Below are 56,156 nucleotides of genomic sequence, written 5' to 3'. Positions count from 1 at the left end.
GCGGGAGATGGGCGTCACGGCCGTGCGCTACCCGGGCGGCAACTTCGTCTCCGGGTACCGGTGGGAGGACGGCGTCGGACCCGTCGAGGACCGCCCGACGCGCCTCGACCCGGCGTGGAAGACCATCGAGACCAACGCGTTCGGCCTCAACGAGTTCATGCGCTGGGCCCGCAAGGCCGACATCGAGCCGGTCATGGCCGTGAACCTCGGGACGCGCGGCATCGCCGAGGCCGTCGAGCTCCTGGAGTACGCGAACCACCCGAAGGGCACCGCGCTGTCCGACCTGCGCGTCGAGCACGGCGCGCCCGAGCCCCACGCCATCCGCACGTGGTGCCTCGGCAACGAGATGGACGGCCCCTGGCAGCTCGGGCACAAGACGGCCGAGGAGTACGGCCGCCTGGCGGCCGAGACCGCGCGCGCGATGCGCCAGGTCGAGCCCGACCTCGAGCTCGTCGCCTGCGGGTCCTCCGGCCGCGGGATGGCGACCTTCGGCGCCTGGGAGGACACGGTCCTCGAGCACACGTACGAGCTCGTCGACCACGTGTCCGCCCACGCCTACTACGAGCTCGACGGCGACGACCGGGCCAGCTTCCTCGCCTCGTCCGTCGACATGGACAAGTTCATCCGCGAGGTCGTCGCCACGGCCGACGCGGTCGGTGCGCGCCTGAAGTCGTCGAAGAAGATCATGATCTCGTTCGACGAGTGGAACGTCTGGTACAACAAGGCGCTCACCGAGTCCGGCCTGCCGACGGACTGGACGGAGGCTCCGCGGCTCAGCGAGGACGCGTACACGGTGCTCGACGCCGTGGTCGTCGGGTCGCTGCTCATCACGCTGCTGCAGCACAGCGACCGCGTCGCGATCGCGTGCCAGGCGCAGCTCGTCAACACGATCGCCCCGATCCGTTCCGAGCCCGACGGCCCGGCGTGGCGCCAGTCGATCTTCCACCCGTTCGCGCTCACGGCACGTCACGCGCGGGGCCAGGTGCTCGACCTGCGGGTGGACGCACCGACCCTCACCACCGCCAAGCACGGCGAGGTGGCGGTCCTGGACGCGGTCGCCACCCACGACGCCGAGACGGGACAGCTCGCCGTGTTCGTGGTCAACCGCGACCCCGCCGAAGCCGTCGCCTTCGCCACGGACCTGCGCGGGTTCGGCGCGGCGACCCTCACGGAGGCCGTCCTGCTCGCCGACGACGACCTGTTCGCGGCCAACACGATGGACGAGCCCGACCGCGTCGCGCCGCGGCCCCACACGTCGGCCGCGGTCGACGGCACGACGCTGCGCGCGGAGCTCCCGCCGGCGTCCTGGAGCATGTTCCGGCTCCAGCTGTCCTGAGGTACCGCACGCGAACCGTCACCCGGCGACCGCCGCACCCGCCCCGGCAGGGGAGGGGAGGCACGTCGTCGGGTGACGGTTCGTGCACGTCCCCGCCGCCATGAGGCGGCGCCCCGGCGCCACCCGCCCGGGTACGGGGTAGGGCGTGCCCTACCCCGCCACGTGGGCGGGCACCGCAGCGCCGGCCCGCGCGCGACGCCTACCGTCGTCGGCATGAGCACAACCGTCGAGGCCACCACCGCGCCTCCGCTCCCGGACGAGGTCCCGCTCGCCGACGACGTGCGCGTCGTCGCGCCGATGCTCACCGGCGGTCGCGCGCTCGGGCTGGCACCGGTCTCGGGTGCCACCTGGGCCGGCGCCGGGCAGATCGTCCTGGCGGCGGCCGTGAGCCTCGCGGCGTCCGTCCTGCTCGTCACCGGGGTGGCGCTCGGGATCGGGCTGGTGGTGCTCGTCGTCGGCGTGCCGCTGCTCGTCCTGACGCTGGTCCTGGCCCGCGGGTACGGCGCCGGGGAGCGCGCGCGGCTGCGGGCCCAGCTCGGCGTCGTCGTGCTGCCGCCCGCACCCGGCCCCGGGGCGCCGTACCACCCGCGCACGTGGTGGCCGTGGCTGCGCGACGCCCGCTCGTGGGCGGCCCTCGCGCACGCGCTGCTCACGTGCCTCCTGGCGTGGACCGCCGGGTCCGTCGCCCTGAGCGTGGCGGCGTTCGCGCTCGTCGTGCCCGCCGCACCGTTCGCGGGGCGGGTCCACGCGATCCACCTCGTGCTCCTCGTCCCCGGGGCCGTGGCGGCGCTGTGGCTCGCGGCGCTCGTCGTGCAGCTCACGAACCTCGCGCAGGTCCGGCTGACGCGCACCCTGCTGGGAGGACGCTCGCGTGCTGAGGCCGAGCGCGCGGCACGGGCCGCCGAGCAGCGCGCCGACGTCGCCGAGGACCGCGCCGAGCACCTGCGCGAGACGCGCACGGCCGCCGTCGTGGCCGCCGACGAGGAGCGCCGCCGCATCGAGCGCGACCTGCACGACGGCGCCCAGCAGCGCCTCGTCGCGCTCGGCGTCGAGCTGGGCGTCGCACGCCGGGCCGCCGCGCAGGACCCCGCCGCGGCCGTCGCCGCGATCGACGCGGCGCACGGTGAGGTCAAGGAGGTGCTGGCCGAGCTCCGCGACCTCGTCCGGGGCGTCCACCCCGCCGTCCTCACCGACCGCGGCCTGGACGCCGCGCTGTCGGCACTCGCGGCCCGCTGCCCCGTGCCCGTCGACGTCGACGCCCACGGCGTCGGTGACGGCGTCGGGTCGCAGGCGCAGGCCGCGGCGTACTTCGTCGTCGCCGAGGCGCTCACCAACGTCGCCAAGCACGCGACCGCGACGCGGGCCACCGTCCGCGCGGCGGTCGACGGCGACCGGCTGCGCATCGAGGTCGCGGACGACGGCGCCGGCGGTGCGCACACCGCGCCCGGCGGCGGCCTGGACGGCCTGCGCCGCCGCGTCGAGGCGCTGGACGGCACGTTCCACCTCGTCAGCCCCGCCGGCCGGGGCACCGTGCTCACCGTGGAGGTGCCGTGCGCATCGTGATCGCCGAGGACTCCGTCCTCCTGCTCGACGGGCTGACCCGTCTGCTCACCGCCGAGGGGCACACCGTCACCGGCTACCGCACCGCGGACGAGCTCGTCGCCGTCCTGGGCGACCCGGCCGCCGACCTGCCCGACGTGGTCGTCACCGACGTCCGCATGCCCCCGACGCACACCGACGAGGGTCTGCGCGCCGCCGTCCACCTGCGCGGCCTGCACCCCCGCCTGCCCGTGCTGGTGCTCTCGCAGTACGTCGAGCAGCGCTACGCCCGTGAGCTGTTCGCCGCCGACGCGCGCGGGCTGGGGTACGTCCTGAAGGACCGCGTGGCCGACGTCGACGACTTCCTCGCCGCACTCGCCCGCGTCGCCGCCGGCGGCACGGCCCTCGACCCCGAGGTCGTCGCGCAGGTGCTCGCCCGCTCGCGGCGCACCCTGTCCGACCTGCTCTCGCCCCGCGAGCGCGAGGTCATCGCGCTCATGGCCGAGGGCCGGTCCAACGCGGCCATCGCCGAGCGGCTCGTCGTCGGCCTGCCGGCCGTCGAGAAGCACGTGACCTCCATCCTCACCAAGCTCGACCTGCCGCCCGACGCCGACGACCACCGCCGCGTCCTCGCGGTGCTGCGCTGGCTCGAGGACGGCCCGACGAACGGAGCCCGACCGTGACCGCCGCACAGCCCACGCACGTCCCGCCGCCGACACCGCCGGACAGCACCCCGGGCGCCACCCCGGGTGCACCCGCGCGACGCCCCGCCGGCGGTCGCGCCCTGACCGTGGTGGGCGGTGTGCTCGCGGCGCTGCTGCTCGCGCTCGGCGTCGTGCAGGTCCTCGCGTGGATGTTCACGCAGACCACGTCCGCCGCGGCGACGCTCGCGGCCACGGACGTCGTCGAGCTCGTCGCCGACAGCGAGGTCCTCGTCACCGTGTCCGCGGTGGACGACGTGCGCGTGGAGCGCGTCGCGCGGTTCGCCTGGGGCGGGCCCCGGTACGAGGTCACCTCGGACGGCGACCGGACGGTCGTGCGGCACGAGTGCGAGGGCGTGTGGCTGACGAGCTGCTCCGCAGGGCTGGAGGTGACGGTCCCCGAGGGCACGCACGTGGTGGTCCGCACCGTCGACGGCGAGGTCCGGGTGGCCGGGCCCGCCGCGGACGTCGAGGTGCGCGCGGCCGACGGCGACGTCCACGTCTCCGGTGCCCGGGGTGACCTCGACGTGCGCGGCCTCGACGGCGACGTCACGGCGCAGGGCGTGCGCGGGGACGTCGCGGTGGAGCTCTCGGACGGCGACGTGCGCGTCACCGAGGCCGGCGGCGACGTCGCGGTGCGCAGCCGCGACGGCGCCGTCGTCCTGGCCGACGTGGCCGGCGACGCGGACGTGCGGGGCTCCGACGGGAACATCGAGGCGCGCGACGTGCGCGGTGCGCTGACGGCGCGGAACCGGGACGGCGACGTGCTGGTCGCGCAGGTGCGCGGCGACGTCACGGTGCAGGCGGTCGACGGTGACGTGACGGTCCACGGGACGGGGGACCCCGTCGCGCTGGAGATCACGTCGAACGGACGCCAGCGCGTCGAGGGCCCGACGGACGCGGCCGCCGACGTGCGCGTCGAGCTGAGCGTGTCCGACGGCGACGTGACCTACCTCGGCCCCGAGGGCTGACGGTCTGCCAGACTCCCGGCGTGACCACGACACCGGACCACCCCGCCGCCGGCCCCGGGCGCGCCGCCGCCCGGTACGCCCTCGTCGCGGCCCTGACCGCCGCCTGCTGGTTCGCCTGGCTGGGGTGGGACACGCAGTACCGGACGGACCCGGTCACCGGCGACGTCACCGGGCCCTACGAGGCGTGGCAGGTCGTGGGCTGCGTCGTCAGCCTCGTGGCCGTGACCGTGCTCGCGGTCCGGGCGCTCGGCGGCCGACGCGCCGTGGCCACGGTCGCCGTGACGTTCACGGCGGCGTGGGTGGCCACCCAGGCGCCGCGGGACGAGTCCGGGCTCTGGCTGGTCGGGGCGTTGCTGGTGCTGCTGGGGACGACCGTGGGCGCCGGCGTCGTCGCCCTGGTGGCGGGCGCCGGCCGGCGCCGCCGCGCACGCGCCGCGCACGCCTGACGGGCACCCGAGGCGCGCTCGCTACGGGCGCCCGCACCCCGAGGGTCCCGCCCGTCACGCACGACGAAGGCCCCTGATCCGCATCTCTGCTGATCAGGGGCCTTCGACCTGTCGGGGTGGCGGGATTCGAACCCACGACCTCTTCGTCCCGAACGAAGCGCGCTACCAAGCTGCGCCACACCCCGTGGAGCCTGGCAAGGATAGCCGACGAGGACCCCCGCGACGAAATCCGATCAGGGCGACGTCAGCGTGAGGAGCGTCGCCTCCGGCCGGCAGGCGAATCGCACGGGTGCGTACGGCGACGTGCCGAGCCCGGCGGAGACGTGCAGCCACGACGAGCCCGCACCGTCGGCCCGGTCCGGGCGGGCGCCCGGCCAGCCGTGCAGCCCCTTGGCGCGGCGCAGGTCCAGGTCGCAGTTGGTGGTCAGCGCTCCCCAGAACGGCACCGCGAGCTGCCCGCCGTGCGTGTGCCCGGCGATCGTCAGGTCCACGCCGTCGGCGTGCATGGCGTCCAGCACCCGCCGGTACGGCGCGTGGGTGACGCCCACGTGCAGGTCGACCGCGGGGGAGCGGCCGTCGGACGTGCGCGCGTCGTCCGGGCCGCCCGCCGGGGGCATCGTGTCGCGTTCCATGTGCGCGTCGTCGGTGCCGACCAGCGACAGCCGGCGCCCGTCGACCTCGAGGGCGTCGCGGCGGTTGGACAGGTCGACCCAGCCGGCGGACGTCAGCCGCGAGACGAGCTCCCGCCAGGGCAGCGCCGCCGGCGGGCGCTGCGGGGCGTGGCGCGCGTCGGGCAGCAGGTAGCGCGCGGGGTTCTTGAACCCCGGTGCCACGTAGTCGTTGGACCCCAGGACGAACGCCCCGGGGACCGCGAGCAGCGGCTCGAGCGCCCGCAGCAGCGCGGGCATCGCGTCGGCGTGCGCCCAGTTGTCGCCCGTGTCGACGACCAGGTGCGGGTCGAGCGTCGCCAGGTCCCGGACCCAGTCGACCTTGCGACGCTGCCCGGGGGTCAGGTGCAGGTCGGAGACGTGCAGCACCCGCAGCGGCGCCTGCCCCGGGGGCAGCACCGGCACGGTCACCTCACGCAGCGCGTACCAGCGGACCTCGACGAGCGAGGCCCACGCCAGGGCGGCGGCCCCGGCCACGGCCAGCCCGCCGGCCGCACGCAGGGCGGTGCCGGCGAGGCCGGCCGCGCCGGTCGCCGGGGTGCCACCGCTCACGGCTGGCCCGGGCCCGGACGGCCGCCGCCGCCACCGCCGCCGCCCGGCCCACCGGTGCCGGGGCCGCCGGGCCCGCCGGGCCCGGGGCCGGGGTTCTGCGGTGCCGCCGGCTGCCCGCTGGAGAGCTTCACGGTGATGGTCGAGCCCCGCGAGGCCGTCGCCGCGGACTGCTCCGCGACGGTGCCCGCCGGGTAGCCGGACGCGATCTGCTCGCCGGAGACGGACATGCCGAACCCGGCCCGTTCCAGCCGATCGCGCGCCTGCTGCTCGTCCAGGCCCAGCACGGACGGCACGGGGATCCGCTCGCCGTAGATCTCACGGTCGGCCGGCTGGGAGAACCCGGGGTTCTCGGTGCCGGCGAGGATCTGGGTCATGTACCGCTTCCACGTCGGGGCGGCGATCGACGAGCCGTACGGGCCGCTGGTGTACCGCTTGCCGTTGATGGTCACCCGGTTCATGGACCGCATGGCGTCGCTGAAGCCGACCCACACGGCGGTCGCGCGCAGCGGGGTGTAACCGACGAACCAGTTGTACTCGTTGCTCGACGTCGTCCCCGTCTTGCCCGCGGAGGGGAACGGCGGGGCCCCGACGGACTTGGCCGTGCCGGTCCACACGTTGCTCAGCGCGTAGTTCATGGCGGAGGCGTACTTGGGGTCGATCGCGCCGCCCCGGCAGTCCGCCGACGGGACGGCCACCTCGGTGCCGTCCGCCTTGACGACCTGCGTGATGGCGATCGGCTTGCAGTAGGTGCCGCCGGACGCGAACGTCGCGTACGCCGCGGCCATCTGCAGCGGGGACGTCGAGTCGGTGCCCAGGACCACCGCGGGGTAGGGGTCGAAGGGCACGCCGCCCAGGGGCTTGCCGTTCGAGCCCGTCGAGTTGGGGTCGCCGGCCTTGGTCACGCCCAGGTCCGCGGCGCCCTGCATGATGTTGCACAGGTCGAGCTGGGACGCCATGGCGACGTACGCCGAGTTGACCGAGTTCCGCGTGGCGTCGAGGACGTTCTGCGGGATCGCCCGGCCGTTCTCGGAGTTGCCGAACTTGAAGGTGTCGTTGGCGAAGCGCCCGACGCACGAGGCGGTGAACTCGCGGGTGTTGTACTGCAGCCGCGAGCCGTTGACCGTCTCCTGCAGCGCGTGACCCTGCTTGAGCCACTCCAGCAGCGTGAAGACCTTGAACGTCGAGCCGGGCGCGAAACCGCCGGACCCGCCGTACTGGTAGCTCGTGTTGAAGTTGACCGACGTCTCGCCGGGCTGCTGCTCGCGCAGCGCCGAGTAGTTGCGGTTCTGGGCCATCGCGGTGATCTGCCCCGTCCCCGGCTCCACGGTGACCACGGCGCTGGCGACGCCCGACGGGTCGTCCACGGGGACGCCGGCCTTCACCTCGGCGTCGGCCACCGCCTGCTCCGCGGGACGCAGGGTCGTGGTGATCCGCAGACCGCCGATGTACAGCAGCTTCTTGCGCTCCGAGGGCGTCTCCCCGAAGGCGGGGTCGTTGGCGATGACCTTGGTGACGTAGTCGCAGAAGAACCCGGAGCCGGGCACGGCCGCGTCGGCCGACATGCAGCCCTGGCGCAGCGGCGAGACGGCCAGCGTGTCCTGGATCGGCGTCGCCAGCCCGGCGGCCAGCTCCTCCGGGGTGATGTACCCCTCGCGCTCCATGTCACGCAGGACCTTGTCCCGGCGCTTCTGGGAGTTCTTGTGCCGCTCGGCACGCTGCTCGTCGGTCTGGTTGGCCGCGCCGACGGGGTCCCAGGCGCTGGGCGACTGCGTGATGCCGGCGATGGTCGCGGCCTCGAGGTAGTTCACGTCCTTGGCGGACTTGCTGAAGTAGTACTGCGCGGCCGACTCCACGCCGTACACCGACGCCCCGAACGCGGCGATGTTGAGGTACTTCTCGAGGATCTCGTCCTTCGTCATGGACTTCTCGAGCGTGATCGCGATCTTGGCCTCGCGGAGCTTGCGCGCGATGCCGGGCGAGCCCTTCGACACCTTGGCCTCGGCGCGCAGCCGCGCGCGCTCCTTGGGGTCCTCGACCCGCTCGGCCGCGTCGAGGAAGACGTTCTTGACGTACTGCTGCGTCAGGGTCGACGCACCCTGCGTCTCGCCGCCGGCCTGCGCGACGGCCGCCCGCAGCATGCCCGCGGGGTCGATGCCGGAGTGCTCGTAGAACCGGCGGTCCTCGACCGCGATGACCGCCTTCTGCAGGATCGGCGCGATCTCGGTGAGCGGCACGACGATGCGGTTCTGGTCGTAGAACGTCGCCAGCAGCGTGCCGTCGGCCGCGAGGATCTCCGACTTCTCCGGCAGGGGGGCCTGCTCGAGCTCGCTCGGCAGGTCGTCGAACGCCGTCACGGACATGCTCGTGACGCCGTTGGCGACGGCGACGCCGGGCAGCACCAGGCCGGCGGCGAGGACGCCACCGATCCCGGCGACGAGGCAGAAGGAGAGCAGGAGGGCCAACGCCTGGGCGGCGCTGACCCTGCGTCCGCGCGCGCGGGCAGGGGTCGGCATGGCGTCAGGCTACCGGGGGGACGTGCGTCCGCGGGGGGCTCCGGGTCCCGCGCGCGCGGCCTTTACCGGACCTGCACACGTCGCCATCCACCCGTCCGCAGGAAAAGACCCGCCCGGGGTCTCGTCAGGACCACCCTCGTGCCGATACCGTCACGCCTGCGACACGCAGGGGAGCAACACGCGGAGGAACACGTGGTAGCGCAGGGGGCACAGGTGTACGAGGGCCACTGGACAGCACAGGCGTCGTGCGGTCAGGGCAAGCAGGCGCCCGACGCGCTCTTCGTCGAGGGCGCGGCGCAGCGGGAGGCCCGGGCGGTCTGCCACGGGTGCCCCGTCCGCCTGGACTGCCTGGCCGACGCGCTCGACAGCCGCGCCGACTTCGGTGTGTGGGGCGGTATGACCGAGCGCGAGCGCCGCGCGCTGCTGCGACGGCGCCCGGAGGTCGCGTCCTGGCGCGACGAGCTGCTGGGCAGCGAGCCGGCGCTGGTCGCGCTGGGCGGCGTGTGAGCGCTTCCACGCCGATAGGGTGAGCTCATGGCCACCCAGTGGGAGTACGCGACCGTTCCGCTCATCATCCATGCCACCAAGGCGATCCTGGACCAGTGGGGGTCCGACGGCTGGGAGCTCGTGACGGTGATCCAGGGCCCCGACGCCGGCCTGGTCGCGTACCTCAAGCGTCCCAAGGGCGCGTGACGGTGGACCCGGCACCCGGCCGTGTGGCGGCCCGCCTCGCCGAGCGGGGCCTGACCCTGCCGGGTGTCGCGGCGCCGCTCGCGGCGTACGTCCCCGCGGTCCGCAGCGGCGCGCACGTGTGGACCTCCGGGCAGCTCCCGTTCGTCGACGGCGCCCTGCCGGTCACGGGCAAGGTCGGCGCGGAGGTCGACGTCGAGTCCGCCACGGCGCTCGCGCGGACCGCTGCGCTCAACGCGCTGGCTGCCGTCGGCGCGGTCCTCGCGGCCGAGGGGCCCGACGAGGACCCGGTGGCAGCTCTGGACCGGGTGCGTCGTGTGGTCAAGGTGGTCGGCTTCGTCGCGAGCGACCCCGCGTTCACGGGCCACCCCGCCGTCGTCAACGGCGCCAGCCTGCTGCTGCACGAGCTGCTCGACGAGCGCGGCGTGCACGCCCGCTCGGCCGTCGGGGTCGCGGCGCTGCCGCTGGACTCGCCCGTCGAGCTCGAGCTGGTCGTCGAGACGGACTGAGCGCAGCCGGGACGGACCGATCGCACGGGCCGGCCGCGGTCTCAGCGGGCGCGACGCTCCAGCCGGTCGACGTCGAGCAGCACGACCGCTCGGCCCTCGCGGCGGACCCAACCGCGTGCGGCGAAGTCGGCGAGGGCCTTGTTGACGGTCTCGCGGGACGCCCCGACGAGCTGCGCGAGCTCCTCCTGCGTGAGGTCGTGCGCCACGCGGATGCCCTCCTCGACGGGCTGGCCGAACCGCGTCGACAGGTCCAGCAGCGCCTTGGCGACGCGGCCGGGGACGTCCGAGAACACGAGGTCCGCGAGCGCCTCGTTGGTGCGGCGCAGCCGCCGCGCGAGGGCCTGCAGCAGGTGCTCGGCGACCGTCGGCTTGTCGGCGAGCCAGGTGATGAGGTCGCGGTGGCCCAGCTCCAGCACCACGGCGTCGGCCACGACCGTCGCGGTCGCGGTGCGCGGGCCCGGGTCGAACAGGGACAGCTCGCCGAACATCTCGCCGGGCCCGAGGACGGCCAGCAGGTTCTCGCGGCCGTCGTTGGACCGCCTGCCGAGCTTGATCTTGCCGTCGCGCACCAGGTAGAGCCGGTCGCCCGGCTCGCCCTCGTGGAACAGGACGTCGCCGCGCGTGACGTCGAGCACCTTCATCGAGTCGATGAGTGCCCGGGACGACTCCTCGTCCATGCCCGCGAACAGCGGCGCCGTCAGCACGATGTCCTCCGCCACGGCGGTTCCTTCCCCTCGTCCCGCTCGGTCGCGGGCGTACCTCCCGTCCGGCACCGAGGCCGGACGTCCGCAACCAGTCTGCCCCATCGCGGGCCCGCCGCGCGTCGGCGCGGTGCGCAGAGCGCCCCGGGGCGGTCAGCGGCCCTCGACGGCGGGCGCGCGCGGGCGCAGCGCGGCGGACGGGTCGCCGGCGAGGCGCTCGACGAGGCGAGCGGTGGTGCGGTCGAGAGCCTCCACGACGCCCTGCTCGTAGGCGGCGAGCCGGGTGTCGAGCGCGCGCAGGTCGGGCAGGCGGCCCAGGTCGTGGCCGTCTCCCGGGGGCAGGGCGGCACCCAGCTCGTCGGGGCGCGGCACCTGCAGGCAGACGTCGAGGGGCAGGAGGAACGCGACCTGCTCACCGAGGGTGCCGGGGGAGGCGGCCGCTGCCACCGCCAGGTCCATGCGGGCCCGCACGGCACGGCGCCACCACGCGACCCGGTCGCGCTCGGCGCGCAGCGCGCGGCGCGCGAGCCGCAGCTCGTGCAGGGGTTCGACGCCGGACGTCACCCCTGCTGGTTCGGATCGTGACCGTCCGCCCTTGACCGGTCCGCACCGATCCGTACGGTCCTTTCACCCGCGAGGCCCAACGGCGGCCGACGGTGGGCCGACGTCGGTGGTGCCCCGTACGCTCGCCGCGTGACCGACCTCACCCCCGAGACCCCGCTCGCGCGCACCCGACGTGCCCGACGTGTCGACCGGGCGCTGTCCGTGCGGTACCCGGACGCCCGCTGCGAGCTCGACTTCCGCACCCCGTTCGAGCTGCTGGTGGCGACAGTGCTGTCGGCGCAGACCACGGACGTGCGCGTGAACCTCACGACGCCCGAGCTGTTCGCGCGGTGGCCCGACGCCGCCGCGCTGGCGGCGGCCGACCCCACCGAGCTCCAGGACGTGCTGCGTCCCACCGGGTTCTTCCGGGCCAAGACGCGGGCGGTGACCGGCATCGGGCGCGCGCTCGTCGAGAGGTTCGGCGGTGAGGTGCCCCGTCGGCTCGAGGACCTCGTCACGTTGCCCGGTGTCGGTCGCAAGACGGCCAACGTCGTGCTCGGGAACGCGTTCGGCGTGCCCGCCATCACGGTCGACACCCACGTGCAGCGCCTGTCGCACCGGCTGGGCTACACCACCAGCGAGGACCCCGTGGTCATCGAGGCCGAGCTCGGGGCGCTGCTGGAGCGGCGCGAGTGGACGATGGCGTCGCACCGGCTGATCTTCCACGGGCGCCGGACGTGCTTCGCGCGGCGCCCGGCGTGCGGGGCGTGCCCCGTCGCCGCGATGTGCCCGTCCGCGGGCATGGGGGAGACGGACCCGGTGCGGGCCGCCGCGATGCTCAAGGGCTGACGGACTCGACCTCGGCCAACCAGTCGACCAGCAGCTCGCCGACCAGGCCGGGGGCCTGGTCGGTCAGGTAGTGCCCGGCGCCGTGCAGCAGCTCGTACCGGTACGGCCGGGCCACGTGCGCCGTGACGGCCCGCAGCGCGGAGCCCGACGCGGGCCGCAGCCCGTCGAGCACGCCGTGGACCTGCAGCACGGGGACGGGGCGGGCCGCGCGCAGCACCGCCCGGTACCGGGCGCCGTCGGGGCGCGGGGTCGATCGGACCAGCCAGCGCACCTGCTCCAGCTGGCTGTGCGCGGCGAACGGCACCCGCACCGCACGCCGGTACGTCTCGACGGCCTCGCGGCCGGGCAGGCCGGGCACGCCGCCCCACCGTCCGAGCATGTGGTCGACGAGGTCACCCCGCACCATCGCGCGCTCCGGCAGCGACGGCAACTGCGCGAAGGCGAGCACCGCGGCGGCGGGAGGGCGCAGCGGCGGGACCGGCAGCGCGACGGCGTCCAGCGGGTGCGGGGCGGCGAGCACACCGAGCGCCCGCACGACCCGCGGGTGGTACGCGCCGGTCGCCCAGGCCACGTCACCGCCCGTGCCTGCGCCGACGATCACGGCGGACTCCGCACCGAGCGAGCGGACCACGCCCGCGACGTCCGCGGCCAGGGTCGGCACGTCGTAGCCCTGCGGGGGCTTGTCCGACCCGCCGGTGCCGCGCAGGTCCATCGCGGCGACCCGGTACCCGGCGGCGGCGAGGACGGGGAGCTGGTGGCGCCACGCCCACCACAGCTGCGGGACGCCGTGCAGCAGCACCACGAGCGGCGCGTCCTGGGGTCCGGTCAGTGCGACGTGGAACCGGGCGCCGTTCGCGGTGACGAAGCGGTGCTGCCAGGGCCCCTCGATCAGGAGCGACGCGGAGTCGACGGTGGTCATCGAGTGCGAACCTACCGGCTCGCCCCGGGGTCGGTGTCCTGTTCGGTCCCGCGCGGACCGGGACCGGGGTCGGGTGCGGAGGCACCGTCGGCCCGTGCGGAGGCACCGTCGGCCCGTGCGGAGGCACCGTCGGCCCGTGCGGAGGCACCGTCGGCCCGTGCGCTGTGCACGCGGCCGCGCCAGGCGAGCACCGCACCGCCGGTCAGGGCGGCGAGCAGCGAGGCGGCGAGCACCCCGACGACGACGTGGTCGCCCAGCTCCGTCCCGGTGCCGAACGCGAGGGAGCCGACCAGCAGCGACACGGTGAAGCCGATGCCGGCGAGCAGGCCCACGCCGATCACGTCCCACCACCCCAGCCCGGGCGCGAGGCGGGCGCGGGTGAACCGGGACACCGCCCAGGTGGCCAGCGTGATGCCGACGGGCTTGCCCAGCACGAGCCCCAGGACGACGCCGAGGCCCACGGGCTCGGTCAACGTCGCGCCGATCGTCGCCGGGTCGACCGTGACGCCCGCCGCGAACAGCGCGAACACCGGCACGGCGAAGCCGGCGGACACCGGCCGCCACACGTGCTCGTAGCGCTCGGCGAGCGAGTGGTCGCCGTCCGTGCCCGGACGCAGAGCGCCGCCCCGCCCCGGCCGGGCCGTGCCCGCCGCCGCGGGCACCGCGAACCCGAGCAGCACGCCGGCGATCGTGGCGTGCACGCCGGAGGCGTGCAGCAGGGCCCAGGTGGCCAGCGCGAGCGGCACCAGCAGGAACGGCGAGCGCACGCCGCGACGCAGGGCGAGCGCGAAGACGGCGACGCCCGCGACGGAGCCGAGCACGAGCCCGAACGTCACGGTGTCGGTGTACCCGACCGCGATGATGACGATCGCGAGGAGGTCGTCGACCACGGCCAGGGTCAGCAGGAAGGCGCGCAGCGCGACCGGTACGCCGCGCCCCACGATGGCCAGGACGCCGACCGCGAAGGCGATGTCGGTGGCCGTGGGCACGGCCCACCCCTCGGGGGAGCCGCCCGGCAGGGCCGTGTTGACCGTCAGGTACACGAGGGCCGGGACCGCCATGCCGCCGACGGCCGCCGCGGCGGGCAGCGCGGCGGTCGCCACGTGCCGCAGCTCGCCGACGACCATCTCGCGCTTGAGCTCGAGCCCCACGACGAAGAAGAAGATCGCCAGCAGCCCGTCGGCCGCCCAGTGCGCGACGTCGAGGTCGAGGTGCAGCGCAGCGGGGCCGATGACGGTGCCGCTGACGGCGCGGTACGACTCCGGGGCGAGGTTCGCCCACAGCAGCGCGGCGACGGCCCCGGCCAGCAGGAGCAGACCGCCGATCCGCTCGTCGCGCAGGGTGTCCGCGAGGTTGCGCTCGCTGCCGGCGCTCAGGCTGCCGAAGAGCGTGCGGGCGGGGCGGGGCGCGGGCGCGCCGGAAGGCGTGGTGGGCACAGGTCGTACCTCTCGGTGGGGTCGACGGGGGTCACTGCCGACCAGACTTCCCGGCGCACCGGTCGTCCACACTACCGACGGGCACGGGCAGCCGCACGCGGTGCCGGACCGCGCCGCCAGCCGCGGGGTGCCGCGGCGGACAGGCAGGTCAGGGCCCGTCAGGCCCCCGCGGGCTCCGCCACGTCGGAGCGGTCGTCCGTCACCCGGCGGTCCTTGGGCGGGTCGAACCGGTAGCCCACGTTGCGCACGGTGCCGATGAGCTGCTCGTGCTCGGGGCCCAGCTTCGCGCGCAGGCGCCGCACGTGGACGTCGACGGTGCGGGTGCCCCCGTAGTAGTCGTAGCCCCACACCTCCTGCAGCAGCTGGGCGCGCGTGAACACGCGGCCCGGGTGCTGCACCAGGTACTTGAGGAGCTCGAACTCCTTGTACGTGAGGTCGAGCGGGCGCCCGCGCAGCCGGGCGGTGTACCCGCCGGCGTCGATCGTCAGCTCGCCGGACGAGATCTCCTGCGGCGCGTCGTCGTACGAGGACGTCGCCGCGTGCTCCATGACCAGCCGGAACCGCGTCTCGACCTCGGCGGGCGTCGCGTGCTCGAGGATGATGTCGTCCGCGCCCCACTCGGCGGTGACGACCGTCAGGCCGCCCTCGGTCAGCACCAGGACCAGCGGGACGGTCAGGCCGGTGGCGCGCAGCAGCCGGCAGGTGGTGCGGGCGGTGACGAGGTCGCGGCGCGCGTCGAGCACGACGATGTCCGCGTCCGGGGCGTCCACGAGAGCGGACGGTTCGACGGGAAGCACCCGGACCCGGTGGGACAGGAGCCCCAACGCGGGAAGCACCTGTGCCGAACCCCCGGACGCAGGCGTGAGCAGCAGCAGATCCGCCACCTGTCACCTCCTGGCTGCGAGTGGGCACACGGTACCGCGTGGTGGGCGTGCATCGCGCCGACCGCTCACGGGCACTCACCTGCACCACCCGTCCGCGCGTCCCCGGTCCCAGGAGGCGTCTGCGAGAATCGCCCGCGTGCTTCACCACCGCCGTCCGACCCGTCCGTGCCTCGACCCGCCCCTGAGGTGTCGGCCTGACGGCCGACGGGGTCCCCGATGAGCGTCGAGACCCGGTCCGTCCTCACCGCCGTGCTCGCCGCGGTGGTCGCGGTGGCCGGCTTCACGGGCGTGCTGCCGCTGGCCGCGGTCAGCGCGGTGCTCGTCCTCGTCCTGGCGCTGGGGTGGCCCGGGCTCGCCGCGCTGCCGTTCACGCCCGGCGCCGGTGCCGTGGTCGCGCTGGGCGGGCTCGGCTCCGTCGCGGCCGTGACGTTCACGCCCGAGCAGCCGTACCTGCAGCACCTGGCACTCGTGCTGGCGGCGGCCGTGGTGCTCGCGTTCGTCAACGAGATGCTGCGCCGCGACGGGCGGCTGCGCATGGTCGAGTCCGTCTCGGGCACCGTCGCGGGCACCGTGCTGGCGGTCTGCGTGACCGGCTGGGTCGCCACGGCCCGGCTCGACGGGGGCGAGGAGCTGGTGGTCGCCGGTGCGGTCGCGCTCGCGCTCGGCTCGGCCTGCGTCGCGCTGCGGGGCCGCACCTGGCTCGTGTACCTCCTCACCGTGGCCGCCGCGACGGCGGGCGGCACGCTCGTCGGCTGGTTGCTGCCGACGGTGCAGCTGGTCGCGGGCACCGTGCTCGGTCTCGGCGTCGGCATCCTCGTCACCGCGCTGCACGCCCTGTTCGACCGGCTGCCGGCGCTCGAGCGACGGCTGCCCGCGCTGGCGGTCGTGGTGCTGCCCGTCACCGTCAGTGGTGTCCTCGTCTACGTCGCCGGGCGCGTCCTGGCGGTCTGATCCGAGCGCCCGGGACGAACCCGGGCGCTCTCGTCGTTAGGATCGGTGCATGACTGCGCTCGAGGGCTTCTTCATCGGCCTGCTCGTGCTGGCCACGCTGACGATCGCGTGGTTCGCGGGCTTCGTCGTGTACCGCCTCTACAAGGGCCAGCGCTGAGCCCTCGGCGCTGACGCGTCCCTGCGGACGACCGGTCGGTCGTCCGACCGCGCGTGCCGGCCACGGTCGACGCGCGCCCGAGCCGAGGAGGCACCGTGCCGTTCGTGCTGCCCGAGGGCCTGGCCCCCGAGGTCTACCCGCTCGCCTGGCTGGTCGGCCGCTGGCGCGGTGAGGGCGTCGTCGGCTACCCCGGCGTGGAGGAGAGCACCTTCACGCAGGAGCTCGAGATCACCCACGACGGCGGTCCGTACCTGGCCTACCGCACGACGATCCGGCTCGTGGTCGCCCCCGACGACGCCGCGACCCTCGACACCGACGCCCCCGTCGCGGACGACCCCGACGCCGCCCCCGCGGGCACGGCGGAGCCGATCGACGGACCCGTGTGGTCGACCGAGTCCGGCTACTGGCGTGTGCCGCCCGAGCGGCCCGACGACCTCGCTGCCGACCAGCACCCGGTCGAGCTGCTGCTCGCCGACCCCTCCGGGCACGTCGACGTCTACGTCGGGTCGGTCGGCAACGGGCGGATCGACCTGGTGTCCGACCTCATCGCCCGCACCGCCACCGGGGCGGCGGTGAACGCCGGCAAGCGCCTGTACGGGCTGGTCAACGGCGAGCTGATGTGGGCGCACGACCTGGCGGCCTTCGGTGAGCCCATGCAGTCGTACGCGTCGGGGCGCCTGACCCGGGTCGAGGACTGACGTGGGCGTCGAGGCCGAGCCGGTCGCGCTGCCGCGGCACCGCAGCCCGCTGCTCGCACGCCACGGGGCGGTCGCGGCGGCCGGGCCCGACGCCGGTGTCGCCTGGCACTACGGCGACCCGACGGCGGAGCAGCGAGCGCTGGCACGCGGCGGCGCGGTGGTCGACCAGTCCCACGTCGGCGTCGTCACCGTCACCGGTCCCGACCGCCTGACCTGGCTGCACTCCCTGACGTCGCAGGACGTGCAGGCGCTGCCCCCGCGCACGTCGACCGAGCTGCTCGTGCTCGACCCGCACGGCCGCGTCGAGCACGCGGCGGGCGTCGTCGACGACGGCACCACCACCTGGCTGCTCACCGAGACCGCGCCCGCGCTGGCGGCGTGGCTGGACCGGATGCGGTTCATGCTGCGCGTCGAGGTCGCCGACGTGACCGACGCGTGGGCGGCGCTCGCGGAGCCGGTCGACGCCGAGGGGGCCGCGGGGGAGCCGGTGACCTGGCGCGACCCGTGGCCGCGCACCGCGCCCGGCGGCACCCGCTACGGAGCGGACGACGACGCCCACCCGGGCGCCGACCGCCGGTGGCGGCTCGTGCTCGTGCCGCGGGAGCGGCTCGTCGAGGAGGTGCGCGCGCGGGAGACCGCCGGCTGGCCCCTCGTCGGCACGTGGGCGTCCGAGGCGCTGCGTGTCGAGGCCTGGCGCCCGCGCCGCAGCCACGAGGTCGACGACCGGACGATCCCGCACGAGCTCGACTGGCTGCGCACCGCCGTGCACCTGCACAAGGGCTGCTACCGCGGGCAGGAGACGGTGGCGCGCGTGCACAACCTGGGCCGGCCCCCGCGTCGGCTGGTGATGCTGCACCTCGACGGCTCCGGGCACCTGCTGCCCGACGTCGGGGCGCCCGTACGCCTGCCCGGTGCCGCCGCGCCCACGGCCGGCGGTGCCGACGAGGCCGCCGCGGGACGTGAGGTCGGGCGGGTCACCTCGGTGGCGCGGCACCACGAGCTCGGGCCGATCGCGCTGGCCGTGGTCAAGCGGTCCGTCCCGGAGGACGCCGTGCTGCTCGTGGACTGCGACGGCGGGGCCGTCGCGGGCGGGCAGGAGGTCGTCGTGCGCGGGGACGGCGTGACGCCCGACCGGCCGGCGGCGCGCGGCCCGCTGACCCGTGGCCTGGGGCAGCACCCCATGCTCGGGGGCGCGTGACGCCCGTGGACCTGCCGCGGTGAGCACGCCGGCCACCCTGCGCACGTCGGCGATGCTGCGGCTCCAGCTCGGGTCGCGCGTGCGGGCGGGGTGGGCGCGCGTCCGGTCCTCGTGGGGGCTGGTCCTGCAGGCGTCCGCGGCGGCAGGGCTGGCGTACGGCATCGGGCTGTACGTCTTCGGCCACGAGATGCCGTTCTTCGCGCCCGTCGCCGCGTGGCTGGCGCTCGGGTTCTCCCGCGACCGGTCGGTGCGCCGCGTCGTCGAGCTGGCCGGCGGCGTGGCGATCGGGGTGGCGGCGGGCGACCTCGTCGTGCACGTCATCGGGTCCGGCATGTGGCAGATGGCCGTCGTCCTGGCCGCCTCGGCGCTGGTGGGGCGGTTCCTGGACCGCGGGGCGCTGCTCACCACGCAGGCCGGTGTGCAGGCCATCGTCATCGTCGGGCTGCCGCAGATCGGCGGCGGCCCCTTCGGCCGGTGGGTCGACGCGGTCGTCGGCGGCTGCGTCGCGCTGGCGTTCGCGCTGCTCACCCCGACCGACCCGCGACGGCACCCGCGCACGCTCGCGCAGGCGGCGGTGCAGGAGCTCACCACGGTGCTGGACGTGCTCGCCCGCGGGCTGCGGGCCGGGGACGTCGAGGACGTCGAGGCCGCGCTGCTGACGGGACGGGCGTCGCAGCCGGCGCTGGACGAGTGGCGCGACGCCGCGCGCTCGGCGGCCGAGCTGGTCCGCCTGGCGCCCGCGCACCGCCGGCACCGCGCCGAGCTCGAGGGGCTGGTCGGCGAGAGCGTCCTGCTGGACCGCGCCATGCGCAGCGCGCGGGTGCTGGCGCGGCGGTCCGTCGCGGTGGTCCAGGACGGGCCGGTGCCGCCGGGTCTCGCGGACGTCGTCGCGGACGCGGCCCGGGCCACGGACGACCTCGCCACCGCGATCGGTGCGGGGCACGACCCGCGCCCGGCGCGCGAGCGGCTGCTGGCCGTGGCCGCGGCCCTCGACCCGTACGCGCTGGCGCCCGACGACTGGACGTCGCAGTCGCTGGTGCTGCTGCTGCGCTCGCTGGTGGTGGACCTGCTCGAGGCGTCCGGGGCCACGCCCGCGGACGCCCGTGCCGCGCTGCCCGAGCTCTGAGGGCCGCCCGGCACACCCGCGTGCCCCGCGTCTCGTAGGCTCTCGGCGTGGGCATCATCGGGTCGCTGCAGCTCCTGCTCTTCCTCGTCTTCTACGTGGCGATCTTCGTGCTGTCCGCGTGGGCGCTCGTGGACTGCCTGCGTCGTCCCGCCGCGGCGTTCACGGCCGCCGGCAAGCGGACGCGCACGTTCTGGACGTGGGTGCTCGTGGCCGCGACCGTCGTCGCGTTCATCTCCATCCCGCCGCCGCTGGGGCTGCCGCTGCGGTTCCCCTCGTTCCTCGCGCTGGTCAGCGCGGCGGCGGCCATCGTGTACCTGGTCGACGTGCGTCCCGCGGTCGCGCCGTACACGCGCCGCCGGGGCGGTGGGCCGTCGCGCGGCGGCGGTTGGTGAGCGTCCCCGACGTCGCCGCCGGTGCGCGCCCGCTCGCACGGGTGCACCGCGGCGACCTCGTCGAGTCGGTCCACCTGGGCCACGTCGTGGTCGTCGGCCCCGACGGGGCGGTGCGGCACGCGGTCGGCGACCCCGACGTCACGGTGTGGCCGCGGTCGTCCCTCAAGCCGGTGCAGGCCGTCGCCATGCTGGGGCACGGGCTCGACGTCGCCGGTGCGGACCTGGCGCTGGTGTGCGCGAGCCACTCCGGGGAGCGGGCGCACCTCGACGTGGTCCGCGGGCTGCTGGCCGGTGCCGGCCTGACCGAGGCCGACCTGCAGAACACGCCCGACTGGCCCCTGGCGCCCGACGCGGCGTGGGAGTGGCGCGCGCAGGGCCACGGCCCGGCGTCGCTCACGCAGAACTGCTCCGGCAAGCACGCCGGCATGCTCGCCACCTGCCGTGCGGCCGGCTGGTCGACGCACGACTACCTGGACCCGACGCACCCGCTGCAGCAGGCGGTCGTCGCCGCGACCGTCGAGCTCACCGGTGCTCCCGTGGAGCACGTGACGGTCGACGGCTGCGGCGCACCCCTGCTGTCGACGACGCTGGTCGGTCTCGCGCGCGCCTTCGGCACCGTGGCCGCCGCGGCCCGGGACGGCTCCGCCGCGGGCCGGGTGGCCCGGGCCATGGCGACCCACCCCTGGCACGTGGGCGGGACCGGACGCGACGTCACCGCGTTCATGGCCGCCGTCCCGGGGCTGGTCGCCAAGGACGGGGCCGACGGCGTCTACGCCGCGGGGCTCCCGGACGGCGGGGCGGTCGCGCTCAAGGTCCTCGACGGGTCGGGCCGGCCCCGCGCGGTCGTGCTCGCCGCGGCCCTGGCACTCGCGGGCGTCGACCCGGCCCTGGTCGCCGAGGCCGCCCGGACCCCGGTGCTCGGCCACGGCCGGCCCGTCGGTGAGGTCCGGGCGACGTTCGGGCCGGACGCGTGACGCGCCGGCTCGTCGTCGGCGGTGCGCACGCGCGGCCGGTGCGGCGATGAGAGCGGTCGTGCAGCGCGTCACGCGCGCGGCCGTGCGGGTCGACGGCGAGGTCGTCGGGCAGATCGACCGACCCGGGCTGCTCGCGCTGGTCGGCGTCACGCCGGGGGACGGCCCGGCGCAGGTCGAGGTGGTCGCCCGCAAGATCGCGGAGCTGCGGATCCTGCGCGACGAGCGCTCGGCGGTCGACGTCGGCGCGCCCGTGCTGGTGGTCAGCCAGTTCACGCTGTACGCCGACGTGCGCAAGGGGCGCCGCCCCACGTGGAACGCGGCGGCGCCGGGTCCGGTCGCCGAGCCGCTGGTCGACGCGGTCGTCGCGGCGCTGCGGGCGCGCGGGCTCGAGGTCGCGACCGGGCGCTTCGGCGCCGACATGGCCGTCGAGCTGGTCAACGACGGTCCCGTGACGATCCTCGTCGAGTCGGCGCCGACGGGCTGAGGCCGCGGACGAGGCAGACCACTCCGAGCGAGCGTACGAGGAAGGCCCCTCGGAGTAAGCGTCCGAGGGGCCTCCCCGACCGTGGGTCGCGTGCCACCGGTCGCCCGGTGGCCGACGCCGCCGTTGACGGTGCGGCTCCGCCCCGGCACCCGGTGCACCGGCGAGCCGGTGCCCCGCGGGCGGGACGTCCACGATCGACCTCCCGGTACCGGTGCGTCCCTGCGTCGTCATCCACAGGCCGACGGGTCGCCCCGCCGAGGTGCCGCACGTTCTCCGTTCGGTCCGTCCCCGGGATCGACCGTGACCCGCGGGAGGCTCCCGGGAGGGGCGTTCCTGCTGGTGGATCACGGTCGGCCGAGGTCGATTCCCCAGTTCTAGACCTCCGGGGACCACCCCACAAGGGTCTGCCGGGACCGGTCTTCGTCCACCGGTCCGTCCACACCCTCGTCCACAGGCCGACCTGCGAACCCATCGGTCAGACACAGGGGTGTGGACACGATCTGTGGACACGCGGCACCGCGTCACCCGTCCGGCCGCGGCCCGCCGCTAGGCTCGGAGCAGGGACGAGGCCCCTCGGAGTAAGCGTCCGAGGGGCCTCGCCGCGTCCCGCGCCGGCCGGCTCCTCCCGGGCTCGTCGGGGGCTCGTCCAGGGCTCGTCCGGCACCGGTGGGGTGGGTCGATGCACTGCCGGCGGCGGTCGCCCGCCGCGCGCCGCCGCGTGCCGCTGCGTCACGATGGCGCGATGGGCATCGAGACCGTCCTCGGGGACATCACGCAGCAGCACGTCGACGTCGTGGTGAACGCGGCGAACTCCTCGCTGCTCGGCGGCGGCGGGGTCGACGGGGCCATCCACGCCGCGGCCGGCCCCCGGCTGCTCGCCGCGTGCCGGGAGCTGCGCGCCACCACGCTGCCGGACGGCCTGCCCGTGGGCCGGGCCGTCGCCACGCCGGCCTTCGACCTGCCGGCCCGGTGGGTGGTCCACACCGTGGGCCCGGACCGCCACCGCGGGCAGACCGACCCCGCCCTGCTCGCGTCGTGCGTCACGTCCAGCCTCGACGTGGCGGACGGGCTGGGCGCGACCAGCGTGGCCCTGCCCGCCGTGGGCGCCGGCGTGTACGGGTGGGACGCGGCGCAGGCGGCCGACGTGGCGGTCGGTGCCGCGCGCGCGTGGGTCGACGCGCACCCCGGCGCTTCGGTCACCACCGTGCGGTTCGTGCTGTTCAGCCCGGCGCTGCTCGGCGCGTTCGACGCCGCGCTGGCCCGGGCCTGAGCGGGCAGGTCCGCCCGGGTGCCGTGCCTCGGGCGGCGCCCTAGCGTGGGTCCATGGCCGTGCCGCTGCCGTTGCTGCCCGACGACGCGCTGACCCGCGTGCTGTGCGTCGTCGCGCACCCCGACGACCTGGAGTACGGCACCTCCGCCGCCGTGGCGGTGTGGACCGGGCGGGGCGTGGAGGTGGCGTACCTGCTGCTGACGCGCGGCGAGGCGGGCATGGACGCGCGGGATCCCGCGCACGCCGCGCAGGTGCGCATGCGCGAGCAGGTGGCCAGCTCGCGCGCCGTCGGCGTGACCCGGGTGGACTTCCTCGAGCACCCCGACGGCGTGCTGCTCTACGGGCTGGACCTGCGCCGCGACGTCGCCGCCGCGATCCGCCGGTTCCGGCCCGACGCCGTGCTGACCACGACGTGGCGGGAGGACACCCCCGTGGGCCTCAACCAGGCCGACCACCGCGCGGCAGGCCTGGCCACGGCGGACGCCGTGCGCGATGCCGGCAACCGCTGGGTCTTCCGTGAGCTGGTGGACGCCGGGCTGGAGCCGTGGTCCGTCCGGTGGCTGCTGGTGGCGGGGGACCCGGAGCCCACGCACGGCGTGCCGGTGCCGCCGGAGGCGCTGGAGCGCGCGGTCGCCTCGCTGGAGGCGCACCGCGAGTACCTCGCGCTGCTGCCCGGGCACCCCGCGCCCGCGGACCTGGTCCCCGCCCTGACCGCCGCGCAGGGCCGGCAGGTGGGCGTGGAGCACGCCGTCGCCCTGCGGGCGATCGACCTGCAGGCGCCGCCGCCGCTGCTCGACGGGCGATCCGACTGACACCTGCCGGCTCGGTGACCTGCGGTGCGCGGTACCCCGGCGGCCGGGCCGACGTCAGGCCAGGTGGAGCAGCGCCCGCAGCGTGCGGACCACGCCGTTGTCCGCGTTCGACGGCGCCACAAACCGGGCGCCGTCCCGCACCGCGGGGTGCGCGTTGGCCATCGCGAACGACCAGTCGGCCGCCGCCAGCATGCCGACGTCGTTGAGGTAGTCCCCGAACGCGACGGTCTGCTCCGGGCCCACCCCCAGCAGCTGCTGCACCTCCCGCAGCGCGTGGCCCTTGTCGGCGGTCGGGCTCATGACGTCCACCCAGTGCGCGCCGCTGACCAGCACGGCCGCGACGTCCGCGAACCCCGCCAGCGCCGGGCCGGCCCCCGTGTCGGCCGACCCGAAGTCGAGGACCGCGACCTTCAGGACCGTGTCGTCCACCGCCGTCAGGTCGGGGACGCGCTCGAGCAGCGCGTAGTACGGCTCGCACTGCGCCAGGAACGCGGCGTCCGTGCGCTCGACGTACGCGCTGCGCAGCCCGCACAGCACGACCCCGAGGTCCGCGCCGCGGGCCACCTGACGGCGGACCTCGCGCACCACGTCACGCGCCACCTCCGCGTCGAGCCCGTCCACGGCCGCCGTGACGCCGTCGCGCACCACGTGCGCACCGTTCTCCGCCAGGTACACCAGGTCGTCGCGCCCGAGCTGGCGGCGCAGCGTCGCGTACTGCCGGCCGCTGGCCGGGCAGACCGTCACCCCGCGCGCGACGAGTGCGTCGAGCAGCGGCCAGAAGGACGGGTCGACGCGCTTGGCGTCGTCCAGCAGGGACCCGTCCATGTCCACCGCGACCAGGCGGACGTCGGGGGCGGCGGCGGGCAGGGGCGGGACGGTCAGCGTCGGGTCGGTCGGGCTCGGGTCGGCCCCGCTCACGTCGGTCGGGCCGGCGTCGACCGGGTCGGGTTCGGTGGGGCGGGGGTCGGCGGGACGCGGATCTGTCACGGGCACCCCTCGATCCTCGCACCGCCGCGCCCCGGCCCGACGGTCACCAGTTCCGGCCCCCGGTGCCTCCACCCGTGCCCGGCCCGTCGCCACCGCCGGGTGCGGTGCCGGTACCGCCGGCGGGCCCCTGCTGCTGCCCGCCCGACCCCCCGCCGGACTGCCCGTTGCGCTCGGCCAGCTCCTGGCGCCGCTGGGCCTCGGCCTGGGCCGGGTCCGGCGCCTGCTCCTGCCCGCGCCCCGGCTCCGGCCTGCCCTCGAGCGTGCCCTCCTCGGCAGCCCGGCCCAGGTTCTCCAGCTCGGTCGACGTGCCGAACAGCTCCTGCATCCGGCGTTCGGCCGCCGCCGCGGGGTCGTCCTCGCCCTGCTCGTCCTGGCCGCCGCCACCCTGCTGGTCCTGGCCGTCGCCGCCCTGCTGGTCCTGGCCGTCGCCGTCCTGCTGGTCCTGGCCGTCGCCGTCCTGCTGGTCCTGGCCGCCGCCACCCTGCTGGTCGTCCTCGCCACCGCCGCCGCCCTGCGCGTCGTCGTCCTCGCCACCGCCGCCGCCCTGCGACGGCGGTGGGGTGCAGGCGGGGTCGGCCAGCGCCTCGGCGAGCATGGCGGCGTCGTCGGCCGCGCGCCGGAAGAGGTAGCCGGCGTACCAGAGCTCGTCGGAGACCACGGGCGGGTCGGCGCCCTCGTACGGGGGCTCGAGCACCTCGGCGTCGTAGGGCTCCCCGGCCTCCTGCGCCGCCAGCGCGTCGGCCACGGCCTGCGCGTAGGCCAGCTGCTCCTCGGCCCGCTCGGTCGTCTCCTCCTCGCTCGCCGTCAGCGCCAGGATGCGGTTGGTCTGCACGGTGCAGCGGTGCTCGTCCGGCACCAGCTCCAGCGCCCGGTCCAGGTGCTCGACGGCGAGGCGCGGCATGCCGGCCCGGTAGCGGGCCGTCCCGGAGTTGAACGGACCCTTCCACCGCTCGACGAGCGCGAACCCCTCCAGCTCCTCGAAGAGCTCGAGGGCCTCCCAGGTGCGGTCCTCGTCGTACGCCGCCCGGGCCTCCGCGTACCGCGGGCCCAGCAGCAGCAGGGTGAACGCGAAGACGAGCAGCAGCACCACCGGCACCGCGCTCCACCGCCGCAGCCGGCGACGGCGCCGCAGGTGCGGCGGCAGGGCACGCACCCGGTCGCGCCGGGCGGCCCGCCGCTGCGCGCGGGTGAGGCGGCGCGCGACGACGCCCTGCTGCGCGAGGGTCGCCTGCCGGGCGCGCAGCGCCTCCTGCGCCCGCGCCACCTCGCGGGCGCGGGCCGCGCGGACCCGCGCCCGGTCGGCGCGGCGGTTCATCGCCGCCCTCGCAGCCGGCTCGACGACCGCGTCCAGGCCCACGCCTCCGCAGCCAGCAGCACGCCGGCGACCAGTGCGAACGGCCAGACCAGGTCACGGTGCGTGCTCAGGTCCGCGCGGCCGTCGGCCGCGATGGCCGCCACGTCGACGTCCGCCACCAGGTCGGCGGTCGGGGTGGGGCCGTCGCGGTGCACGTACGGCACGCCGAGCTCGGCCGCGACCTCGCGCAGGGCGGCCTCGTCGGCGTGCGACAGCGCGGGCCGGGACGGGTCCTGCGGGTCCGGGATGTACGGCGCGTCGGGGTCCAGGCTGCCGTCGTGCTGCCGCATGGGGGCGCCTGCCGCCGTGCCGTACCCGAGCACGGCACCACCGTCGACGAGCGGGGCGATCGCGGTGAACGACCCGGGCTCCTCGTCCGCGGTCTGCTCCCCGTCCGACAGGTAGAACACCAGGCGCACCATCCCCGGGTCGCGGTCCTGCGCGTCCTGCAGCGAGCGCTGCAGCACCTCGAGCGCGCGGTCGCGCCGCGTGCCCGCCGACCCCGCCGTGACCTCCTGGGTCACGGTCTGGGCCCACGAGCGCACCGCCGTCGCGTCGTCCGTCAGCGGCAGCTGGGTGCCGGCCTCGTCGGCGAACGCGACCACGGAGTAGAACGCGCCCGGCACGTCCCGCGTCAGCTGCACCACGTCGTGCCGCACCCCGTCGAGCCGCTGCACCGCCGGCACCGCCGGCAGGCCGGGACCGCGCACCACCGGGTCACCCGGTCCCCAGTCCTCGGCGGCCATCGAGCCCGTGCGGTCGACGACGAACCACACCTGCACCCCGACGCGCGCCCCGCCGCTCTGCGTCGCGGCCACCGTGGGCGTCAGGGCGACCACCGCCAGCACGACGACCAGTGCCGTGCGGCGCCACCAGGTGCCCGCGGGTGCGCCCGGTGCCCCCGGCGCGCCCCGCCGGCCGGACGCCCGCAGCGCCTGCCCGACGCACAGCGCCAGCACCGGCAGCGCCGTGAGCAGCACGACGACCACGGGGACCACCGCACGGGCGCTCATGCGCGCACCCGCCACGCCAGCAGCACGGCGGCCAGTCCCGCGCCGTACAGCAGCCACACCCACGCGTCGCCGTCGTCGGTGACGACCTGCTCCGGGTCCGCCTGCATGGCCGCGAGCTGCGAGTCCTGCACGCGCGCCAGGATCGCCGGTACCGCGTCCGGGTCCTGCGCCGCCGCGAACGTGCCCCCGGTGCCCTCGGCGGCGACGCGCAGCGCGGCGGGAGCGGCGGCGCCGAGGGAGCGGTCCGCCGGGTACAGCGCGTGGACCACGACGCCCCGGGACACCGCGAGGTCCGCCGCCGCGGGCAGGTCGTACACCGGGTCCCCCCACACCTCGTTGTCGGTCGCCAGCACCACCGAGCGGGAGCGGTCCGCGTCGTGCTGGTCGAACAGCAGGGTGCAGGACGCCACGCCGTCGCCGATGAGCGAGGCCTGCCCCTCGATGCCCGCCGTGCCGCGGAACAGGTCCTGCGCCGTGTCGGACGTCGGCGCGGCGAACGCCTCCCGTGCGATGCGCAGCTGCGTGGTCACCAGCGTGTAGTCGTCGGTCAGGGGGAACACGGTCGACGACGTGGAGTCGAACACCGACAGGGCCACGCGCTCCCCGGTGAACCCCTCCACGAGCCGCTCGAACGTCGCCACGACCTGCTCGTCGTACTCCACCATCGAGCCCGACACGTCCAGGCACAGCACGATGTCGCGGTTCGCGAGCTCGCGCGTGCGCTCCTGCACGGTGACGGGCCGCGCGGCCAGCACCGCCGCGGCGACGGCCGCGGCCGCGACGGCCAGCGCCAGGCCCACGCGCAGCGCGCGGTACCGGACGCGCCAGGCGCGCAGGGCCGGCACGCGGCGCAGGTCGTCGGTGTTGGCCACGGGCGTCGTGCCGCGCCGGTCGCGCAGCAGCAGCCCCGTGACCAGGGCGGCGACGACGACCGCCACGACGACCGGCGCGAGCCAGGGCGTCTCGAGGGCCGCGCGCGTCACCACGTCCGCACCCGCCTGCGGGCCTGCTCCAGCGTCCGGGCGACGCGGGTGCGCGACGACGCCCCGAACGTCGGCAGGGACGAGTTCTCCAGGAGCGTCGCCAGGGGTCGGGTGCGGCGGTCCGCCCGGGCGGCCGCGGCCGTCATCGCCGACGTGTCGACGCCGGTGCGGGCCGTCGCGAACTCGCGCAGCACCCACCGGATCTCGAGGTTCGCGCCCCGGACGTCGACGTCACCGGCGGCGTACCGGCGCTCGACCTCGTCCAGCCGGGCCAGCGTGGTGCCGCGCAGCGCGGCGTACGGGTCGCGGCGGGCGTTCGCCGCCGGCGGCGCGCCCGGCACGGCCGGCACGACCGGCGGCGGGGACGCCGCGGCAGGGCCGCGCGTCGAGCGCCACACCCACACGTACCACCCGACCACCGCGAGCACGATCGCCACCGCCACCCACGGCCACCACCCGGCGTACGGCACCGGGTCGACCAGCTCAGCGCCCGGCACGGCGTGACCTCCCCAGCAGGGCGACCATCTCGTCGAGCACGTCGTGCGTGGACTCGACCGTCACGGACCGCACGCCCAGGCGGCGCATGCGCTCCACCACCTCCGCGTGGCGCGCGGTGCGCGCGGCGGCGACCGCCTCGCGCACGCTGCGGCGCCCGCGCAGGTACGCCGGCAGGGACCAGCCGCTGACGACGTCGCGGACCGGGCGCCCGGTCGGCGGCAGCACGACGGGCCGGCCGCGGGCGGCGGACGACGACACCCCGGCGAGGCTGCCGGGGGCGGACCCCAGCGCGCCCGCGAACAGGTCCGCGTCGACGACCTGCACCACCATCACCTCGTGCCGCGTGCGCAGCCGCGCCAGCGCGCGCTCGTCGTCCGCCCCGGGCCGCGCCTCGTCGGTCACGACGACCACCAGCGAGCGTCGGGCCGTGCGGCGCAGCACCCGGTCCAGCAGTCGCGCGAGGTCGCCCTCGGGGGCGTCGGGGTCGAACGTGCGCTGCAGGCGGCGCAGCAGCACCTCGAGGTGCGTGGTGCCCGCCCCGGCCGGGACCTCGACGACGCGCCCCGCGTCACCGGCCAGCAGCGAGACGCGGTCGCCGCGCTGGTGCGCGAGGTGCGCGACCACGTCGGCCACCAGCTGCGCGACCTCGTGCTTGGGCTCACCGCCCGCCGACGTCGCGCCCATGTGGCGCCCGGTGTCGACGACCAGCACGAGCGCCACGTTCGACGTCGCCTCGTACCGCTTGACGACCGGCTGCGCGGACCGTGCCGACGCCCGCCAGTCGATGTCGCCCACGTCGTCGCCCGGCGTGTAGACGTGCAGGTCGTCGACCTCGTCGCCGTGGCCCTTCCACACCGCGCGGTGCCGTCCGTCGAGCAGGCCGGTGGCGCGCCGCAGCGTGGGCAGCTGCAGGCGCGCGCGCACCAGCGCGAGACGGGACCGGGCGGGCACGGGTCAGGGAGCCGGGACCGCGTCGAACACGGACGTGATGATCGACTCGGTCGACACGTCGTCCGCGATGGCGTCGAACGTGCGCACGATGCGGTGGCGCAGCACGGCGTTGCGCAGCGCGTGCACGTCCTCCGGGATCACGTGGGCGCGGCCGGCGCGCAGCGCGACCGCCTGCGCCACGCGCATGAGGGAGATGGACCCGCGCGGGCTCGCACCCATCCGCACCAGCCGGTCCAGGCCGGGCACCTGCACCGGCCCGCGTCCGCGCGTGGTGGCCACCAGGTCCACCACGTACCGCCGGATCGACCGGTCCACGTACACCTGGTCGACGGTGCGCTGCAGCCAGGCGACCTCCTCGAGCCCCAGCCGCTCGGTGCGCAGCGCCCGGGTCATGCGGCCGTCGGAGATGCGGTCGAGGATCTCGACCTCCTCCTCGGCCTGCGGGTAGTCGAGGACCTCCTTGAGCAGGAACCGGTCCATCTGGGCCTCGGGCAGCACGTGCGTGCCCTCCTCCTCGATGGGGTTCTGCGTGGCGAGGACCATGAACGGCGACGGCACCGGGTGGATCTCGCCGGCGATCGTCGTCTGCCGCTCCTGCATCGCCTCGAGCATCGCGGACTGCGTCTTGGCCGACGAGCGGTTGATCTCGTCGAGCAGCACCACGTTGGCGTGCACGGGCCCGAGCTGCGTCGTGAACTGCGACGTCCCGTAGTTGAAGACCTGCGTGCCGACGATGTCGGAGGGCATGAGGTCCGGGGTGCACTGGATGCGGTGGAACGAGCCCGACACCGCGTACGCGAGGGTCTGCGCGGCCGTCGTCTTGGCCAGCCCTGGCACCGACTCCAGCAGCACGTGGCCGCCGCACATCAGCGCCACCACCAGGGACGTGCGCAGCTGCTTCTGCCCGACCACGCGCTGGTCGAACACGCCCTCGATGCGCTCGCACAGCGCACCGGCGCGGCTCCGGTCGGACGAGGAGACGGTGTCGCGGTTCACGGCGGGCAGGCTACCTGGGGGAATGCCCTTACCTGGTGTCCGGGGCGGGTGATGTCGGCGGAGGATGGGGGCATGGCGGAGGTGCGGGTGCTGCGGGCGGGGTCCGGGCCGGGCGACGTCGCGGGGGTGCTGCTGGCACCCGGGGCGGGCGCGACGCGGGACAACCGGACCCTCGTCGTGCTCGACACCGCGCTGACGGCCGTCGGGCTGCCGGTCCGGCGTGTCGACCTGCCGCGCGGTGCGACGGCCGCACCCGCCCGGGTGCGCGAGGAGGCCGCCGCGTTCGCCGCCGACCTGGGCGTGGGGACCGAGCGGCTGGTCGTCGGCGGACGGTCGTTCGGCGGGCGGATGAGCTCGATGGCCGTCGCGGACGGTCTCGCCGTCGGCGGCCTGCTGCTGCTGTCCTACCCGCTGCACCCGCCCGGTCGGCCCGACCGGCTGCGGGTCGAGCACCTGCCGCGCATCGCCGTGCCCGTCCTGGCGGTCAGCGGCGCGACGGACCCGTTCGGCACGCCCGACGAGCTCGCGACGCACCTCGCGACCCTGGCAGGGCCCACGACGCTCGTCGTCGTCCCCGGCGCCCACGGACCGGCCGACCCGCCGGTCGTCGCGGCGGTCCGCGACTGGCTCACCTGACGGCCACGCCCACCCGGGGGTCCGGGAGCGTCTTCCCCGGGGGTCGACGACCGGTCGGCGGACGGGACGCGCGGGCGGCGGTCAGCCGACGAGGCGCAGGACGCGCAGCTCGGGGCCGAAGCCGGCGGCGACGGCGTCGCCGGAGGGGAGCACGCACGGGTCGACGGCGAGCCCGTCGAGCTGGAGCTCCCGCAGCTTCTCGTGCGAGACGGCGTCCCACAGCGTCAGGACGTGGCCGAGGCACTCCGTGACGATCCCTCGGCCGTCCGGGGTGAATCGCGCGAACAGCAGCTTGTCCCGGTGCTGCAGGGCGCCGAGCTCGGCCCCGTCGTCGCTCGACAGCACGACGGCGCGGTCGCCGAACCCGCCCGCGACCAGTCGGTCCCCTGCGGGCGCGATGCTCACCGCACCCGCCATCTGCGGCGTCGGCACCCGCCAGACCTCGGTGAGGTCGTCCGCGCGCCACACCCGGACGGACCTGTCGTACCCGACGGTGGCGATGAAGGAGCCGGCCGCGTCGTACTCGACCCCGGTCGCCCAGAAGCCGTGGTCCATGCGGCCCACCTCGCGGTCCTGCTCGACGTCCCACGCGACGACGTACCCCGACTGGTGGGCGATCGCCAGCGTGCGGCCGTCGGGGCTGAACGCGGACGACACCACGGAGTCGGTGTGGGGGAAGGTGATCCGCCGGGACGGTCGACCGTCCGCGACCCGCCACGTCATCGTGCTGCCGTCGTGCGCCCCGGTGGCCACCAGGTCACCCCGCGGGGAGAACGCGACGGACGCGAGCCGGGTGGCCCGCGACCACCGCGTGCCGTGCCGTGCCGACCAGAGCACCGACAGGTCGGCGTCGACCAGGTGGACCGAGCCGTCCGCCGTCGCGCACGCGATCGACCGACCGTCCGGGTGGACGGCGAGGCTCGTGATCGATGCGGGCAGGCGCAACCCGTGGGGGGACGGCATGGGTGGTCAGCTCCTCGAGGGGCGACGGGCGGCGAGGCTCACGACGACCGTCGGAAGCCCTTGATGTGGATCGGGGTGTCCCACGTGACTCCCCGGTAGTCCCCGAGGTCCGCGCGCTCGGCCAGCGCCATCAGCTCCGTCGCCCGGCGCTGACCGTCGTCGAGCACGTCGGTGGTCCCGGGACGCACGGCGATGAACGCGCCGCTCCTGGGCTTGAGCACCGAGTCGAGCAGGTTCCGCGTCGAGCGGACCCGCTCGGTCCGTGACGGGTGCGTGCTCACGTCGACTCCTCCGAGCTCAGGGTGAACAGGCGCAGCTCGTCACCGTAGCCGAACGCGACGGCGGCCCCCGCGGGGAGGGCGTGGGGATCGGCCACTGTCCGGTCGAAGGTGAGCTCTGCCATCTTGTCGAGGGACTCGCCGTTCCACATCGTCACCACACCGGTCTCGGACTCCGTGACGATCCGTCGACCGTCGGCGCTGAACCTGACGAAGAGGACGTCAGCATCGTGCTGGAGCGCTCCGAGCTCCGTGCCGTCCTCCATCGACAGCACGGCCGCGCGCGAGCCGAATCCGTTGACGACGAGCCGGTCGTCCTCAGGTGCGATGCTCAGCGAGCCCGCGAGGCCAGGAGTCGATACGCGCCACGCCGGGGAGTGATCGCTGACGTGCCAGACGCGGACCGTCTTGTCGTAGCCGGCCGAGGCGATCCGGGCGCCTGTGGAGTCGTGCTCGACCTGGTTCGCCCAGACGTCGTGGTGCAGCCGCCCCGTCTCGCGGTGATCGACCATGTCCCGCAGGACGATCACCCCTGTCCGGTATCCCAGGGCCAGCTGGCGACCGTCCCGACTGATGGAACTCGACAGGACCGGAACTCGGTGCTCGTACGTGAGTCGGGCGGCCCTCCGACCATCCGGTACGGACCAGAGAACCGCAGTCCCGTCCTCGCCCCCGGTGCACACCACGTCCCCGCGCCCGGAGATGGAGATGGAGTGCAGCGGCACCCCCCGCCATCGCCCCCCGTGGCGAGCCGACCACACCTCGGTGAGGCTCGTCGTGTCGAACAGGTGGACCGTCCCCGCCGCCGTCGCGCACGCGATCGACCGACCAGCGGGATCCACTGCTATGCGGGTGATCATCGACGGCAGCTGCGCGATCGGCGTTCCCTGCATCGACATCCCTCCTCCTCGAGTCGAGCGCGTGCCCGCGAGCGGATTCATGAACCAGGAAAGCCTCGAATGTAGATCGGTGTGTCGTACGTGATGCGGTCGGGCCTGAGGCTGGTGGACGAGGCGGCCCTCCTCAGCAGCTCTTCCACGCGGTGGTTGCCCTGGTCGATGACGTTGGTCGTTCCTTCGCGGAGGGCGATGTGCTCGCCGTCCTTCGGCCTGAACACCGATCTGAGGAGCGCACTGTTCGAGCGTGTCGCCGCGCTCAGCTGCTTGATCGTGCTCTCTGCGGTGCCGCCGACATCAGGTCGACGCATCCCCACCAGATCCCTCACCGTCGCATTCGGCTCCATCGCCTTCCAGCCACGTGCCTGCAACGCGGCCGTGGTGCTGGCGCGTGCCCTGCCGGCGGCTTGGACGGTGGCGGTCCGGACGTTCGCGGCGACACGGTTGACCGCGGTGCTCACCGCGGTGGAGACCCGGTTCACCGCCTGCCCGACGGTGGAGTTGGCGAGCCGACCCACGAGGGTCTGCACGGCCGGGATCTTCGCGACGTACCGACCGAGCCCGTAGCCGACGAGCGAGCTGGCGGTGCCGATCGTCAGGTCCTTGGCGAGCCCGCCCCAGGTGAACTCCTCCTTCTTCTGGACCTTGGTACGCCACAGGTTCGTGGCGGCCGAGGACGCCGCGGCACCGATCGCGATGCACGCGACACTCCCGGCGCCGAGCGTCGTCAGGCCGCACGCCGCCCCGGCAGCGATCCCCACACCGACGCCGACGATCTCGGCCTGGTACTTGTCCACGAACGTCGCGGTCGCCCGGTAGGCGCTGGCGACACCGCTCGACGCCGACTTCCAGACCGACGACAGGCTCGGCCACTCACCCGCAGGGTCCGTGTACATCGTCGGGGAACCGGCCGCGTACGCGTACGTCGACCCCAGAGGCATCCCGAGGCCGGCCGGCGCAGGGTCGACCGTGGAGAACACGCCCGTGGTCGGGTCGTAGTCGCGGGCACGCAGCGCGTACCGCCCACCGAGGGACGGGTCGGCGTAGCCACCGGCGTACAGCACCGGGTTCTCCGCGGCCATCGGGTCCGGGGTGACGGTCAGGCCGTCCTGCGTGGGCGACGTGCGCGGCAGCCCGTACGGGTCGAAGTCCGCGAGGCTCTGCACGGCACCGGCCGGGGACACCAGCGCCGAGGTGCCGCCCAGCCAGTCGTGCACGAACAGGGCTGAGACGTCGCCGGACCCGGGTCGACGGCGCACGGTCGAGCGGAGCCCGAGGGTCGGCAGCCTCGTCGGTGACCACCCGGTCTCGTGCGCCGGGGCCCGTGTCCCCGGGCGCCCGGTCTCGCGGGACCGAGGTGTCAGCGCGTCGCGAGCAGGTCGGCGACCAGGGCGGGCACGGCCTCGTCGATGGGGTCGCGGACGACCTCGTCGGCCAGGTGGTCGTACGGCGTCGGCTCGGCGTTGACGACGACGAGCCGCGCGCCCGCGTCGACGGCCACCGCGGCCAGGCTCGCCACCGGCTGGACCGTCAGGGTGGTGCCGATCGCGACGAACGTGACCGCGTCCGTCGCGGCGGCCACGGCCCGTTCCAGGGCGTCCTCGGGCAGCCGCTCACCGAAGTACACGACGTCCGGCTTGAGCACCCCGCCGCACACCGTGCACGCGGGGTCCGGCTCGGCGGGCAGCCGCGCGAGCACCTCGCGCGTGGGCCACGTCGTCCCGCAGCGCAGGCACGACGTGGTCGCCAGGCTGCCGTGCAGCTCGACGACGCGCTCCGGGTCCGCACCCGCCGCCTGGTGCAGGCCGTCGAAGTTCTGGGTGAGCGTGGCCAGCAGGGCGCCCGCCCGCTCCAGCTCGACGAGTGCGCGGTGCGCCGCCGTGGGGTGCGCGTGCCAGGCGGGGTGCTCGGCCCACATGCGCCAGCCGCGCTCCCGCACGGCCGGGTCGCGCACGTACAGGTCCAGCTCGAGCAGGTCGGCCGCGTGCGGGTCGCGCGTCCACACCCCCTGCGGGCCGCGGAAGTCGGGGATGCCCGAGGCGGTCGAGATGCCGGCTCCGGTGAGGACGGTGACGGTCGGGGCGTCGGCGTGGTGCGGCACGGCAGCCCTCACGCCCCCCGCGCCGCGAGGACGCGCTCGACGTCCGACGTGTCGTTCCCCGACGTGTCGTCCCGCGCGGTGGCCATGGGTCCACTGTGATCGAGTCGACCGCCCGAGCACAACGTGCCGCTGCCCGCGGTGGCAGGGTCGGCGCCGTAGCGTGGGGGCATGGACGACAGCAGCACGCCGGCGCCGCTCGTCGCGAGCCGCCGCGGGACGCAGGCCGGGCGCGGGTGCGTGGTCATGCAGGTCAGGTGGTCCGACGTCGACCTGTTCGGGCACGTCAACAACGCCGCGTTCCTGCGGTACCTCGACGACGCGCGGTTCACCCTCTTCCCGCGCATGGGCGTCGACGAGGTCGGTGCCATGACCGCGTCGCTGCTCGTGGTCGTGAAGCACGAGATCGACTACCTGGCGCCGATCCGCTTCCGGCAGGAGCCGGTCGTGGTCGAGGTGTGGGTGCCGCGGCTGGGCCGGTCGTCGGTGGACTTCGCGTACGAGATCCTCGACGGGGAGGGCCCCGACGCGGCCGTCGCGCTGCGCGCCCGCTCCCGGATGGTGCAGCTGGACCGGGCGACGCACACCCCGCGGGCGTTCACCGCCGAGGAGCGCGCGGTGTTCGAGGCGTACCCGGGCGAGCAGCCGGACCTGCGCCCCTGGTGAGTCGGGGCCCTGTCGCGCCCCGGGCTCTCGTCAGCCCGTCGCGACGGCGGTGAGCCCCGCGGGCCCGACAGCGAACTCCTGGAGCAGCCCCGGCACCGGCTTGGACGGCGGCCGGGCGTACTCCGAGCGCTCGGAGGTCCGCAGGCCGGCCCGCACCAGCGCGGCCGCGAACGTCGTCGCCGCGGTGACGCCGTCGACCACGGGCACCCCGACGGCCTCGGAGATCCGCCCGGTGTACCCGGCCATGCCGGCGCAGCCGAGCACCACGGCGTCGACGTCGTCGGCCTCGACCGCCGCCCGGCACGCCGCGGTGACCCGGTCCAGCGCGCCCGGCGCCTCGATCTGCAGCACCGGGATCTCGCAGGCGTGCACCCCGGCGCAGGCGCGCGCGAACCCGTAGCGGTCGAGCAGCTCGTGCGCGCGCCCCACGGTGCGGCCCAGCGACGTCACCACGCTGAACCGCCGCGCGACCATCGTCGCCGCGTGGAACGCCGCCTCCGCGATCCCGACCACCGGGCCGCGCGCCAGCTCGCGCGCCGCGTCCAGCCCGGGGTCCCCGAAGCAGGCGACGACGTACGCGTCGACGCCGTCGCCCTCGCCGACCCGCACCTGCTCGAGCACGCCGACCGCGGCCAGCGCCTCCTCGTAGTGGCTCTCGATCGACGCGGGGCCGGTGGTGGGCTGCACGGCCTCGACCGTGACCCCGGGCCCGGCCACCACCCGGGCGGACCGACCGATGAGGTCGGTCATCGCCCGGGTGGTGTTCGGGTTGACCACCCGCAGGCGGATGTCGTCGCGCACGACCGGCCTCAGGAGCCCGTGGGGTGCGCGTGGTGGCTGACGACCGCCGGGGCGTCCTGGTGGCCGTCGGACACGTGCGCGTCGGACGCCGCGAGCGTCGGCATCTGCGGGTTGCGCCGCTCCAGCCAGACGAACATCGCGAACCCGAGCCCGCAGCCGATGAACCACGAGTACGACGCGATCCAGGTGACGTCGACCAGGCCGATCGACTTCGCGAGCTTGGGGAGCACGGCGGCCGCGACCGACACCACGCCCGCGCCGACGACGGTCGCGACCGCGTTGCGGTTGTACCCGCGGCTGTACCAGTAGCGCCCGGTGGGGGCCATGGTGAACATGTCGTCGACGTGCACGCACTGGCGGCCGATCACGTAGTACCCGGCGATGAGGATGCCGAACAGCGGGCCGATGAGGGCGCCCAGCACGCCGAGCGTGTAGTGGATCGCGTCGTCGTTGGCGTACCAGTTCCAGGGCGTCAGGACGACCGACCCGACGGCGGCGATCATGCCGCCGGTGCGCCACGAGATCCGCTGCGGCGAGACGTTGGAGAAGTCGAACGCGGGGGAGATGAAGTTGGCGACGATGTTGATGCCGACGGTCGCGGTGACGAACGTCAGCCCGCCCAGCAGGATCGCGAACGGGGTGTCGATCGCCTGCACCGTGTGGATCGGGTCCGTGATGAGCCTGCCGAACACCGGGACCGTCGCCGACGCGCAGACCACGGTGAGCAGCGAGAAGAACAGGAAGTTGAGCGGCAGGCCGAGGAAGTTGCCCTTCCTCACCGCCGCGAACGACCGGCCGTAGCGGGAGAAGTCGCCGAAGTTGAGCATCGGGCCGGAGAAGTACGACACGACCAGCGCGATCGCCGAGAGCATCACGGGAATCGACGCCGCGAACGTCAGGGGCGGGCCGGACGACAGGTTGAGCGAGATGTTCGACCAGCCGGCCTCGGACACCAGGTACACGGCCAGGACGATCATGACGACGTAGACCGCCGGCCCGGCCCAGTCGATGAACCGGCGGATGGTCTCCATGCCGTTCCAGAACACCGCCGCCTGCGCGAGCCAGAGGATCGCGTAGGAGATCCAGCCGAGCGCGCTCAGGCCGAGGAACGACGGCTCGAGCAGGGACTGCGAGGCGGGCAGGAACTTGAGGAAGATGATGTTGAGCGCCTCGGCCGCCAGGAAGGTCTGCACGCCGTACCAGGCCACCGCGATGAGGCCGCGGATGATCGCGGGGATGTTCGCCCCGAGCACCCCGAAGATCGCCCGGTTGATGACCGGGTAGGGCACGCCGGTCTTCTGGCTGGGCTTGGCGACGAGGTTGCAGAACACCTGGACGATGACGATGCCGACGACGAGCGCGACGAGCACCTGCCAGGACGCGAGGCCCAGGGCGAACAGCGAGCCCGCCGTGACGTAGCCGCCGACGCTGTGCACGTCGGACATCCAGAACGCGAAGATGTTGTACGACGACCAGGTCTGCTTCTGCAGCGGCGCGAGGTCCTCGTTGGTCAGGCGCGGGTCGTAGGTGGCCTTGATCTCGCCGGCGCCGATCGGCATGCCCGCGGCCTCGACGAGGTCGTGCGGCTTGGTGCCGGGCAGCGGGGCGACGGCGCTGGGCGGGGCGGAGGCGCCGGGTGGGGCCGTGGCGGGGGCGGGCGTGCCCGGGGGGACGGCCGGGGTGTCGTGCGGAGCGGTCATGGTGGTCCTCGCACTCGGGACGTCGGGGAGGGTGCGGCGCGGGCACCGGGGTGCCGAGGGTCGGTGTGGCCGACCGGGGGTCCGCCCTGGCCGAGGGCGGACGGGATCACGTACCGTGGGCCGACCTGAAGCGGCTGCTTCCGGTTCGTCCCGAGTCGTGAATCTATGACTTCACAACCCGGGGCAGGTTTCTGCCGCGTGAACTTCCTGCTTCATGCGTGATCCCCGAGGAGGCGGCCCGATGAGCACCGCGCCGGACACCGGCAGCCTGCTGGCGTCGTTCGACGCCGAGCAGCTGGGGGCGCGGCTGCGGGGCCTGCGCGAGGAGCGTGGCCTGACGCTGCGCGAGGTCGGTGCGCGGCTCGGGATCTCCGCCAGCGCCGTCTCCCAGATCGAGCGCGGCGTGCTGCGGCCCTCCGTGAACCGGCTCTTCGAGCTCGTCACCGCCATGGACGCCACCCTCGTCGACGTCTTCGGCGGCACGTCCGGAACACCCGACGTCGAGCTGTCCACCCCCGTGCCCGACGGCTACGTCGTGCGTCGTGCCGTCGAGGTGGAGTCCGTGACGCTGGAGGGCGGCGTCGTGTACCGACGCCTGTCGCCCGGCATCTCGCACGACGTCGACTTCTTCGAGTCGACGTACCCGCCGCACACCGTCGCGGGCCGGCAGCACGAGCTCGTCACGCACGTCGGGTACGAGATCGGGACGGTCGTGCGCGGTGAGCTCACCGTCGACTTCGCCGACGAGCGCGTCGTGCTGCGCGCCGGCGACACGATCTCCTACGCGTGCACCACACCGCACCGGCTCAGCAACCGGTCCGACGACGTCACGGTCGCGACCTGGCTGATCGTGCACCCGGGCGCCGGCGTCCGCTGAGGGTCGGGCCACCGCGACCGGCCGGTCCCACCGCGTGGGGTGCGCGGAGCCCTCGTCCCCGGACGCGGGACGCCTGGCTCGTCGTGCCTCAGGTCGTGGCGTCGAGCCGGGCGGCGACGTCGGCGGGGAAGCCGCCCGTGGCCAGCGGGCCCCACCGCTCGGGGGTCACGCGGATCAGGCTCTTGCCCTGCAGCCGCATCGCGGCGCGGTACTCGTCCCAGTCGGGGTGCTCACCGGCGATGCACCGGTAGTAGTCCACGAGGGCGTCCTCGGCCTGCGGCATGTGCAGCACCTCGGCGGTCCCGTCGACCTGCACCCAGGGGCCGTCCCACTCGTCGGACAGCACGCACACGCTGACCCTCGGGTCACGCGCCGCGTTGCGGGTCTTGGCGCGGTCCGGGTACGTCGAGATCACGATGCGGCCCGCGTCGTCGACACCGCCGCTGACCGGCGAGACCTGCGGCCGGCCGTCCGCGCGCGTCGTCACCAGCAGCAGGTGGTGCCGCGGGCGCACGAAGTCCAGGAGCGTGGTCAGGTCGACGGGGGTGGTCGTCGCGATGCTGCGTGCCATGGGGTGACCCTACGACCCCGGGGCGGCCGCCGGGCGGGGCGGCGCACGCCCCCGCGCCCCGGCTTGCCGGGCCCGGTGCGATGCGCCACGCTGCCGACGACACGCGGGAGGCGGTATGGCAGGGGACCTCGACCTGGTCGTCGCGCGGATGCTCGACGCCCTGCCGCGCGGACGACGGGCGCTGGTCGCCGTCGACGGGATCGGCGCCGCCGGCAAGACCACCCTCACCGCCCGGCTCGCCGCGCGCGTGCCCGACCGCCCCGTGGTCGTGCTGCACGCCGACGACTTCTTCCATCCCTCGGCCGTGCGTCACGCGCGGGGCCGCATGTCGCCGGAGGGCTTCTGGCTCGACGCGTACGACTACCGCGCGCTGATCGACCTCGCGCTCGCGCCCCTGGGGCCGGGCGGCGACGGGCGCTACGTCACCGCGTCGTTCGACCGGGAGCGGGACCGGACGGCGCCCGCACCGACGCTGCGGGCACCCGACGACGCGCTCGTGCTGGTGGAGGGCACGTTCCTGCACCGCGACGAGCTGTGGCACCGGTGGGACTGGTCGATGTACCTGCACGTGCCGTTCGACGTGGGCGCGCACCGCATGGTCGCGCGGGACGGTGTCGACCCCGACGCCACACGGGGACCCCTGGCGCGGTACGCCGGTGCCCAGCAGCTCTACCTCGCGGCGGCCGAGCCCTGGCGGCGGGCGTCCCTCGTCGTCGGGACCACCGGTGACCCGCGCATCATCGACCCGGCCGAGGTCGCCCGGTCCGTGCAGCCCGTGCCCGCCGGGCGGCCCCGCGTCGAGGTCGCCGGGGACGGCACCGGCGCTGCCTGACCCCGCGAGCGACCGGACCCCGCGACCGGCGTGCGCCGCCGTGCGCCGTCCGGTCGGGTCAGACCTCGCCCGGCAGCGCCCGGCGCACGACCAGCCGCGTCCACGACCCCAGGTACAGCCGGTCGCCGTCCTGGAGCTCGTGGCGCTGCCCCGGCCGGATCGGGTCCTGGGGCAAGGGCTCGCCGACGCGGGCGACGAACGTGCCGTTCGACGACTGCAGGTCCTCCACCCACCAGCGCTGACCGTCGGTGTTGAGCTGGCAGTGCCGACGGGAGACCCCGCTGTCGGCGCCCGCGTCGACCTGGGGCCGGATGTTGCGCGAGGCCGACGGGCGCCCGACGAGCACGCTGCGCTCCCGCAGCGGCACCAGCACGGGCAGGCCCACGGACGGCATCGGGTCCTCCGCCTGCTGGGCGGCGTACCAGTCGGGGTCGACCCACAGCTCGGCGACCCACGCGTCGCCCCCGGGCGCCGGCGGGGCGAGGGGCGCGGCCTCGGGGTCGGCCACCGCCGGCGACGTACCGGCCTCGGCGCCGGACGCACCCGCGCCCGGCTCCTCGCCCGCGGGGTCGGACGGACCCTGCGGGTCCGGTGCCGGCGTGACGACCGCCCCGGTCGACGCGGCGGGCGTCGGCGCGGGGGCGGCGTGCACCACGGGCGTCACGCCCGTGGTGAAGTCGTAGCCGCAGTTCTCGCAGAACAGCGCACCGGACGCCGCGGGCGACCCGCAGTGCGGGCACGTCGACGGCGCGGCGACGGCCGGCGTCGGTACGGACGGCGCAGGGCCGGTGCCCGACGAGGCGATGGGCGCACCGCACACGTCGCAGTAGTCGGTCGACGCGCTGACGTGCCCCTCGGGGCAGGTGGCGCTCACCGCCGCACCCGCGAGGTCTTGGTCGACGCGGTGTCGAGGGCCATCTCGTCCAGGCGGGACGCGCCGCGCTTCAGTCGCACCGTGCCGTGCTCCTCGTCCTCGATCTCCACGACGCGACGCAGCTTCGACGTCGCCTCCTCGTTGCCCGTCTCGGCCGCGAGCTGCACCGCGCGGCCCAGCTTGACGGTCGCCGTCGCCTCGTCGCCCGCGGCCTTGGCCGCCAGGCCCTCCTGGATCGCCGACGCGAGCTCGGCCTGACCCGTGTAGTGCGCGACCTCCGGGCTGATGCGTGCGGTGAGCGACGCGTCGTCCGACCACACGGCCTTGACCAGCCCGGCGGCGACGACCTCGCCGCCGACCGCGACCTGCACCCGCGCCGCGAGCTGCTCGGCGCCGAGCGGCTTGGACGGCAGGCGCACGGCCACGTGGTAGTCGCGGGACTCGTCGGCCCAGGCGCCCGTCGGGTACGCGCCGACCAGGGGTGTGACGTCGGTGCGGCGGGCCGTCAGGTCCTCGACCGTCGGCGCCACCTGGCGGACGAACAGCACCTGCCCGCCCTGCGGCGTCCACACCCGCAGCTGCGCGTCGGCGACGCCGCGGGACAGCGAGGCGGCCAGCAGCGACCGGAAGTCCTCGGCGATGTCCGCCGGGTTCGCGATGAGCTCGACCGTGCCCAGCAGGGCCGTCGCGATCTCCCGCAGCTCGTCGACCTGCCAGCGCTCGCCCACGCCGCGCGCGTCGCACTGGAACCGGCCGGTGACGGCCGCGATCGCCGCGGTGAGCTGGTCGCGCGGCTCGGACTCGTTCTTGCCGTCGGTGAGCAGGATCGCGTGCCGCTGCGTCACCGCGGGCTGGGTGGCGAAGATCTGGTCCGCGAGCCGCAGCCACGTGCTCATCGCCGTGCCGCCCTGCGCCGACAGCCGCGCGACGGCCCGCTTGGCCTCCGCCCGCGCGGCCGGCTCCATCTGCACGATCGCGACGGGCGCGTTCGGGTACGGGAAGACGCGCTGGGCCACGTGGCTGCCGCTCACGATCGCGAACCACGTCCCGTCGGGGATGTGGTCCAGCGCGACCTGCGCCGCGTGCTTCGCCGCGGCGAGCATCGGGCCCGTCATCGAGCCCGACGTGTCGATCATGACGATCTCCGCGACGCCGGCGCCGCTGGTCCCCGCCCCGCCGACGCCCGAGGCGCTCACCGTGACGATCGCGTGCACGTCCGTGCCGCCGTCGGGCAGGAACTCGTTCTGGAAGACCTCGGCACGGAACGTGGCCACGCTGGCTCCTCGGTGGTGCGGTGGGCGTCGGACGGGTGGTGCGGGTGGTTCAGGGTGCAGGTGGTGCCCGGTGCGCGGTCGGTTCTCCGGGGAGGCTACCGGGCGGTCGGCGGCGGACGGTGGGGGCCGTGCCGGCGTCGTCCGGCGCGTCGGCCTGCGCGTCCTGCCGCGCGTCCTGCTGCGCGTCACCGGCCGCCGTGCGGGCGGGCACGCGCGCGAGCGCCACGGTCACGTTGTCGTGCCCGCCGCTCGCGTTGGCCCACGCGACCAGGTCGCGGGACAGGGCCAGCGGGTCGTCGCCGACCCGCCCCGCGGCGTCGCGCAGCAGGTCCGCGACGACCTCGGGGGCGGACGCGTAGTTCCACAGCCCGTCCGAGCACGCGAGCACCCAGCCCGGTCCGCCGGGGCGGGTGGCGACGGTGCGGGCCGTGGCGTCCTCGGCGTCCGCGCCGAGCCAGCGGGTGATCGCGTGCGCCTGCGGCGAGCGCTCGGCCGCGGCGCGGGACATGCCGTCGGCCATGAGCTCGGCTGCCACCGAGTCGTCCTCGGTCAGCTGCTCCGGTGTGCCCGCGTCGGGGAGCCAGTACACCCGGGAGTCGCCCAGCCAGCCCGCGACCAGCAGGCCCGGCCCGGCCACCACGGCCGCGAACGTGCACGACGGCGGGTCCTGCCGGGCGGTGGCGTCGTCGACGGCGGCACGGGCGGCGCCGTCCGCGGCGTGACCCGCGGCCACCAGCAGGCGTGACCAGGCGGCGGCGTCGTCGGCGGGGACGTGCGCGGCACCGGCCACCAGGGTGTCCCGGGCCGCGGTCGCGGCGGCCTGGCTGGCGACGTCGGAGTCGGGTGCGGAGGACACGCCGTCGCACACCACCAGCACGCTCACGCCCTCGCCCGGCGACGAGCCCACGGCCTGCCCGTCCGCCGCGCCCGGGTCGGGCCCCGGGACGGTGCCGAGCGCGAGCGCGTCCTCGTTGCGGCGCCGCCGCACGCCGACGTCGCTGACGCCCGCGACGTGCGGCGCGGCCCGCTCCTCGCGGTGGTCGCGCTCGACGGGGGCGCGGGCACCGCACTGCGCGCAGTACCCGTCGTCGGCGACGTCCCCGCCGCACGCGGGGCACGGTGACGCACCGTCCGCGGCGGTGCCGGCCGGGGAGGTCCCCTCCGGGGAGCCGCCGGGGGACAGGGGAGCGGACGACGTGGGTCCGGACGACGCGGGGTCGCCGGACGTGGGTCCGGACGACGCCGGGTCGCCGGACGCGGGACCGGGGTCCGTGCTGCCGGCGTCGGCGCTGCCGGGGCCGGCCGGGTCCGCACCGTTCGGTCCGGCGCCGTGCGCGGCCGCGAGCGGTGCCCCGCACGCCTCGCAGAAGCGCGCACCGGCGCCCGCGGCCTCGCCGCACGCGGGGCACACGACGGCAGTCCCCGTGCCGCTCACCACGCCGTCCACCGGCGCACCCGGTTGGCGCGGTCGACGAGGGCGACGCGCGCGGCGTGGTCAGCCGTGAGACCGGCCTGCTCGCGGTAGGCCGCCTCCAGGGCGTCCGTCACGCCGTCCTGGGTGGCCGGCGCGCCGTCCAGGGTCACGCCGGGCGCCGTGGCGCCGCGGCGCACCGTGGCCAGCGCGGTCGACAGCACGTCCACCCGCAGGGCCGCGCGCTCGGCGGGCTCGAGCGGCACCGAGCGCACGGACTCGAGCGCGGCGGCGAGGGCGGGCAGGTCGTCCCGCGAGCGGGCCAGGATCCGTGCCCGCATCAGCCGTGCCTGCGGGTAGGAGCTGCGGGTGGGCGTCACCAGGTCGAGCGCGGCCAGCGCGTCGTCGAGGTGCAGGGACGCGATCCGCAGCCGCGCCAGGCCGAACGCGGCCGGTGCCGTGTAGTTCGCGTCGGCGTAGGCGCAGGTGGCGTAGAGCTGCTCGGCGATGCCGGGCTCACCCGACAGCTCGCAGGCCACGGCCAGCGCCAGCTTGGGCGCCAGCTCGCCCGGCACCTGCCCGTACACCGCGTTGAACGACGCGCGCGCGGCGACCGGGTCGCCCGTCGCGAGCTGCGCCAGCCCCTGGATCCACACGGCGCGCCACTCCCACGGGTCGTCGGCGAGGATCGCCTCCACGGCCGCCGTGACCACGTCCGGGCGTCCCGCCTCGATCGCCGTGGTCGCCCGCAGCAGGCGGACCTCGACCGTGTCCTCCGGGGCGCCCGCGAGGGCGGCGAGCCGCTGCTCCGCGTCCACCACGTTCACACCGGCGAGCCACCCGGCCGCCGGGTCGTCGGGGTCGACCTTCAGGGCGGGCAGCTCGTCCCACGCCAGGGCCCGCTCCGCGTGGTCGGTGACGGGCGGCTCGAACAGCACCGACGCGACGCTCGTCAGCGGCGGGTCGCCCGCCCCGCGGTCGGCCGCGACCACCTCGCGCAGCACGCCCAGCACCTGCGCGCGCATCTCGTCGACCGACCCGAACCGGTCGGAGGGGTCGGGGGCGCACGCCTTGGCGAGCAGCCGGTAGAAGGAGTCGTACCGCGCGAAGACGGGGGTCTGGTCGACCGGGGGCAGCGCCGCCACGTACGTGGTCGTGTTGCCGCGGAAGTCCAGCACCAGCGTCGCCAGCGTCCGGCCGATCGTGTAGACGTCGGACGCGACCGACGGCCCGTCGACCGGCACCTCCGGCGCCTGGTAGCCCACCGTGCCGTAGATCGCGGAGTCGTCGTCGTCGATGCGGCGCACGCCGCCCATGTCGATGAGCTTGAGGGCGTCCCCGGCCTGGATGACGTTGTCGGGCTTGAAGTCGCAGTACAGCAGGCCCAGGTCGTGCAGGTACGCGAACGCGGGCAGCACCTCGAGGACGAACGCGAGGGCCTGGTCGACCGGCAGCGGGTCGACGTGGCCCACGGCCTCGCGGCGGTCGGTGAGCAGCTCCTTCAGGGAGCGCCCGCCGACGAACTCCATGACGGTGTACCCGTCGCCGTCGTGCTGCACGAAGTTGTAGATCTCGACGATCAGCGGGTGCTCGACGCGTGCGAGGAACTGCCGCTCGGAGATCGCGGCGGCCACCGCGTCGGGGTCGCCGCTGTTGAGCAGGCCCTTGAGCACCACCCAGCGGCCCGACACGTTGCGGTCCCGTGCCAGGTAGATCCAGCCCATGCCGCCGTGCGCGAGGCACCCCGCGACCTCGTACTGTCCGCCCACGAGCGTGCCGGGTGCCAGGCGCGGGTCGAAGTCGAAGCGGGCGCCGCACGAGGGGCAGAACCCCTGGGTGCGGGCGGGGACGCCCTCGCGGCCCCGCCCGACGGGCTCGCCGCACGCCGCGCAGAACCGCTTGCGCTCCGGCACCTGCGGGTCGGCCATGACCGCCTGCAGCGGGTCCGCCACGGGCGCGGGCGGCACGGTCGTCAGCCCGGCGCCCAGCCGGGCGCGGCGCAGCCGCGTCGAGGACGTGCCGAGCCGGCGGGTCGCGCGCGAGCCCGTCGCCACCGTGCGTGCCGAGCCGAGGGCGGCCGACGCCAGCCGGGTCGAGCTGGTGCGCCCGGTGCGCGTGGACCGCTCGGCCGCACCGTCGTCACCGGCCCCGGGGGTCGGGACGCCGGGGGCGATGCCCGTGCCCAGCATCGACGACGGGGTGGGGGCCGCGGGCGCGCCGGCGGCCGGCGGTGTCGTCGTGCCGGTCACCGTGGACGTGGCACCGCTGGGGGCGGGCGACCCGCACAGGTCGCACCAGCCGTCCTCGTACGTCCCCGTGCAGCCGGGCTCGCGGCAGGCGGTCGCGCTGGTCATCGGGCTCCTCCCGGTCCGCCCGGCAACGGCCGGACGAGGTGCTCGTACTGCTCGACGAGGGCGCGGGCGAGCGCCACGTCGCAGGGGGTCGTCTCCACGGCGGTGCGGGCCTCGTCGTGCCCGGCGCGCACCGTGGGGGACGCGTCGCGGCCGTTCGACGCCGCGGTCGCCGTGGCGCGTCCGAGGCGGTAGCGCAGCTCGGCGCGCTCGCGCAGCGGGCTGCTGTACGCGTCCTGCGCGGCGTCCAGGGCCCGGCGCACCGCGTCGAGGCGGGCGACGTAGGCGTCCAGCGCCTCGCGCTGCTCGGGCACGGGGCCCAGCCGTGACACGTCGGGCACCGCGAGCCGCGGCGGGTGCGCGACCTCGTGCCGGCACCGCTCGGCCAGCGCGTGCAGCGCGGGCTCGCGGGCCTCCAGCGCGGCGGCCGTGGCCAGCGCGTCCGCGCGGGCACGTGCCACCGAGCGGCGCTGCGACACGGCGACCATGAGGTCGCGCTCGGTGTGGGCGGTGCGGGTCTCGAGCTCGGCGAGCGGCCCCGTGACGTCACCGCCGCGGGCGGCCTGCGCGGACAGGCGCTGCTCCCGCTCCCGCAGGGCGGCCACGCGCTCGTGGGCGGCCGCGTCGGAGCCGGCCAGGTCCTCGGCGCGCACGAGCGCCGCGCGCACGCCGCGCAGGCGGGCCACGACGTCCGCGGTGTCCGGGTCGAACGCGAGGCGGGTGCGCAGGGCCGAGACCATCGCGTCGCACAGCGTCAGCGCCTCGGGCAGCGACACCGGCGCCGCACCTGCCCGCGTGTCGACGCGGCCCCACAGCAGCTGCGACATGCGCTCGCGCTCGACCTCGGTGACGCGCCCGCCGTCCCACACCGCCAGCAGCTCGTCGGCGCGGGTCCGCACCGACTGCCACACCGACAGCGCCAGCACCACGTCCGGGGTGTACCGCTCGGACTCGGCCGTCGCCTGCGCCGCCGTGTCCAGCGCGTCGAGCCGCGTGCGCCGGTCGTCGAGCCACGTCAGCAGCCCGTCGAGGTACGTCATGAGGTCGCGCGCACCGATCGCCTCGCCCAGCCGCCCCGGGGCGACGGGCGCGACGACGTCGGCGGACGCGGCAGCCATGGCGGTCGCCGTCACGACCGTCCGTACACGGACGCGGGCGGCGCGGGCGCCGGGCCGAGGGCCTCGCCCAGCCACCGGTCGTACAGGAGCGCCCAGGTGCCGTCGGCCTTCATGCCGTCGAGCACGGCGTTGACGAACCGGACCATGTCCACCTGGTCGGCGGGCACGCCCAGGCCGTACGGCTCGGCGCTGAAGGCGTCGCCGACGACCCGCGCGTACGGGTCCTGCGCGACGAAGCCCGCCAGCACGGTGTCGTCCCCGGTGATGGCGTCGACGCGGCCCTGCTGGAACAGCGCCAGGCACGCGGAGTGGGTGCGTGCGCCCACGGGCTCGACGTCGTACTCGTCCAGCCGCTCGAGCGTCGTCGTGCCCTCGGGTGCGCACACCCGCTGCCCGGCGAGGTCCTCGATGCCGGTGGCGTCGGACTCGGTGCTGACCAGCACCTTCTGCCCGGCCGTGAAGTACTCGGCGGAGAACGCGATGTCCGCCCAGCGCTCGCAGTTCATGGTGAACGCGCGCGCGACCAGGTCGACCTCGTGGTCGACCAGCACGGGGATCCGGTCGCCCGCCGTGATGACGCGGAACCGGATCGCGTCCGCGTCACCGAGGACCGCCCACGCGACCTGCCGGGCGACGTCGATGTCGAAGCCCTCGATCTGCCCCGTGAACGGGTTGCGGGCGCCCATGCGCAGGGTGTCCGCCGAGACGCCGACGAGCAGGTACCCGCGGGAGCGGATCGCGTCCATCGTGGACCCGGGCGCGATCTGGGTGCCGGCGTCCGGGGCGTAGGAGGTCGTGGCGTCCGTGCAGTCGTCGGCGGCGGGGACCACGGCGGCCGGGGCAGGCTCTGCGGCGGCCGGGATCACGGCCGTGCCGCCGGGCGGCACCTGTCCCGAGCAGGCGCCCACGAGCGCGACGACGAGCCCGACGGCCGCGACCAGCGCACCACGGCGCCGGGCGCCGGACGTGCCCCGGCGCGCACCCGCGGGGGCGGTGTGACGTGTGCTCATCGGTACTCCTCCCGTCGGGCGCGCAGCCCGGTCCACGCGGCGACCGCACCGCCCACGCCGAGCGCGGCCAGCAGCCACCCCACCCAGCCGGCCCCGCCGCCGAGGCCGTCCGCGACGTCCGCGCTGCCGGCGTCCACCGCGGTGTCCAACGCACCGGAGAGCTCGTCGAACAGCGCGGGGGGTGCTGTCGGGTCGTCGCTGGTGACCAGCGCGACGGCACCGTCCCAGTCGCCCGCGTCGTCCAGCGCACGGACCTCCTGGTGGCCCGCGACCCAGGCGTCGAGGCGCTCGACCAGCAGCCGGTCGAGCCGGCCGCCGTCGCCCTGCAGCGCCGCGCGCGCCCGGTCGACGTTCTCGACGAACGACTCCTCGTAGGCCGCGCCCGACCCGCGGCGGATCAGCGTGAACGCCTCCATCGAGCGGGCGTCGTTGACCAGCGCGAACGCCTGCGACGCCGCGACCGTCGCCGCGTACGGCCCGCTGTACGTGCGGCCCGCCGCCGCGGACGTCCCGCCCAGCGTGACGCCACCGACGGCACCCACGACCAGCACGGCCACCGTCGCACCGACCAGACCCGGGTTGAACGTGCGGTGCGTGCGGCGGGCGACCCACACCTGCACCGAGACCAGCGCGAGCAGGGCGAGCACCACCACCCCGATCAGCAGGGGAGTGGACGTGCGGACGGTCGAGAGCTCCGCGTCGACGCGGTCCTGCTCGGCCGCCACGAGCTCGTCGAGCGTGGGGACGATGTCCTCGCGCAGCACCGTCGAGGCCTCCTCGAGGTACGCCGAGGCGACGGGGAAGCCCTGCCGGTTGTTGGCCCGTGCCTGCTCGACCAGGCCGGTGTACGTGGTGAGGTCCGCCGAGACCTGCGCCAGCGCGTCGGCGCCCTGCGTCCCGCTCGCGGCCAGCAGCGTGAGGGCCTGCGCCCCGGCGTCGAGCGACGCGTCGTACGACCGGCGCAGGTCGGTGGGCTCCAGCCCGCCGACGAGGAACGCGGTGGTCGCCGCGGCGTCGGCCGCCACGAGCTGGTTGCGGGCGTCCTGCAGCCCGACGAGCTGGGCGGCGGCGTCGCTCATCTGGGCGACGGCGGCCTGCTGGCTCGTCGTGACGCCCAGCGCGAGCAGCCCCGTCAGGGCGGTGACGACGGCGGCGAGCGCACCCCACAGGCGCAGCCCGCCCGGGGTGGACCGCACGCCGCTCGTGGGGAGGTCCGGCGCGGGCGCCGTGCCCGGCGCGGCCGGCGGGCTCGAGGTGGGAGGCACGACGGTCGTGGTCACGCGGGCTCCTCGGAGGGCTGGGCCGGGGTGCGGGGGGCGGTCAGGTCGGGCGTGGTCAGGTCCGGCGTGGGCAGGTCGTGCGCCGGGGTCCCGGGGGCGGTCAGGTCGGCGTCGGGTGCCGGCAGGTCGGGGGCGACGTCCTCCACGTCGGTCGCGAGGTCCGCCGGCAGCAGCGTGCGCAGCTGCTCGACCGTCGGCTGCTCGACGTCCCGCAGCCGCCAGGCGTGCCGCAGCACGGCGCGGTCCAGCAGGTTGCGCGCGAACCGGCCGTTGCCGAAGCCCTCGTGCCGCGGCTGGGCGGCGACGATCTGCTCGACCAGGTCGAGCGCCTCGGGGGACGGGACGAAGTCGGCCTTGCGGGCCGCGAGCGCGAAGATCTCCCGCAGCTGCGCGTCGGTGTAGTCGTCGAACCCGATCGTGGTGGCGAACCGGCTCTCGAGCCCCGGGTTGGTGGCGAGGAACCGCGCCATCGGCAGCGGGTAGCCCGCCACGATGACCACGAGCTCGTCGCGGTGGTCCTCCATGTCCTTGACCAGGGTGTTCACGGCCTCGGCGCCGTACTGGTCCTCCGCCAGGGAGTACGCCTCGTCGATGAACAGGACCCCGCCGAGTGCCCGGGCCACGACCTCGGTGGTCTTGGTCGCGGTCTGCCCCAGGTAGCCGGCGACCAGCTCGGAGCGGTCGACCTCGACCAGGTGCCCGCTGCTCAGCAGGCCCAGCGCGCGGTACAGCCCGGCGACGAGCCGCGCGACCGTCGTCTTGCCGGTGCCGGGGTTGCCGACGAACACCAGGTGCCGGGTCAGCGACGGGCTGGTCAGACCGGCGTCGGCGCGCAGCCGCTCGACGCGCAGCACCTGCGCCTGCTGGCGGATCTCGCGCTTGACGCCGTCGAGCCCGACCAGCGCCTCGAGCTCGGCGAGCAGCTCGTCGAACGTCTTGGCGGGCGCCGCGTCCTCGGGGGCCGCGGGAGCGCTCGCGTCCGGGGACGCGGGGCCGGGACGGCCGCCCGCCGGGGGCGCGGGGACGGGACGGTCGCTCGTGGGCGAGGGGGTACGTCCGACCTCGTCCCCGCCGAGAGGTCGGTCCGGCCCCGGGGCCCCGGGTGCGGTGGGGGCGGCGCTCGCCGCCGCGCGCTGCACCGCCGCCGTGACCGAGGCCGCGGCGACGACCTGGAGGTCCGGGACCCCGAGGTCGCAGGCCGCGGACGCGACGCCCGCGAGCGCCTCGGCGTAGCCGGCCGCGTGCGCGGAGCCCGTGGCGACGAGCGACGTGAGCACGTCCGTCGGCGCGTGCCGCCACCGCCGCGCGGACGACGCGGCACGGAAGAACTCCGTCAGGTCGTCCCCACGGCCCACGGCCGCGAGCCACGCCGGCCCGGCACCCGTGACGGACTCCGCCACGGCCGCGGCCAGGCGCTCGCCCTCGTCGCGCACCGCCGCCGTGCCCAGCCCGGCCGCGCGGCCCGCGGCGACGAGCGCGTCCAGCGCGCCCGGCAGGCTCTGCGTCGTGCCCGTCACGAGCCCTCCGTCCCGCCCGCACCGGGCACGTCCAGCGACGACCGGCCGAACTTCTCGGCCAGGAACTGCCCGTGCGCCACGAGCGCCTGCGCGTCGGAGCGGTACACGGCGTCGGAGATCTTCTCCAGCGTCATGGCCAGCAGGTCCAGCTGGTCGCACAGCAGCATGAGCGAGGTCTTGCCGCGGGACACCACGCGCCGGTCGGCGAAGTCGCGCGGCAGCCGCAGGTAGCCGTCGACGGCCTCGGGCAGGTAGCTCGTGGCCGTCGCCACCACCGTGTACGCCTGCCGGTCGCCCACACCGAACCGGTCGAGCCGCGGCACCATGTCCTCGACCGTGCCCGTGATGCGGTGCACGCGGGCCGTCACCGCCGCGGGCACGCGGCCCTCGATCGACGCCTCGACGTCACGCACGGCGGTCGCGATCTGCTCGGCCGTCGGGACCGGGTCCGCCTCGATCTCCACGACGTGCCGCGGGGCGCGGCCGAACAGGCGCGCGACGAGGTCACCCAGCGCGCTCACGTGCGGCTCACCTCCCCGGTCGTGTCGATCAGCGCAGGCCCAGGTCGAGCGACCCGCTCGCGGCCTCGGTGTGGTCCGAGCGCGAGACACGGTCCAGGTACTGCTTGGCCTTCGCCGTCTCCGTCTCCAGCACGCCGACGGTCTGCGCCATCGAGTCCAGCGCCTGCACCTTGAACGTGTCGATCGAGTCCATCGCCGCGAAGATGTCCGAGAACGACTGCTGCAGCTGCGGCAGCCCGATCGTCGCGCTCGCGGCCTGCTGCTGGATGACCACCGACTGCTCGCGCAGCAGCTTCGACGTCGACGCGATCATGTTCGACGTCGTCGAGTTCAGCGCCGTGATCTGGTCGAGCACCAGCTTCTGGTTGTTCAGCGCCTGCGCGACGAGCACGGCGGTGCGCAGCGCCGAGACCGTGGTCGTCGTCGCCCGGTCGACGCCCTTGATGAGCTCGAGGTTGTTCTTGATGATGATGTCGATCGCCAGGTACCCCTGGATCGACACCGCGAGCTGCGTCAGCAGGTCCTGGTGCTTCTGGCGGACGTAGAACAGCACGTCCTCGCGCAGCGCCCGCGCGCGCTCGGGCTCCGCGACGTCGAGCTGGGCGATCTTGGCGGACAGCTGGGTGTCCAGCGAGCTCGCGACGTAGATGTACTGGTTGAGCCGGCCCATCGTGTCCCAGAGGTTCTGCTTCTCCAGGTTCAGCGCGGCGTTGTCCTTGCGCAGCTCGTCCTGGCCCCGGTACAGCGCCTTGACGATCGCGTCGATCTGCTTCTGCGAGCTCTCGTACCGGCGGAAGTAGTCGGTGACGGAGTCCCCGAACGGCAGGATGCCGAGGAACTTGCGGCCGACGGACTTCTCGGACGGGTCGAGGTCCTCGACGGTGCGGCGCAGGTCCAGCAGGGACCTGCTCACCTGCGACGTGCCGGAGACGCCGCCCTCGCGCAGCTCGCGCACGGGCACCTGCAGCAGGCGGTTGGACGTGTCCGCGGCCTGCCGGATGTCGGAGTCGCCCATGAGGCGCACGTCGTCGGCCTTCGCCGCGAACTCCGGGGAGCCGGCCTGCGCGCTGTCGAGGCTCGCCAGGTACGCCCCGACCTTGGCGTCGAGACCGGGCAGCGCGGCGGGGTCCACGCGCGGGGCCATCGCCGGGGCGTCGTGCGTGGCGACGGGCGCGACCGGGGCCGGTGCCTCGAGCGCGAACGCACCGCTCGGAGCAGGGGGCTGCAGGGGCGTCGGCTCGGTCATCGGCGGTCCTTCCGGAGGCGCTGGCGGCGCGGCGGCCGTCGGACGGTGACGGACCTGGTCACGGTACCGGAACGCCCGGCTGTGCAGACCAGAACGCCCGGGCCGTGGTCACAGTTCCACCCGGGCGTCAGACCGGTCCCGCGCCGACTACCGCAGGATGTTCGCGAGCTCCTCGCGCGAGTGCACGCCGAGCTTGGCGAACACCCGGGACAGGTGGGAGTCCACCGTCCGCGTCGAGAGCACGAGCCGCTGCGCGATCGCGCGGCTGGTCATGCCGCCGGCCGCCAGCGAGGCGATCTCCTGCTCACGCGCGGTGAGCGCCACGGGTGCTCCCAGCGGCGGCAGCCACAGGCCCCGGCGGTTCAGCTCGCGCTCGGCGATGCGCGCGAGGTCCGTGTCCTGCGCGGCCATCGCCTCGACGTGCGCCACGAGCGCCGCGCAGCGCTCGCCGTCGCACACGGCACCGAGCTCCCGCACACGGGTGACGAGCACCGGGTCCGGCAGGCCGCCCGTGCGTCGCGTCGCGTCGAGCCAGCGGTGCAGCGCCTCGAGCTCGACGCGCGCGGCGCCGCGCTCGCGGGCCCAGCGGGCGACCGCGCGGGCCTCGGTGACCAGGTCAGGGCTGCGCAACCAGCCCAGGGCGTCGAGGCGACGCACCCGCACGTCGCCCTCCATCGCGCGGGCCGAGCCCTCGGCGGTGCGCGCGGCCTGCTCCAGCAGGTCCCGTGCCGTGGCGGTGTCGCCGCATGCCGCCGCGGCGGTGGCCTCCGCCGTGAGCGAGTACCGCGCCAGCCCGGTCAGGTCGGTCTCGTCGAAGCGTGCGCGGGCCGTCGCCAGGTGCGTGCGCGCCTCGCTCCACGACCCCTCGGCGATCGCGAGCAGACCGAACGCCGCGTGCACGGTCGACCACTCGACCGTGATCGGCTCGTCGTCGGACGTCGGTGCCAGCGAGGCCCGGACCGCCTCGATCTCGCCGGACCACAGGAGCGTGAAGAACAGCGCGACGAGCACCTCGCCACGCCCCCAGCGGTGGTGGTCCTGGTGCGCCGTGGCGATCTCCGCGAACCGCGTGCACACCGCGAACCCCTGGTGCAGGCGCCCGCTCTCGCCCAGCGCCATCGCGGTCGGCGGCGCCAGCGACACGCGACGTGCCGGGTGGGCGCCGCCCTCCAGCGCGGCCAGGGCCGCGTCCAGGGTGTCGAGCCGGCCCGCGTAGCCGAGCCGGATGAGCCGGGTCACCTCGACCTCGTCACGCCACCGCAGCACCGGCAGCACGGGGTCCGCCTCCTGGAGCGGGCGCACGATCCCGTCCAGCACGGCCAGCGCGCGGTCCACGTCGCCCAGGCGCCGGTGGGCCACGAGCGTGGCCATGTCCGCCACGTGCAGCAGCAGGGAGGCCGTCTCGACGTCGAACGGGCCGGGCGCGAGCAGCTCGGCCGCGCGTGAGAAGTCACGCTCCGCCTCGGCGAGCTGCGTGAGCATGACGCGCGCGTTGCCCCGCAGGGTGTGCAGGCGCGCCGCGAGGGGCCCTTCGGGGGCGGAGGCCAGGGCGCCGGTGGCGAGCATCACGACCGAGTCGTACTGGTGGATCGCGAACGCCGCCTCCAGCGCCTGCTGGACCCGTGCGGCCGGCACGTCCATGCCCAGGTCGATCGCCAGGGCCACCGAGCGGATCAGCGACCCGGCGGCCACGCCGTGGGCGACGGGGGCGTCCAGCGACCGCTGCAGCAGCTCGCGCTGCCGGGACGCGGGGATCCAGGCACGTGCGACCTCCGCGTACGCGGGCGTCGTCAGGTCCACGACACGCACCGTGCCGCCCGTGACGGTCGGCGCGGTCGTCGTGGTGACCACACCGGCCAGCACGAGCTCGTCGACGGCCGCGGCCGGCACCAGGTCGAGCAGCACCTCGAGCGCGATCGGGCAGACCACCGCGCAGACCTCGAGCGCGGACCGCCCCTGCGGGCTGACGCCCTGCAGGTCCAGCTCGGCCAGGTCCAGCATCCGCGACTGCGAGGTCGCCCCGCCGCGCCACACCCAGACGCCGTTGCTCAGGCCGAGCGCCTCCGACACCAGCGCGTCGTGCACGGCCTCGCGCAGCCGCATCGCGCTGCCGCCCGACGCACGCCACAGCCGGTGGGTGGTGTCGGCCGTGACCGGGCCCCCCAGCTCGGCCACCAGCCAGCGCTCGGCGGTCTCCCGCGTCAGCGGCCCGACGTCGAGACGCTCGACGACGTCGTCCTTCCACAGCGCGGCCCACGGCGCGCGGGCCGCCCAGCTCAGGCGCAGCGTCGCGACGACCTGCACGGTGCCCTGCCGCACGAGCCACTCGAGCGCGCGTGCCGAGGCGTCGTCCAGGTGGTGGGCGTCCTCGACCCGCAGTACCAGCCGGCCGTCGCCCCGGCGGCGCCCGATCCCCGAGGCGAGGGCGTCCAGGGTCGCCGCGAGGTCCCCGAGGGCCTCGTCCGGGTCGTCCAGGAGCGGCTCGAGCGCGCCGAGCGGCAGCGCGTCGTGCGTCCCGGTCCCGCTGATGTGGACGATCGTCAGGTCGTCGTGCGCCGTGCTCAGCCGGTCCAGGGCGCGGGCCACCGCCTGGGTCTTGCCGGTGCCGGCGTCGCCGACGACCAGGACGCTGCGCCCGGCGCCCAGGGAGTCCACCAGGCGCTCGACCATGGCCGGGTTCATGACGGAGGCGGGCGCCGCCGTGGGCGTGGTCGTCGTCGGGGTCGTGGGGGCCGGTCGCTGCGTGGGGACGGAGGCCGAGGTCGCCCGCGTCCGTCCCGCCCGCGCGCGTGCGTCGGACGTGGTCATAGCGCCTCCGGGCGGTTCGTGCGGGGGTCGAACGTCTCGTCAGCGTCGCACCGGGTCGCAGGGGGTCCGACAGCTGAGACGGGTAAGTGCGACGAAGCGGTGCCGACCGCTCGGGAGGGTCGCGAGGTTCACCCCACCGGGGGTCCCCCGTACGGCCGCTGTCGACGCGCTTGCGGAACCTCGGTAGCGATTACCGATGTCCGCGGGTCACCCGCCTGCCTAGCCTCACGACGACCCGCGACGGACCGGACCGGACCCACCGAGCGGCGGCGACCTCACGATCGAGAGAAGGACCCACCTGTGCCCACCTACACCGCGCCCGGCGTG

The 56,156-nt window shown here is 75.6% G+C and carries 56 protein-coding genes and 1 tRNA gene (2 of these 57 only partly in view); 23 read left to right on the top strand and 34 right to left on the bottom strand.

Annotation, left to right across the window (positions count from 1 at the left end; translation table 11 throughout):
• The 5 genes from arfA to KG103_RS15975 form a co-directional block, all read left to right on the top strand.
• Nucleotides 1-1,336: the 3' portion of an arabinosylfuranosidase ArfA gene (gene arfA / locus KG103_RS15995; RefSeq protein WP_207339486.1), read on the top strand. It extends 173 nt beyond the left edge of the window; the window shows 1,336 of its 1,509 coding nt (coding positions 174-1,509); its start codon lies off the left edge, out of view; it ends in the stop codon at nucleotides 1,334-1,336.
• A gap of 213 nt (nucleotides 1,337-1,549) precedes the next feature.
• Nucleotides 1,550-2,899, top strand: coding sequence for a sensor histidine kinase (locus KG103_RS15990; protein ID WP_207339485.1), 1,350 nt, complete (start codon nucleotides 1,550-1,552; stop codon nucleotides 2,897-2,899).
• Entirely contained in the window at nucleotides 2,887-3,558 is a 672-nt protein-coding gene (locus KG103_RS15985; RefSeq protein ID WP_207339484.1) for a response regulator transcription factor, read from the top strand. Before KG103_RS15990 ends, KG103_RS15985 begins: the two co-directional genes overlap by 13 nt.
• Nucleotides 3,555-4,547, top strand: a complete 993-nt coding sequence (locus tag KG103_RS15980; protein WP_207339483.1) for a DUF4097 family beta strand repeat-containing protein — start codon at nucleotides 3,555-3,557, stop codon at nucleotides 4,545-4,547. Before KG103_RS15985 ends, KG103_RS15980 begins: the two co-directional genes overlap by 4 nt.
• A 20-nt stretch (nucleotides 4,548-4,567) precedes the next feature.
• Complete coding sequence (locus KG103_RS15975) at nucleotides 4,568-4,993, top strand: hypothetical protein (RefSeq protein ID WP_207339482.1); 426 nt, start codon at nucleotides 4,568-4,570, stop codon at nucleotides 4,991-4,993.
• A gap of 111 nt (nucleotides 4,994-5,104) precedes the next feature.
• On the opposite strand, the gene KG103_RS15970 is transcribed toward KG103_RS15975, so the two are convergent.
• From KG103_RS15970 to KG103_RS15960, 3 genes are all read right to left on the bottom strand, one after another.
• Nucleotides 5,105-5,178: transfer RNA gene (locus tag KG103_RS15970), tRNA-Pro, on the bottom strand.
• A 48-nt stretch (nucleotides 5,179-5,226) separates the two neighbouring features.
• Nucleotides 5,227-6,213, bottom strand: coding sequence for a metallophosphoesterase (locus tag KG103_RS15965; protein ID WP_249670636.1), 987 nt, complete (start codon nucleotides 6,211-6,213; stop codon nucleotides 5,227-5,229).
• Nucleotides 6,210-8,726, bottom strand: coding sequence for a penicillin-binding protein (locus KG103_RS15960; RefSeq protein WP_207339481.1), 2,517 nt, complete (start codon nucleotides 8,724-8,726; stop codon nucleotides 6,210-6,212). Before KG103_RS15960 ends, KG103_RS15965 begins: the two co-directional genes overlap by 4 nt.
• Nucleotides 8,727-8,918: 192 nt before the next feature.
• On the opposite strand from KG103_RS15960, the gene KG103_RS15955 reads away from it, so the two are divergent.
• The 3 genes from KG103_RS15955 to KG103_RS15945 are packed head-to-tail and all read left to right on the top strand — an operon-like array spanning nucleotide 8,919 to nucleotide 9,925.
• A complete protein-coding gene (locus KG103_RS15955) occupies nucleotides 8,919-9,233 on the top strand; it encodes a WhiB family transcriptional regulator (protein WP_307859466.1) in 315 nt (104 codons plus the stop codon).
• A gap of 27 nt (nucleotides 9,234-9,260) precedes the next feature.
• A complete protein-coding gene (locus KG103_RS15950) occupies nucleotides 9,261-9,419 on the top strand; it encodes a hypothetical protein (RefSeq protein WP_163275479.1) in 159 nt (52 codons plus the stop codon).
• Nucleotides 9,416-9,925: a RidA family protein gene (locus KG103_RS15945; RefSeq protein ID WP_207339480.1), complete on the top strand. Its 510-nt coding sequence runs from the start codon at nucleotides 9,416-9,418 to the stop codon at nucleotides 9,923-9,925. Before KG103_RS15950 ends, KG103_RS15945 begins: the two co-directional genes overlap by 4 nt.
• Before the next feature lie 41 nt (nucleotides 9,926-9,966).
• Here KG103_RS15945 and KG103_RS15940 read toward each other — a convergent pair whose 3' ends face one another.
• Nucleotides 9,967-10,644, bottom strand: coding sequence for a Crp/Fnr family transcriptional regulator (locus tag KG103_RS15940; protein WP_089798017.1), 678 nt, complete (start codon nucleotides 10,642-10,644; stop codon nucleotides 9,967-9,969).
• 135 nt (nucleotides 10,645-10,779) lie between these two features.
• Nucleotides 10,780-11,190 carry a hypothetical protein gene (locus KG103_RS15935; RefSeq protein ID WP_207339479.1) on the bottom strand — a complete coding sequence of 137 codons (411 nt, stop codon included), beginning with the start codon at nucleotides 11,188-11,190 and terminating at the stop codon, nucleotides 10,780-10,782.
• Between the two features lie 129 nt (nucleotides 11,191-11,319).
• Between KG103_RS15935 and nth the strand changes: the two genes are divergently transcribed.
• Nucleotides 11,320-12,018, top strand: a complete 699-nt coding sequence (gene nth, locus KG103_RS15930; protein ID WP_207339478.1) for an endonuclease III — start codon at nucleotides 11,320-11,322, stop codon at nucleotides 12,016-12,018.
• Here the strand turns inward: nth and KG103_RS15925 are convergent.
• The 3 genes from KG103_RS15925 to KG103_RS15915 form a co-directional block, all read right to left on the bottom strand.
• Entirely contained in the window at nucleotides 12,008-12,937 is a 930-nt protein-coding gene (locus KG103_RS15925) for an alpha/beta fold hydrolase (RefSeq protein ID WP_207339477.1), read from the bottom strand. The two genes, nth and KG103_RS15925, sit on opposite strands and share 11 nt — an antisense overlap.
• A gap of 11 nt (nucleotides 12,938-12,948) precedes the next feature.
• The gene (nhaA, locus tag KG103_RS15920) at nucleotides 12,949-14,373 is read right to left on the bottom strand and encodes a Na+/H+ antiporter NhaA (RefSeq protein ID WP_207339476.1); all 1,425 of its coding nucleotides are present in this window, start codon (nucleotides 14,371-14,373) and stop codon (nucleotides 12,949-12,951) included.
• A 158-nt stretch (nucleotides 14,374-14,531) separates the two neighbouring features.
• Entirely contained in the window at nucleotides 14,532-15,257 is a 726-nt protein-coding gene (locus tag KG103_RS15915; protein ID WP_207339475.1) for a winged helix-turn-helix transcriptional regulator, read from the bottom strand.
• 216 nt (nucleotides 15,258-15,473) lie between these two features.
• Between KG103_RS15915 and KG103_RS15910 the strand changes: the two genes are divergently transcribed.
• The 9 genes from KG103_RS15910 to KG103_RS15870 all read left to right on the top strand — a co-directional run bounded on the left by KG103_RS15910 (nucleotide 15,474) and on the right by KG103_RS15870 (nucleotide 23,319).
• Entirely contained in the window at nucleotides 15,474-16,208 is a 735-nt protein-coding gene (locus KG103_RS15910) for a hypothetical protein (protein WP_207339474.1), read from the top strand.
• Nucleotides 16,209-16,460: 252 nt separating this feature from the next.
• Entirely contained in the window at nucleotides 16,461-17,063 is a 603-nt protein-coding gene (locus KG103_RS15905; RefSeq protein WP_207339473.1) for an FABP family protein, read from the top strand.
• A 1-nt stretch (nucleotide 17,064) separates the two neighbouring features.
• Nucleotides 17,065-18,261: a CAF17-like 4Fe-4S cluster assembly/insertion protein YgfZ gene (ygfZ, locus tag KG103_RS15900; protein ID WP_249670635.1), complete on the top strand. Its 1,197-nt coding sequence runs from the start codon at nucleotides 17,065-17,067 to the stop codon at nucleotides 18,259-18,261.
• A gap of 19 nt (nucleotides 18,262-18,280) precedes the next feature.
• The gene (locus tag KG103_RS15895) at nucleotides 18,281-19,387 is read left to right on the top strand and encodes an FUSC family protein (RefSeq protein ID WP_307859468.1); all 1,107 of its coding nucleotides are present in this window, start codon (nucleotides 18,281-18,283) and stop codon (nucleotides 19,385-19,387) included.
• A 47-nt stretch (nucleotides 19,388-19,434) separates the two neighbouring features.
• Complete coding sequence (locus KG103_RS15890; RefSeq protein WP_207339472.1) at nucleotides 19,435-19,779, top strand: DUF2516 family protein; 345 nt, start codon at nucleotides 19,435-19,437, stop codon at nucleotides 19,777-19,779.
• A complete protein-coding gene (locus KG103_RS15885; RefSeq protein WP_207339471.1) occupies nucleotides 19,776-20,753 on the top strand; it encodes an asparaginase in 978 nt (325 codons plus the stop codon). Before KG103_RS15890 ends, KG103_RS15885 begins: the two co-directional genes overlap by 4 nt.
• Before the next feature lie 46 nt (nucleotides 20,754-20,799).
• Nucleotides 20,800-21,237, top strand: a complete 438-nt coding sequence (gene dtd / locus KG103_RS15880) for a D-aminoacyl-tRNA deacylase (protein WP_089798028.1) — start codon at nucleotides 20,800-20,802, stop codon at nucleotides 21,235-21,237.
• 742 nt (nucleotides 21,238-21,979) lie between these two features.
• Entirely contained in the window at nucleotides 21,980-22,507 is a 528-nt protein-coding gene (locus KG103_RS15875) for an O-acetyl-ADP-ribose deacetylase (RefSeq protein WP_207339470.1), read from the top strand.
• 53 nt (nucleotides 22,508-22,560) lie between these two features.
• Complete coding sequence (locus tag KG103_RS15870) at nucleotides 22,561-23,319, top strand: PIG-L deacetylase family protein (protein WP_207339469.1); 759 nt, start codon at nucleotides 22,561-22,563, stop codon at nucleotides 23,317-23,319.
• A 54-nt stretch (nucleotides 23,320-23,373) separates the two neighbouring features.
• Here the strand turns inward: KG103_RS15870 and KG103_RS15865 are convergent, their stop codons facing one another.
• The 7 genes from KG103_RS15865 to KG103_RS15835 all read right to left on the bottom strand — a co-directional run bounded on the left by KG103_RS15865 (nucleotide 23,374) and on the right by KG103_RS15835 (nucleotide 30,101).
• Nucleotides 23,374-24,144, bottom strand: a complete 771-nt coding sequence (locus KG103_RS15865; protein WP_207339896.1) for an HAD hydrolase family protein — start codon at nucleotides 24,142-24,144, stop codon at nucleotides 23,374-23,376.
• Between the two features lie 205 nt (nucleotides 24,145-24,349).
• Complete coding sequence (locus KG103_RS15860; protein ID WP_207339468.1) at nucleotides 24,350-25,663, bottom strand: hypothetical protein; 1,314 nt, start codon at nucleotides 25,661-25,663, stop codon at nucleotides 24,350-24,352.
• Nucleotides 25,618-26,673 carry a vWA domain-containing protein gene (locus KG103_RS15855; protein WP_207339467.1) on the bottom strand — a complete coding sequence of 352 codons (1,056 nt, stop codon included), beginning with the start codon at nucleotides 26,671-26,673 and terminating at the stop codon, nucleotides 25,618-25,620. Before KG103_RS15855 ends, KG103_RS15860 begins: the two co-directional genes overlap by 46 nt.
• Entirely contained in the window at nucleotides 26,670-27,659 is a 990-nt protein-coding gene (locus KG103_RS15850; RefSeq protein ID WP_207339466.1) for a VWA domain-containing protein, read from the bottom strand. Before KG103_RS15850 ends, KG103_RS15855 begins: the two co-directional genes overlap by 4 nt.
• Nucleotides 27,653-28,153: a hypothetical protein gene (locus KG103_RS15845; protein ID WP_207339465.1), complete on the bottom strand. Its 501-nt coding sequence runs from the start codon at nucleotides 28,151-28,153 to the stop codon at nucleotides 27,653-27,655. Before KG103_RS15845 ends, KG103_RS15850 begins: the two co-directional genes overlap by 7 nt.
• Nucleotides 28,140-29,105, bottom strand: a complete 966-nt coding sequence (locus KG103_RS15840) for a DUF58 domain-containing protein (RefSeq protein ID WP_207339464.1) — start codon at nucleotides 29,103-29,105, stop codon at nucleotides 28,140-28,142. The genes KG103_RS15845 and KG103_RS15840 overlap by 14 nt, the downstream gene beginning before the upstream one ends.
• 3 nt (nucleotides 29,106-29,108) lie before the next feature.
• Nucleotides 29,109-30,101: an AAA family ATPase gene (locus KG103_RS15835; RefSeq protein WP_249670634.1), complete on the bottom strand. Its 993-nt coding sequence runs from the start codon at nucleotides 30,099-30,101 to the stop codon at nucleotides 29,109-29,111.
• A gap of 72 nt (nucleotides 30,102-30,173) precedes the next feature.
• Here KG103_RS15835 and KG103_RS15830 point away from each other — a divergent pair, with 72 nt between their 5' ends.
• Nucleotides 30,174-30,737, top strand: coding sequence for an alpha/beta hydrolase family protein (locus KG103_RS15830; RefSeq protein ID WP_207339463.1), 564 nt, complete (start codon nucleotides 30,174-30,176; stop codon nucleotides 30,735-30,737).
• A gap of 81 nt (nucleotides 30,738-30,818) precedes the next feature.
• Here the strand turns inward: KG103_RS15830 and KG103_RS15825 are convergent, their stop codons facing one another.
• From KG103_RS15825 to KG103_RS15805, 5 genes are all read right to left on the bottom strand, one after another.
• Nucleotides 30,819-31,700, bottom strand: coding sequence for a WD40 repeat domain-containing protein (locus tag KG103_RS15825; RefSeq protein ID WP_207339462.1), 882 nt, complete (start codon nucleotides 31,698-31,700; stop codon nucleotides 30,819-30,821).
• Between the two features lie 38 nt (nucleotides 31,701-31,738).
• Complete coding sequence (locus KG103_RS15820) at nucleotides 31,739-31,981, bottom strand: hypothetical protein (RefSeq protein ID WP_207339461.1); 243 nt, start codon at nucleotides 31,979-31,981, stop codon at nucleotides 31,739-31,741.
• Nucleotides 31,978-32,877, bottom strand: a complete 900-nt coding sequence (locus KG103_RS15815; protein ID WP_213319930.1) for a WD40 repeat domain-containing protein — start codon at nucleotides 32,875-32,877, stop codon at nucleotides 31,978-31,980. Before KG103_RS15815 ends, KG103_RS15820 begins: the two co-directional genes overlap by 4 nt.
• A gap of 38 nt (nucleotides 32,878-32,915) precedes the next feature.
• Nucleotides 32,916-34,133: an RHS repeat-associated core domain-containing protein gene (locus KG103_RS15810; RefSeq protein WP_207339459.1), complete on the bottom strand. Its 1,218-nt coding sequence runs from the start codon at nucleotides 34,131-34,133 to the stop codon at nucleotides 32,916-32,918.
• Nucleotides 34,134-34,234: 101 nt separating this feature from the next.
• Nucleotides 34,235-34,987 carry an SIR2 family NAD-dependent protein deacylase gene (locus KG103_RS15805; RefSeq protein WP_249670633.1) on the bottom strand — a complete coding sequence of 251 codons (753 nt, stop codon included), beginning with the start codon at nucleotides 34,985-34,987 and terminating at the stop codon, nucleotides 34,235-34,237.
• Nucleotides 34,988-35,143: 156 nt separating this feature from the next.
• Here KG103_RS15805 and KG103_RS15800 point away from each other — a divergent pair, with 156 nt between their 5' ends.
• Nucleotides 35,144-35,638, top strand: coding sequence for an acyl-CoA thioesterase (locus KG103_RS15800; RefSeq protein ID WP_207339457.1), 495 nt, complete (start codon nucleotides 35,144-35,146; stop codon nucleotides 35,636-35,638).
• A 30-nt stretch (nucleotides 35,639-35,668) separates the two neighbouring features.
• Here KG103_RS15800 and KG103_RS15795 read toward each other — a convergent pair whose 3' ends face one another.
• Nucleotides 35,669-36,439, bottom strand: coding sequence for an aspartate/glutamate racemase family protein (locus KG103_RS15795; protein ID WP_249670631.1), 771 nt, complete (start codon nucleotides 36,437-36,439; stop codon nucleotides 35,669-35,671).
• Nucleotides 36,440-36,447: 8 nt separating this feature from the next.
• On the bottom strand, nucleotides 36,448-38,139 hold the full coding sequence (locus KG103_RS15790) for an NCS1 family nucleobase:cation symporter-1 (protein WP_207339456.1): 1,692 nt from the start codon (nucleotides 38,137-38,139) through the stop codon (nucleotides 36,448-36,450).
• 241 nt (nucleotides 38,140-38,380) lie between these two features.
• Here KG103_RS15790 and KG103_RS15785 point away from each other — a divergent pair, with 241 nt between their 5' ends.
• Entirely contained in the window at nucleotides 38,381-39,016 is a 636-nt protein-coding gene (locus KG103_RS15785; protein WP_207339455.1) for a helix-turn-helix domain-containing protein, read from the top strand.
• Nucleotides 39,017-39,104: 88 nt separating this feature from the next.
• Here KG103_RS15785 and KG103_RS15780 read toward each other — a convergent pair whose 3' ends face one another.
• On the bottom strand, nucleotides 39,105-39,587 hold the full coding sequence (locus KG103_RS15780; protein ID WP_207339454.1) for a PPOX class F420-dependent oxidoreductase: 483 nt from the start codon (nucleotides 39,585-39,587) through the stop codon (nucleotides 39,105-39,107).
• Between the two features lie 115 nt (nucleotides 39,588-39,702).
• Between KG103_RS15780 and KG103_RS15775 the strand changes: the two genes are divergently transcribed.
• Nucleotides 39,703-40,419: a nucleoside/nucleotide kinase family protein gene (locus tag KG103_RS15775; protein WP_207339453.1), complete on the top strand. Its 717-nt coding sequence runs from the start codon at nucleotides 39,703-39,705 to the stop codon at nucleotides 40,417-40,419.
• 58 nt (nucleotides 40,420-40,477) lie between these two features.
• On the opposite strand, the gene KG103_RS15770 is transcribed toward KG103_RS15775, so the two are convergent.
• From KG103_RS15770 to KG103_RS15720, 11 genes are all read right to left on the bottom strand, one after another.
• A complete protein-coding gene (locus KG103_RS15770) occupies nucleotides 40,478-41,293 on the bottom strand; it encodes an FHA domain-containing protein (protein ID WP_207339452.1) in 816 nt (271 codons plus the stop codon).
• Entirely contained in the window at nucleotides 41,290-42,567 is a 1,278-nt protein-coding gene (locus tag KG103_RS15765; protein WP_207339451.1) for a VWA domain-containing protein, read from the bottom strand. The genes KG103_RS15770 and KG103_RS15765 overlap by 4 nt, the downstream gene beginning before the upstream one ends.
• Nucleotides 42,568-42,616: 49 nt before the next feature.
• Nucleotides 42,617-44,014 carry a protein phosphatase 2C domain-containing protein gene (locus tag KG103_RS15760; RefSeq protein WP_249670630.1) on the bottom strand — a complete coding sequence of 466 codons (1,398 nt, stop codon included), beginning with the start codon at nucleotides 44,012-44,014 and terminating at the stop codon, nucleotides 42,617-42,619.
• Nucleotides 43,999-46,332: a serine/threonine-protein kinase gene (locus tag KG103_RS15755; protein ID WP_207339450.1), complete on the bottom strand. Its 2,334-nt coding sequence runs from the start codon at nucleotides 46,330-46,332 to the stop codon at nucleotides 43,999-44,001. Before KG103_RS15755 ends, KG103_RS15760 begins: the two co-directional genes overlap by 16 nt.
• Complete coding sequence (locus KG103_RS15750) at nucleotides 46,329-47,462, bottom strand: hypothetical protein (protein ID WP_207339449.1); 1,134 nt, start codon at nucleotides 47,460-47,462, stop codon at nucleotides 46,329-46,331. The genes KG103_RS15755 and KG103_RS15750 overlap by 4 nt, the downstream gene beginning before the upstream one ends.
• On the bottom strand, nucleotides 47,459-48,457 hold the full coding sequence (locus tag KG103_RS15745) for a glutamate ABC transporter substrate-binding protein (protein WP_207339448.1): 999 nt from the start codon (nucleotides 48,455-48,457) through the stop codon (nucleotides 47,459-47,461). The genes KG103_RS15750 and KG103_RS15745 overlap by 4 nt, the downstream gene beginning before the upstream one ends.
• Entirely contained in the window at nucleotides 48,454-49,737 is a 1,284-nt protein-coding gene (locus KG103_RS15740) for a hypothetical protein (protein WP_207339447.1), read from the bottom strand. The genes KG103_RS15745 and KG103_RS15740 overlap by 4 nt, the downstream gene beginning before the upstream one ends.
• Nucleotides 49,734-51,254: an AAA family ATPase gene (locus KG103_RS15735; RefSeq protein WP_207339446.1), complete on the bottom strand. Its 1,521-nt coding sequence runs from the start codon at nucleotides 51,252-51,254 to the stop codon at nucleotides 49,734-49,736. Before KG103_RS15735 ends, KG103_RS15740 begins: the two co-directional genes overlap by 4 nt.
• Nucleotides 51,251-51,775 carry a hypothetical protein gene (locus KG103_RS15730; protein ID WP_207339445.1) on the bottom strand — a complete coding sequence of 175 codons (525 nt, stop codon included), beginning with the start codon at nucleotides 51,773-51,775 and terminating at the stop codon, nucleotides 51,251-51,253. Before KG103_RS15730 ends, KG103_RS15735 begins: the two co-directional genes overlap by 4 nt.
• A 28-nt stretch (nucleotides 51,776-51,803) precedes the next feature.
• Nucleotides 51,804-53,021: a toxic anion resistance protein gene (locus tag KG103_RS15725; protein ID WP_207339444.1), complete on the bottom strand. Its 1,218-nt coding sequence runs from the start codon at nucleotides 53,019-53,021 to the stop codon at nucleotides 51,804-51,806.
• Nucleotides 53,022-53,168: 147 nt separating this feature from the next.
• The gene (locus KG103_RS15720) at nucleotides 53,169-55,829 is read right to left on the bottom strand and encodes a helix-turn-helix transcriptional regulator (RefSeq protein ID WP_207339443.1); all 2,661 of its coding nucleotides are present in this window, start codon (nucleotides 55,827-55,829) and stop codon (nucleotides 53,169-53,171) included.
• Nucleotides 55,830-56,129: 300 nt separating this feature from the next.
• Between KG103_RS15720 and KG103_RS15715 the strand changes: the two genes are divergently transcribed.
• A protein-coding gene (locus KG103_RS15715; protein ID WP_207339442.1) for a phage tail sheath family protein crosses the window boundary here: on the top strand, nucleotides 56,130-56,156 show its 5' portion. 1,542 nt of this gene lie beyond the right edge of the window; 27 of the gene's 1,569 nt are visible here — the first part of the coding sequence; it begins with the start codon at nucleotides 56,130-56,132; its stop codon lies beyond the right edge, outside the window.

Source organism: Cellulomonas wangleii, assembly GCF_018388445.1.
GTDB lineage: Bacteria > Actinomycetota > Actinomycetes > Actinomycetales > Cellulomonadaceae > Cellulomonas > Cellulomonas wangleii.
The sequence above is the reverse complement of the archived record's forward strand: the minus strand, read 5'-3'. Positions and strand labels throughout refer to the sequence as shown.

Excerpts from the sequence above, each read along its gene's own strand:
- KG103_RS15990 (WP_207339485.1), top strand. The coding sequence starts at position 1,550 with ATGAGCACAACCGTCGAGGCCACCACCGCGCCTCCGCTCCCGGACGAG.
- KG103_RS15960 (WP_207339481.1), bottom strand. The coding sequence starts at position 8,726 with ATGCCGACCCCTGCCCGCGCGCGCGGACGCAGGGTCAGCGCCGCCCAG.
- KG103_RS15950 (WP_163275479.1), top strand. The coding sequence starts at position 9,261 with ATGGCCACCCAGTGGGAGTACGCGACCGTTCCGCTCATCATCCATGCC.
- KG103_RS15925 (WP_207339477.1), bottom strand. The coding sequence starts at position 12,937 with ATGACCACCGTCGACTCCGCGTCGCTCCTGATCGAGGGGCCCTGGCAG.
- KG103_RS15910 (WP_207339474.1), top strand. The coding sequence starts at position 15,474 with ATGAGCGTCGAGACCCGGTCCGTCCTCACCGCCGTGCTCGCCGCGGTG.
- dtd (WP_089798028.1), top strand. The coding sequence starts at position 20,800 with ATGAGAGCGGTCGTGCAGCGCGTCACGCGCGCGGCCGTGCGGGTCGAC.
- KG103_RS15875 (WP_207339470.1), top strand. The coding sequence starts at position 21,980 with ATGGGCATCGAGACCGTCCTCGGGGACATCACGCAGCAGCACGTCGAC.
- KG103_RS15870 (WP_207339469.1), top strand. The coding sequence starts at position 22,561 with ATGGCCGTGCCGCTGCCGTTGCTGCCCGACGACGCGCTGACCCGCGTG.
- KG103_RS15865 (WP_207339896.1), bottom strand. The coding sequence starts at position 24,144 with ATGGACGGGTCCCTGCTGGACGACGCCAAGCGCGTCGACCCGTCCTTC.
- KG103_RS15855 (WP_207339467.1), bottom strand. The coding sequence starts at position 26,673 with ATGAGCGCCCGTGCGGTGGTCCCCGTGGTCGTCGTGCTGCTCACGGCG.
- KG103_RS15830 (WP_207339463.1), top strand. The coding sequence starts at position 30,174 with ATGGCGGAGGTGCGGGTGCTGCGGGCGGGGTCCGGGCCGGGCGACGTC.
- KG103_RS15825 (WP_207339462.1), bottom strand. The coding sequence starts at position 31,700 with ATGCCGTCCCCCCACGGGTTGCGCCTGCCCGCATCGATCACGAGCCTC.
- KG103_RS15815 (WP_213319930.1), bottom strand. The coding sequence starts at position 32,877 with ATGTCGATGCAGGGAACGCCGATCGCGCAGCTGCCGTCGATGATCACC.
- KG103_RS15800 (WP_207339457.1), top strand. The coding sequence starts at position 35,144 with ATGGACGACAGCAGCACGCCGGCGCCGCTCGTCGCGAGCCGCCGCGGG.
- KG103_RS15790 (WP_207339456.1), bottom strand. The coding sequence starts at position 38,139 with ATGACCGCTCCGCACGACACCCCGGCCGTCCCCCCGGGCACGCCCGCC.
- KG103_RS15785 (WP_207339455.1), top strand. The coding sequence starts at position 38,381 with ATGAGCACCGCGCCGGACACCGGCAGCCTGCTGGCGTCGTTCGACGCC.
- KG103_RS15780 (WP_207339454.1), bottom strand. The coding sequence starts at position 39,587 with ATGGCACGCAGCATCGCGACGACCACCCCCGTCGACCTGACCACGCTC.
- KG103_RS15775 (WP_207339453.1), top strand. The coding sequence starts at position 39,703 with ATGGCAGGGGACCTCGACCTGGTCGTCGCGCGGATGCTCGACGCCCTG.
- KG103_RS15755 (WP_207339450.1), bottom strand. The coding sequence starts at position 46,332 with ATGACCAGCGCGACCGCCTGCCGCGAGCCCGGCTGCACGGGGACGTAC.
- KG103_RS15745 (WP_207339448.1), bottom strand. The coding sequence starts at position 48,457 with ATGAGCACACGTCACACCGCCCCCGCGGGTGCGCGCCGGGGCACGTCC.
- KG103_RS15725 (WP_207339444.1), bottom strand. The coding sequence starts at position 53,021 with ATGACCGAGCCGACGCCCCTGCAGCCCCCTGCTCCGAGCGGTGCGTTC.
- KG103_RS15720 (WP_207339443.1), bottom strand. The coding sequence starts at position 55,829 with ATGACCACGTCCGACGCACGCGCGCGGGCGGGACGGACGCGGGCGACC.